The 54,228-nt window shown below is 54.2% G+C and carries 60 protein-coding genes and 1 tRNA gene (2 of these 61 running past the window's edge); 32 read left to right on the top strand and 29 right to left on the bottom strand.

Annotated features, from left to right (window positions below; translation table 11 throughout):
* The 9 genes from rsxB to AC3CHX_RS16075 form a co-directional block, all read left to right on the top strand.
* Positions 1-505, top strand: the 3' portion of a protein-coding gene (rsxB, locus tag AC3CHX_RS16035) for an electron transport complex subunit RsxB (RefSeq protein WP_488629035.1). It extends 233 nt beyond the left edge of the window; the window shows 505 of its 738 coding nt (coding positions 234-738); its start codon lies beyond the left edge, outside the window; the stop codon is at positions 503-505.
* Positions 502-1,152 (top strand): endonuclease III, encoded by a 651-nt coding sequence (gene nth, locus AC3CHX_RS16040; RefSeq protein WP_488629036.1) that lies wholly within the window; start codon positions 502-504, stop codon positions 1,150-1,152. Before rsxB ends, nth begins: the two co-directional genes overlap by 4 nt.
* 6 nt (positions 1,153-1,158) lie before the next feature.
* Complete coding sequence (locus AC3CHX_RS16045) at positions 1,159-1,851, top strand: VIT1/CCC1 transporter family protein (protein ID WP_488629037.1); 693 nt, start codon at positions 1,159-1,161, stop codon at positions 1,849-1,851.
* 164 nt (positions 1,852-2,015) lie between these two features.
* A complete protein-coding gene (locus tag AC3CHX_RS16050; protein ID WP_488629038.1) occupies positions 2,016-2,246 on the top strand; it encodes a hypothetical protein in 231 nt (76 codons plus the stop codon).
* 550 nt (positions 2,247-2,796) lie between these two features.
* Positions 2,797-3,150 carry a PA2779 family protein gene (locus tag AC3CHX_RS16055; RefSeq protein ID WP_488629039.1) on the top strand — a complete coding sequence of 118 codons (354 nt, stop codon included), beginning with the start codon at positions 2,797-2,799 and terminating at the stop codon, positions 3,148-3,150.
* Between the two features lie 8 nt (positions 3,151-3,158).
* Positions 3,159-4,130 carry a PA2778 family cysteine peptidase gene (locus tag AC3CHX_RS16060; protein WP_488629040.1) on the top strand — a complete coding sequence of 324 codons (972 nt, stop codon included), beginning with the start codon at positions 3,159-3,161 and terminating at the stop codon, positions 4,128-4,130.
* A 402-nt stretch (positions 4,131-4,532) separates the two neighbouring features.
* Positions 4,533-4,895, top strand: a complete 363-nt coding sequence (locus AC3CHX_RS16065) for a translation initiation factor Sui1 (protein WP_488629041.1) — start codon at positions 4,533-4,535, stop codon at positions 4,893-4,895.
* A 219-nt stretch (positions 4,896-5,114) separates the two neighbouring features.
* Positions 5,115-5,714, top strand: coding sequence for a LysE family translocator (locus tag AC3CHX_RS16070; RefSeq protein WP_488629042.1), 600 nt, complete (start codon positions 5,115-5,117; stop codon positions 5,712-5,714).
* A 290-nt stretch (positions 5,715-6,004) separates the two neighbouring features.
* Positions 6,005-6,577 carry a hypothetical protein gene (locus AC3CHX_RS16075; RefSeq protein WP_488629043.1) on the top strand — a complete coding sequence of 191 codons (573 nt, stop codon included), beginning with the start codon at positions 6,005-6,007 and terminating at the stop codon, positions 6,575-6,577.
* Between the two features lie 210 nt (positions 6,578-6,787).
* Here AC3CHX_RS16075 and AC3CHX_RS16080 read toward each other — a convergent pair whose 3' ends face one another.
* On the bottom strand, positions 6,788-7,054 hold the full coding sequence (locus AC3CHX_RS16080) for a DUF1488 family protein (RefSeq protein ID WP_488629044.1): 267 nt from the start codon (positions 7,052-7,054) through the stop codon (positions 6,788-6,790).
* A gap of 246 nt (positions 7,055-7,300) precedes the next feature.
* On the opposite strand from AC3CHX_RS16080, the gene AC3CHX_RS16085 reads away from it, so the two are divergent.
* Positions 7,301-7,726: a DUF1841 family protein gene (locus tag AC3CHX_RS16085; RefSeq protein ID WP_488629045.1), complete on the top strand. Its 426-nt coding sequence runs from the start codon at positions 7,301-7,303 to the stop codon at positions 7,724-7,726.
* 210 nt (positions 7,727-7,936) lie between these two features.
* Here AC3CHX_RS16085 and AC3CHX_RS16090 read toward each other — a convergent pair whose 3' ends face one another.
* The 3 genes from AC3CHX_RS16090 to AC3CHX_RS16100 form a co-directional block, all read right to left on the bottom strand.
* Positions 7,937-8,290 carry a c-type cytochrome gene (locus AC3CHX_RS16090; RefSeq protein ID WP_488629046.1) on the bottom strand — a complete coding sequence of 118 codons (354 nt, stop codon included), beginning with the start codon at positions 8,288-8,290 and terminating at the stop codon, positions 7,937-7,939.
* 12 nt (positions 8,291-8,302) lie between these two features.
* Positions 8,303-8,623, bottom strand: a complete 321-nt coding sequence (locus AC3CHX_RS16095) for a c-type cytochrome (protein ID WP_488629047.1) — start codon at positions 8,621-8,623, stop codon at positions 8,303-8,305.
* 200 nt (positions 8,624-8,823) lie between these two features.
* On the bottom strand, positions 8,824-11,148 hold the full coding sequence (locus AC3CHX_RS16100) for a site-specific recombinase (protein WP_488629048.1): 2,325 nt from the start codon (positions 11,146-11,148) through the stop codon (positions 8,824-8,826).
* A gap of 189 nt (positions 11,149-11,337) precedes the next feature.
* Between AC3CHX_RS16100 and AC3CHX_RS16105 the strand changes: the two genes are divergently transcribed.
* Entirely contained in the window at positions 11,338-12,192 is an 855-nt protein-coding gene (locus AC3CHX_RS16105; RefSeq protein ID WP_488629049.1) for an AAA family ATPase, read from the top strand.
* A 24-nt stretch (positions 12,193-12,216) separates the two neighbouring features.
* Complete coding sequence (locus AC3CHX_RS16110) at positions 12,217-13,386, top strand: vWA domain-containing protein (RefSeq protein ID WP_488629050.1); 1,170 nt, start codon at positions 12,217-12,219, stop codon at positions 13,384-13,386.
* Positions 13,387-13,389: 3 nt separating this feature from the next.
* Here AC3CHX_RS16110 and AC3CHX_RS16115 read toward each other — a convergent pair whose 3' ends face one another.
* Entirely contained in the window at positions 13,390-14,229 is an 840-nt protein-coding gene (locus AC3CHX_RS16115) for a response regulator (RefSeq protein ID WP_488629051.1), read from the bottom strand.
* A gap of 429 nt (positions 14,230-14,658) precedes the next feature.
* On the opposite strand from AC3CHX_RS16115, the gene AC3CHX_RS16120 reads away from it, so the two are divergent.
* The 4 genes from AC3CHX_RS16120 (at position 14,659) to AC3CHX_RS16135 (ending at position 20,325) form a co-directional block, all read left to right on the top strand.
* Positions 14,659-16,647 carry a DNA topoisomerase IV subunit B gene (locus AC3CHX_RS16120; RefSeq protein ID WP_488629052.1) on the top strand — a complete coding sequence of 663 codons (1,989 nt, stop codon included), beginning with the start codon at positions 14,659-14,661 and terminating at the stop codon, positions 16,645-16,647.
* Positions 16,647-17,471, top strand: a complete 825-nt coding sequence (locus AC3CHX_RS16125) for a lytic transglycosylase domain-containing protein (RefSeq protein ID WP_488629053.1) — start codon at positions 16,647-16,649, stop codon at positions 17,469-17,471. Before AC3CHX_RS16120 ends, AC3CHX_RS16125 begins: the two co-directional genes overlap by 1 nt.
* A 27-nt stretch (positions 17,472-17,498) precedes the next feature.
* On the top strand, positions 17,499-19,817 hold the full coding sequence (gene parC, locus AC3CHX_RS16130) for a DNA topoisomerase IV subunit A (RefSeq protein WP_488629054.1): 2,319 nt from the start codon (positions 17,499-17,501) through the stop codon (positions 19,815-19,817).
* Positions 19,818-19,968: 151 nt separating this feature from the next.
* Positions 19,969-20,325, top strand: coding sequence for a hypothetical protein (locus AC3CHX_RS16135; protein WP_488629055.1), 357 nt, complete (start codon positions 19,969-19,971; stop codon positions 20,323-20,325).
* A 110-nt stretch (positions 20,326-20,435) separates the two neighbouring features.
* On the opposite strand, the gene AC3CHX_RS16140 is transcribed toward AC3CHX_RS16135, so the two are convergent.
* The 5 genes from AC3CHX_RS16140 to AC3CHX_RS16160 all read right to left on the bottom strand — a co-directional run bounded on the left by AC3CHX_RS16140 (position 20,436) and on the right by AC3CHX_RS16160 (position 24,135).
* Positions 20,436-21,629: an aminotransferase-like domain-containing protein gene (locus tag AC3CHX_RS16140; RefSeq protein ID WP_488629056.1), complete on the bottom strand. Its 1,194-nt coding sequence runs from the start codon at positions 21,627-21,629 to the stop codon at positions 20,436-20,438.
* Positions 21,630-21,714: 85 nt separating this feature from the next.
* Positions 21,715-22,173, bottom strand: coding sequence for a RidA family protein (locus AC3CHX_RS16145; RefSeq protein ID WP_488629057.1), 459 nt, complete (start codon positions 22,171-22,173; stop codon positions 21,715-21,717).
* Positions 22,174-22,328: 155 nt separating this feature from the next.
* Positions 22,329-23,186 (bottom strand): DMT family transporter, encoded by an 858-nt coding sequence (locus AC3CHX_RS16150; RefSeq protein WP_488644841.1) that lies wholly within the window; start codon positions 23,184-23,186, stop codon positions 22,329-22,331.
* Between the two features lie 32 nt (positions 23,187-23,218).
* Positions 23,219-23,812, bottom strand: a complete 594-nt coding sequence (locus AC3CHX_RS16155) for a LysE family translocator (RefSeq protein ID WP_488644842.1) — start codon at positions 23,810-23,812, stop codon at positions 23,219-23,221.
* Complete coding sequence (locus AC3CHX_RS16160; RefSeq protein WP_488629058.1) at positions 23,812-24,135, bottom strand: DUF2917 domain-containing protein; 324 nt, start codon at positions 24,133-24,135, stop codon at positions 23,812-23,814. Before AC3CHX_RS16160 ends, AC3CHX_RS16155 begins: the two co-directional genes overlap by 1 nt.
* Positions 24,136-24,344: 209 nt before the next feature.
* Here AC3CHX_RS16160 and AC3CHX_RS16165 point away from each other — a divergent pair, with 209 nt between their 5' ends.
* From AC3CHX_RS16165 to AC3CHX_RS16175, 3 genes are all read left to right on the top strand, one after another.
* On the top strand, positions 24,345-25,811 hold the full coding sequence (locus tag AC3CHX_RS16165; protein ID WP_488629059.1) for an aminotransferase-like domain-containing protein: 1,467 nt from the start codon (positions 24,345-24,347) through the stop codon (positions 25,809-25,811).
* 152 nt (positions 25,812-25,963) lie between these two features.
* Positions 25,964-27,877, top strand: coding sequence for a molecular chaperone HtpG (gene htpG / locus AC3CHX_RS16170; protein WP_488629060.1), 1,914 nt, complete (start codon positions 25,964-25,966; stop codon positions 27,875-27,877).
* A 143-nt stretch (positions 27,878-28,020) separates the two neighbouring features.
* Entirely contained in the window at positions 28,021-28,569 is a 549-nt protein-coding gene (locus AC3CHX_RS16175) for a GNAT family N-acetyltransferase (protein ID WP_488629061.1), read from the top strand.
* Here AC3CHX_RS16175 and AC3CHX_RS16180 read toward each other — a convergent pair.
* Positions 28,563-29,003: an Mpo1 family 2-hydroxy fatty acid dioxygenase gene (locus AC3CHX_RS16180; protein ID WP_488629062.1), complete on the bottom strand. Its 441-nt coding sequence runs from the start codon at positions 29,001-29,003 to the stop codon at positions 28,563-28,565. The genes AC3CHX_RS16175 and AC3CHX_RS16180 overlap by 7 nt on opposite strands.
* Positions 29,004-29,039: 36 nt before the next feature.
* Positions 29,040-29,789 carry an SDR family oxidoreductase gene (locus AC3CHX_RS16185; protein WP_488629063.1) on the bottom strand — a complete coding sequence of 250 codons (750 nt, stop codon included), beginning with the start codon at positions 29,787-29,789 and terminating at the stop codon, positions 29,040-29,042.
* Between the two features lie 119 nt (positions 29,790-29,908).
* Here AC3CHX_RS16185 and AC3CHX_RS16190 point away from each other — a divergent pair, with 119 nt between their 5' ends.
* The 4 genes from AC3CHX_RS16190 (at position 29,909) to AC3CHX_RS16205 (ending at position 33,774) form a co-directional block, all read left to right on the top strand.
* Positions 29,909-30,415 carry a DNA-deoxyinosine glycosylase gene (locus tag AC3CHX_RS16190; protein ID WP_488629064.1) on the top strand — a complete coding sequence of 169 codons (507 nt, stop codon included), beginning with the start codon at positions 29,909-29,911 and terminating at the stop codon, positions 30,413-30,415.
* Between the two features lie 54 nt (positions 30,416-30,469).
* Positions 30,470-31,318, top strand: coding sequence for a spermine/spermidine synthase domain-containing protein (locus AC3CHX_RS16195; RefSeq protein ID WP_488629065.1), 849 nt, complete (start codon positions 30,470-30,472; stop codon positions 31,316-31,318).
* Positions 31,319-31,433: 115 nt separating this feature from the next.
* Positions 31,434-33,215: a type IV pilus assembly ATPase TfpB gene (gene tfpB / locus AC3CHX_RS16200; RefSeq protein WP_488629066.1), complete on the top strand. Its 1,782-nt coding sequence runs from the start codon at positions 31,434-31,436 to the stop codon at positions 33,213-33,215.
* A 262-nt stretch (positions 33,216-33,477) separates the two neighbouring features.
* Complete coding sequence (locus tag AC3CHX_RS16205; RefSeq protein WP_488629067.1) at positions 33,478-33,774, top strand: hypothetical protein; 297 nt, start codon at positions 33,478-33,480, stop codon at positions 33,772-33,774.
* 404 nt (positions 33,775-34,178) lie between these two features.
* Here the strand turns inward: AC3CHX_RS16205 and AC3CHX_RS16210 are convergent, their stop codons facing one another.
* From AC3CHX_RS16210 to AC3CHX_RS16245, 8 genes are all read right to left on the bottom strand, one after another.
* Complete coding sequence (locus tag AC3CHX_RS16210) at positions 34,179-34,958, bottom strand: tyrosine-type recombinase/integrase (RefSeq protein ID WP_488629068.1); 780 nt, start codon at positions 34,956-34,958, stop codon at positions 34,179-34,181.
* A gap of 69 nt (positions 34,959-35,027) precedes the next feature.
* Positions 35,028-35,249, bottom strand: coding sequence for a hypothetical protein (locus tag AC3CHX_RS16215; protein ID WP_488629069.1), 222 nt, complete (start codon positions 35,247-35,249; stop codon positions 35,028-35,030).
* A 445-nt stretch (positions 35,250-35,694) separates the two neighbouring features.
* Entirely contained in the window at positions 35,695-36,579 is an 885-nt protein-coding gene (locus AC3CHX_RS16220) for a rolling circle replication-associated protein (RefSeq protein WP_488629070.1), read from the bottom strand.
* Positions 36,580-36,655: 76 nt separating this feature from the next.
* Positions 36,656-36,859 carry a hypothetical protein gene (locus tag AC3CHX_RS16225; RefSeq protein WP_488629071.1) on the bottom strand — a complete coding sequence of 68 codons (204 nt, stop codon included), beginning with the start codon at positions 36,857-36,859 and terminating at the stop codon, positions 36,656-36,658.
* Between the two features lie 403 nt (positions 36,860-37,262).
* Positions 37,263-37,820 (bottom strand): hypothetical protein, encoded by a 558-nt coding sequence (locus AC3CHX_RS16230; RefSeq protein ID WP_488629072.1) that lies wholly within the window; start codon positions 37,818-37,820, stop codon positions 37,263-37,265.
* 181 nt (positions 37,821-38,001) lie between these two features.
* Positions 38,002-39,150: a zonular occludens toxin domain-containing protein gene (locus AC3CHX_RS16235; protein ID WP_488629073.1), complete on the bottom strand. Its 1,149-nt coding sequence runs from the start codon at positions 39,148-39,150 to the stop codon at positions 38,002-38,004.
* Positions 39,147-39,446, bottom strand: coding sequence for a DUF2523 family protein (locus AC3CHX_RS16240; RefSeq protein ID WP_488629074.1), 300 nt, complete (start codon positions 39,444-39,446; stop codon positions 39,147-39,149). The genes AC3CHX_RS16235 and AC3CHX_RS16240 overlap by 4 nt, the downstream gene beginning before the upstream one ends.
* Positions 39,447-39,449: 3 nt before the next feature.
* The gene (locus tag AC3CHX_RS16245; RefSeq protein WP_488629075.1) at positions 39,450-40,127 is read right to left on the bottom strand and encodes a virulence factor TspB C-terminal domain-related protein; all 678 of its coding nucleotides are present in this window, start codon (positions 40,125-40,127) and stop codon (positions 39,450-39,452) included.
* Positions 40,128-40,149: 22 nt separating this feature from the next.
* Between AC3CHX_RS16245 and AC3CHX_RS16250 the strand changes: the two genes are divergently transcribed.
* Entirely contained in the window at positions 40,150-40,392 is a 243-nt protein-coding gene (locus AC3CHX_RS16250; protein WP_488629076.1) for a hypothetical protein, read from the top strand.
* Between the two features lie 740 nt (positions 40,393-41,132).
* Here AC3CHX_RS16250 and AC3CHX_RS16255 read toward each other — a convergent pair.
* The 4 genes from AC3CHX_RS16255 to AC3CHX_RS16270 all read right to left on the bottom strand — a co-directional run bounded on the left by AC3CHX_RS16255 (position 41,133) and on the right by AC3CHX_RS16270 (position 42,505).
* A complete protein-coding gene (locus tag AC3CHX_RS16255) occupies positions 41,133-41,351 on the bottom strand; it encodes a hypothetical protein (RefSeq protein WP_488629077.1) in 219 nt (72 codons plus the stop codon).
* A gap of 364 nt (positions 41,352-41,715) precedes the next feature.
* Positions 41,716-41,979 (bottom strand): hypothetical protein, encoded by a 264-nt coding sequence (locus tag AC3CHX_RS16260; protein WP_488629078.1) that lies wholly within the window; start codon positions 41,977-41,979, stop codon positions 41,716-41,718.
* A complete protein-coding gene (locus AC3CHX_RS16265) occupies positions 41,979-42,173 on the bottom strand; it encodes a hypothetical protein (RefSeq protein WP_488629079.1) in 195 nt (64 codons plus the stop codon). The genes AC3CHX_RS16260 and AC3CHX_RS16265 overlap by 1 nt, the downstream gene beginning before the upstream one ends.
* 2 nt (positions 42,174-42,175) lie before the next feature.
* Complete coding sequence (locus tag AC3CHX_RS16270) at positions 42,176-42,505, bottom strand: hypothetical protein (protein WP_488629080.1); 330 nt, start codon at positions 42,503-42,505, stop codon at positions 42,176-42,178.
* 391 nt (positions 42,506-42,896) lie between these two features.
* Between AC3CHX_RS16270 and AC3CHX_RS16275 the strand changes: the two genes are divergently transcribed.
* A tRNA-Lys gene (locus tag AC3CHX_RS16275) sits at positions 42,897-42,972 on the top strand.
* A gap of 234 nt (positions 42,973-43,206) precedes the next feature.
* Here the strand turns inward: AC3CHX_RS16275 and AC3CHX_RS16280 are convergent.
* Together AC3CHX_RS16280 and AC3CHX_RS16285 are read right to left on the bottom strand one after the other, a co-directional pair.
* Positions 43,207-44,094: an FRG domain-containing protein gene (locus AC3CHX_RS16280; protein WP_488629081.1), complete on the bottom strand. Its 888-nt coding sequence runs from the start codon at positions 44,092-44,094 to the stop codon at positions 43,207-43,209.
* A 49-nt stretch (positions 44,095-44,143) separates the two neighbouring features.
* Positions 44,144-44,956 (bottom strand): DUF2971 domain-containing protein, encoded by an 813-nt coding sequence (locus AC3CHX_RS16285; protein ID WP_488629082.1) that lies wholly within the window; start codon positions 44,954-44,956, stop codon positions 44,144-44,146.
* Between the two features lie 824 nt (positions 44,957-45,780).
* Here AC3CHX_RS16285 and AC3CHX_RS16290 point away from each other — a divergent pair.
* The 3 genes from AC3CHX_RS16290 (at position 45,781) to AC3CHX_RS16300 (ending at position 48,164) form a co-directional block, all read left to right on the top strand.
* Positions 45,781-46,569 carry a TIGR04255 family protein gene (locus AC3CHX_RS16290; protein ID WP_488629083.1) on the top strand — a complete coding sequence of 263 codons (789 nt, stop codon included), beginning with the start codon at positions 45,781-45,783 and terminating at the stop codon, positions 46,567-46,569.
* Positions 46,566-47,318 carry a hypothetical protein gene (locus AC3CHX_RS16295; protein WP_488629084.1) on the top strand — a complete coding sequence of 251 codons (753 nt, stop codon included), beginning with the start codon at positions 46,566-46,568 and terminating at the stop codon, positions 47,316-47,318. The genes AC3CHX_RS16290 and AC3CHX_RS16295 overlap by 4 nt, the downstream gene beginning before the upstream one ends.
* Positions 47,319-47,456: 138 nt before the next feature.
* Complete coding sequence (locus tag AC3CHX_RS16300; RefSeq protein ID WP_488629085.1) at positions 47,457-48,164, top strand: hypothetical protein; 708 nt, start codon at positions 47,457-47,459, stop codon at positions 48,162-48,164.
* Between the two features lie 124 nt (positions 48,165-48,288).
* Here AC3CHX_RS16300 and AC3CHX_RS16305 read toward each other — a convergent pair whose 3' ends face one another.
* From AC3CHX_RS16305 to AC3CHX_RS16315, 3 genes are read right to left on the bottom strand one after another with little or no spacing between them, the layout of a single operon-like run.
* A complete protein-coding gene (locus AC3CHX_RS16305; protein ID WP_488629086.1) occupies positions 48,289-48,501 on the bottom strand; it encodes a hypothetical protein in 213 nt (70 codons plus the stop codon).
* A complete protein-coding gene (locus AC3CHX_RS16310; protein WP_488629087.1) occupies positions 48,498-49,571 on the bottom strand; it encodes a phage portal protein in 1,074 nt (357 codons plus the stop codon). The genes AC3CHX_RS16305 and AC3CHX_RS16310 overlap by 4 nt, the downstream gene beginning before the upstream one ends.
* Positions 49,568-51,355: a terminase ATPase subunit family protein gene (locus tag AC3CHX_RS16315; protein ID WP_488629088.1), complete on the bottom strand. Its 1,788-nt coding sequence runs from the start codon at positions 51,353-51,355 to the stop codon at positions 49,568-49,570. The genes AC3CHX_RS16310 and AC3CHX_RS16315 overlap by 4 nt, the downstream gene beginning before the upstream one ends.
* Positions 51,356-51,507: 152 nt before the next feature.
* Between AC3CHX_RS16315 and AC3CHX_RS16320 the strand changes: the two genes are divergently transcribed.
* The 4 genes from AC3CHX_RS16320 to AC3CHX_RS16335 all read left to right on the top strand — a co-directional run.
* Positions 51,508-52,338, top strand: a complete 831-nt coding sequence (locus tag AC3CHX_RS16320) for a GPO family capsid scaffolding protein (RefSeq protein WP_488629089.1) — start codon at positions 51,508-51,510, stop codon at positions 52,336-52,338.
* 53 nt (positions 52,339-52,391) lie between these two features.
* Complete coding sequence (locus AC3CHX_RS16325; RefSeq protein ID WP_488629090.1) at positions 52,392-53,399, top strand: phage major capsid protein, P2 family; 1,008 nt, start codon at positions 52,392-52,394, stop codon at positions 53,397-53,399.
* 4 nt (positions 53,400-53,403) lie between these two features.
* Complete coding sequence (gpM, locus tag AC3CHX_RS16330; protein ID WP_488629091.1) at positions 53,404-54,117, top strand: phage terminase small subunit; 714 nt, start codon at positions 53,404-53,406, stop codon at positions 54,115-54,117.
* 95 nt (positions 54,118-54,212) lie between these two features.
* Positions 54,213-54,228, top strand: the start of a protein-coding gene (locus tag AC3CHX_RS16335) for a head completion/stabilization protein (protein ID WP_488629092.1). The gene runs 476 nt beyond the window's last position; the window shows 16 of its 492 coding nt (coding positions 1-16); it begins with the start codon at positions 54,213-54,215; its stop codon lies beyond the right edge, outside the window.

Below are 54,228 nucleotides of genomic sequence, written 5' to 3' on the forward strand. Positions count from 1 at the left end.
CAATGGCCTGGAGCGCCCCCGTCCGCGCGCTGTCATCGATGAAGCTGTCTGTATCGGCTGTACCTTATGCATTCAAGCCTGTCCGGTGGACGCCATCATCGGTGCTGCCAAGCAAATGCATACTGTTATCAGCGACTTGTGCACCGGTTGCGATCTGTGTGTCGCCCCCTGCCCGGTCGACTGCATCACGATGGTCGACGTCACCCAAAGCAAGACCGGTTGGGACGCCTGGACACAGCAACAGGCCGACGATGCGCGCGAACGTCACGATTGGAGAATCTTCCGTTTGAAACGGGAAAAACAGGAAAATGACGACCGCCTGGCCGCCAAGGCAGCGGAAAAATTAAGAGTTATCGCGGCAGAAGCAGCCGCCAGTCCGGAGCAACACACCGAACAGGCCCGCAAAAAAGCCATTATTCAAGCCGCCATCGAGCGTGCTCGACTAAAAAAAGAACAACAAGCTGAACAAGACCAGCGCGCCAAGCAACGCAAGGACGAGCAATGAATGCAGAGAAACGCCGCGAAATATTCACCCGTCTACGCACTACCATGCCGCACCCGACTACCGAATTGGAGTACAGCTCACCATTTGAATTGCTGATCGCGGTACTGCTGTCGGCGCAAGCTACCGATGTGTCGGTCAACAAAGCCACGCGCAAGTTGTATCCGGTCGCCAATACGCCAGAAAAAATCCTGGCGCTCGGCGTCGATGGCCTGATCCCATACATCCAAACCATCGGCTTATATCGAACCAAAGCCAAGAACACCATCGAAACGTGTCGCCTTCTGATGGCGCTGCACGGCGGCGAAGTCCCGCGTACACGCGAAGCGCTGGAAGCGCTCCCCGGAGTCGGTCGCAAGACTGCCAACGTCGTACTCAACACCGCATTCGGCGAACCGACCATCGCCGTCGACACCCATATTTTCCGGGTCTCAAACCGCACCGGTATCGCCCCCGGCAAAGACGTCAATGTGGTCGAGCACAAGCTGATGAAACTGGTGCCGGCAGAATTTCGGCTTGACGCGCATCACTGGCTGATACTGCATGGCCGCTACACGTGTATCGCACGCAAGCCCTTATGCTGGAATTGCAGCATCGCGGATCTGTGCGACTACAAATCGAAAACGCCGCTACCGGAAAAAGGGATCTAACGCTTCATGCCAACCCCGCATACCGAACATCACTTCGAAGCCAGCGACACCATGCGCGACATCGTCATCGGCATGGCCGACGGCCTGACTGTGCCGTTTGCACTCGCCGCAGGCATCAGCGGCGCGTCCGTAGCGATTCAGATCATCGTCACTGCCGGCGTCGCGGAAATTGCTGCCGGCTCGATCGCCATGGGATTGGGCGGCTATCTGGCGGCACGCACCCAACGCCAGCATTATTTCGCCGAGCGCCAGCGCGAAGAGCAGGAAATTTTGACAGTGCCGCATCGTGAACGCAAGGAAGTGATCGACATCATGGCGCAATACGGCGTAACAAAGCAGGAATGCGAACCGATGCTGGCAGGCCTGGAGCGCAACCCGCTGGCCTGGCGTGATTTCATGATGCGCTTTGAACTTGGGCTGGAGGAGCCGCAACCGGCCGCAGCCAGAAAAAGCGCGCTGACCATCGCCTTCTCGTATCTGGTCGGCGGGCTAATTCCGCTAAGCCCCTACATATTTCTCACATCAACCGAAAGCGCACTAGCGCTATCAACCGTGGTGACGCTGCTGGCGCTATTTATATTCGGCTACCTGAAAGGCAGCGTCACCGGCACCGGTGCGCTAAAATCCGGCTTACAGACTTTGCTGGTCGGCAGTCTGGCCGCCGCAGCCGCTTTCAGCATCGCCAAACTCATTAGCTAGAATTGCATTCATGTTCAAAATAAATCATACACTTAGGTGTATTTTGGACGAATACAATCCCGCGGCACCATGCCATTCTGACGGATGAAAATGCGCGATGAAGGATCGGAACGGTTTGCGCAATGGTTCGTCTCGGGCGATGATAACGACGCATGGAGCTCATCATGGCAATAACATTTGACGAATGGATCAACTCAATCCAAAAGGAAGATCGCGGCGCACTTTCCCTTACAGACGCATCGGATGCCGCATTACGTTCTGCTCAGCAAGCATGCGAACAAGAGGCTGCAATTTTGCGCAAAAATAACATGGTGCCTCACTCCATTGGAGCCCAAGATTGCGTGAACGCAATCAATGAGTTAAGAATTGGCATTGAACCGCAGACCACGATTTGAGACGATACACATGGGACTTGCCCACGGGTACCTGATCGACCACTAACAACCCGTTGCGGTCGGTCGTAGGTCTCGTCAGCGGACATTCGTATCGGACGTTATGCGTTCTTTTGATTAGAGCGAGTTGCCGACTCTTCAAGTTCAATAATTCGAGTTACTCTTCCTCTACCGACGGTTCTTGCGCCCTCTCTAATTTCGAACGTCATATCGGGATAAATTTCCCCAAGGTGTTGTGCCGGACTCAGGAACCCAAAAAAAGCTCTGACGACCAAGCCGAAAGTTGACTGCTAACAGTGGGCGGCTGTGTTTTTCACTGGGCTACGTGCGACAAGGTGCCAGGCCAAAATGAATTGCCGACCTGCCGATTACCCGCACACGGCAACCGCAACTTGACACTTCGAGGGGCGCGAACTATATATAAAAGTACATTGTCCTGTTCCAGCCATTGCCGCCAGGAGTAATGCGATTCACGCCTGTCTGCACGGTCGTATTTGTTGGTAAAGGCGCCAATAAAGGATCTCATACAACCAGACCTCGAAGGAGTGTAAACATGAATCGTTTTTTCAGAATGATCAGTCGCGTGTTGATTGTAAGCATGCTGCTGACGTTTAATCCGGCTCACGCCGGTATTGTGGGAACCGACCAGCTGATTAGCGCGACACAGGTACAAGGCGATCGTGAAAAGGTGGTGAACTTTATCAGCCGCACGAACGTCCAGCATCAGTTGGAGACACTCGGGGCGAAGCCGGGGGCGGCGAAAGAGCGTGTCGCCGCCATGACTGACGAAGAAGTCAGAACCATCGCCGGCCAAATCGATAGCTTGCCCGCCGGCGGCACCAACGGCTGGGCTATTGCGGCAGTCATCCTGGTCGTAGCGGCGATTTTCTATTACGTGTACAAGTAATGCGCGGCATGCGGCTCGGCATATCGGCCCGCCTCCTGGCGGGCATTCTTTTTATTGCGCTGATGCTTGGCGGCTGCGCAATTGCGCCACAAACGCGCCAGCTGGAAACCACTCGTCCGACCGACTTGCCGGAGCGTGTAGAGCTTACGGCAGTCCCCTTCTTCCCGCAGGAAGAATACCAATGCGGACCGGCCGCACTTGCCACGGCCCTCAACAGTGCCGGCGTGGCGATCCGCCCGGAAATATTGACCGATCAGGTTTATCTGCCTTCACGCAAAGGCAGCCTGCAGATCGAAATGCTTGCAGCCACGCGCCGCAACGGGCTTGCCGCATATGTTCTCGCGCCGCAGCTTGCCGATGTGCTCAGGGAAGTCGCGTCGGGTACGCCGGTCGTCGTGCTGCAGAATATGCTGGTGAGCTGGTATCCGCTGTGGCATTACGCGGTCGTGGTCGGGTATGACCTGGACAAGTCGAAGCTGATCCTGCGCTCGGGCACCAACGCCCGCCAGGTATTACCGTTTTGGTATTTCGAACACACCTGGAAGTCCGGCGAGCATTGGGCGATGGTGACGGTCCGCCCTGATCACATACCAGCGACCGCCACCGAGATCGGCTATGCGTCCGCTGCGGCTGCGCTGGCCGCAAGTGGACAAAAAGCAGCCGCCACCACGGCCTATTCCACGCTTTTGACACGCTGGCCGAACAGTCTGGTCGGCCAGCTGGGGCTGGGCAACATTTACTATGCCGCCGGCAAGCTGGGCGAGGCTGAATTCGCATTCCGGAAGGCAACAGAAAACCACCCGGACTCGGCCCCGGCATTCAACAACCTGGCGCAGACCCTCGCGGATCAGGGGAAGCTCCCGGAAGCATTGCAGGCAGCGCAAACGGCGGTTGGTCTCGGTGGGCCTTTTCTTTCTGCATCCAAGGACACGCTTGAGGGCATTCTGGGCAGAGGGGCCGCGCCACCTTTATCACGCTAGAGTGCAGCTTATTGGATGGATCCGTGTCACTACCCGAATGAAACGGCAAGGTGAACTGGCCGCGCCTAACCGGCACCGTCGATCGTGACTGGCCGGACTCGCTGCTTATGAATAGCACTCACTTATGAATAGTTGCCGATGAGCGAGTATGTCGACGCCTTTGTGATGTGACCGAAGCATGCTCGCCGGTTGAAACGGCACACGGTTGGCGCGGCGATTCCTTACTGGTGTCAGCGATTACCGAATGCTTGATTCCTGGCGCTCGCAGCACAAGCCGTCAGATGCGCCTGGTTGCCTGCCCACTATCGTATCGAACGCGTACAATCGGCCAGAAGCGCACGGTCATGAGCCTCTACAATCTCGTGGTGATTCACACTTCAAAAATTCCTGAGCAAATAAATTATGAAAAGTAGCTCAAAAGGCGGGCTCGTATATTCCACCGATGTCGGACGCATATGTACCGAATGCCGGCTTGCGCTTGCGGCATGCGTCTGCAAGGCCAGAGCCAAGGCCGCGCCTGTAGGCGATGGCATGGTGCGAGTGTCACGCCAGACCAAGAGCCGGGGCGGCAAGACCGTGACCATCATCAAAGGGCTAGCGCTCGACTCTCTTGCTCTGGCGTTGCTGGGCAAGCAGCTGCGCACGGCCTGCGGTTCTGGCGGGACGGTCAAGGATGGTGTGATTGAAGTTCAGGGCGACCATTGCGAATTGGTCATGGAAGCGCTTAGAAAGCACGGCCATAGTGCGAAGCGGGTTGGTGGCTAAACCTTGCACACCCGAACGCCGGCGATCGGCCAAAACGAGACATTGATACACGTAACGTACAATATCGCGAAGTTGGGCTGGCAAGCCTAACGCCGGCTATGGCGAAAAAACTGTTGGGCTTTCCAGCCTGGCCAACAAACTGCGATTAAACGGTGAACCGCACGATTCCCGACCGGCTCTTTCCAAGTTGCTTTGGGGAGTTATCTCTATAAGATTTTGATGACATCAGATTTCAACTTACCCATTTTTGCGCTGAGCACTGCGGTCATACTCCTGACACCTGGGCCGACCAATACCTTACTGGCGGCTGCTGGCCTGGAACGGGGGGCAAGAGGCGCGCTGCCACTAATTGCATGCGAGCTTCTCGGCTACCTGATTGCGATCTCGGTTTGGGGCGCAGTGCTTGCGCCCTTGCAAAGCAGTTATCCGTGGGTAGCGATCTTGGCACGCGCCGCCAGCAGTCTGTACCTGATCTACATTGCGGTGAAGGTATGGCGAGCGGCATCCGTGCTGCCAACATCGGGACAACGGTCGATTGGTCCCAATGCCTTATTCGTGGCAACCCTTCTCAATCCAAAGGCGCTGCTTTTTTCGTCCGCGATTTTCCCCACCGTCGCGTCTGACAATATGCAAGTCTATTGGGCAGCGACGGCACTGTTTTCCTGCCTATTGATACCTATCGGCATCGCTTGGACCATGTTCGGCGCAGCGTTAGCCAACGGGCGCTTGAAGTTTGTGGACCGGCTCAAGTTGCAGCGTGCAACTTCGTTGGTACTTTGTGCGTTCTCGGCGTCTATCGCTTGGGCTGCTTTTCATTGAATTTACCCGTTGGCATTGTTGGACGCAATGCCAACGGCGTGATCACAAGAGCTTGCGCACCCTACTTGACCTAAAACGGAATGCACGCGTTGATTTTTGTCAATGTCTGCAATAGTACGGTCGGCGGACGTAGGGTGTTGTTGGGCGGCCATCGTACAACCCTTAACAGGTCCTGACCTTCGCGAATGAGGCAATTCGGCAAAAGCCGCCGACCGCCAATCGCTCTTATCAAGAAGGCTTTCTCGGCAGTTATTTGACGTATAGGCACCGACCTTTGAAAAAAACGGGGCATGAAAGAGCGTCCAATCCTTTTTAACGACGCCATGGTGCGCACCCTGCCGGATGGTAGCAACACGCAGACGCGGCGCGTGGGACGCAAACCCCTGGATCTGGGTAGTGAATTTTACGAAGGTTACGGCGTGAGCCATTCAAAAATCTTCTGGGCCCAACACCTTCGTGTGACGGCCGTGAATTTCGAGAAATTTTCTTGCAACGGCTTCAATATCAGATCGATTGCGCTGGAATGCTTGCAACATATCGCCGTCACCCGTGGATCTGAACTTCTTTTCCAGCGCTTCAAACGAAACAAAGCACTCGAAGTCCACTCCGTTGACTTTGGCCGGAAAGCGAACCGACCTAAACGCCGTGATATTTGGATCCTGTCGGGTGAGAAATTCGATTTGCATAACGGTCTCCAATTATTGCGAAAGCAATGCATGGACATGCTAACCGATAGAAAGATAAGGCGCAGGAGAGCAATCCACATTGCGCCGCGAATCAGGGGGGCAGATATTATGATTTACCGTGAATTCAATACCCTTACGTCGACCGCCGGTGCCATCTTTTCCGACTGCGAGCAATAGGCAGCCGGCATGCGCGCTGCGGATGTCCTGCGTATCTTCCGGATCACCGGAATGACCGGAAAGCTGTTCCACCTTGGACTCAACCAGGACGGCAGCCCAAAACACCCGCTGTATATCGCAATGAAGACGAAGCCAAAGAGATTTGAACTATGACCGCCGCAACAATATGCGCCATCGCCGTCTACCCACAGCCGACGTATGACGCAGTTCCTAGATAGGAGGAAAAAACAATGCACTGGGCAGAACCAGCGGATCTCCGGCCATTCCTCCCTGAATTGCCTTTGTGGCCTTTTCCAAGATCAGATGGAGGTGCGCATCAAACTCCGTCTGGAGGGCTTCGCCTTTCAAGTTGGAGTGACTCAAGTTGTTCAATATTTCTCGACTGACAAGGCAAAAACGATGCCGGCCATCGACCACGATGCCGAATTTTATAGCGTCACCGGGGAAAGGCCGAAATCCCGGAATCTCGTCTGTCATTTGGATCTCCCTTTCTTTCCAAGGACCACCGTATGAACGAGCATAGGACATTTCCGCAAAGAAACAACTTCAGAATTAAGAATGAGGTGAAATGATGGGGCACAAGGAAGCAAAGACAACCGCGATCTACGACGGTCTACGCGGAAGCGCCTACCAGGAAATCTCTGTAAAATGACTCACCCATTTTGGACGAATTTTGGACGATTCACCAAGACCCTCATAAACAAAGGCTCTCAGACTTACCTCATGTTCAACCCATCCCAGCACGACGTGCGCCGCTTTTTCTGCGAAACCTATCGCAAGCAGCAGGCCAATGAAATACTGACACCGATCGAGGCCATCGCCCGCGACTGGATCATCCAGCACCCGGAATATGCCGACGATCTGGCCAATGTCGAAGCCGCCCTCGCCGCCGATTATTCCGTCGAAAACGGTCAGACCAACCCATTCCTGCATCTGGCGATGCACCTGTCAATCGCCGAACAAATATCGATCGATCAACCGCCAGGAATCCGTGCTGCATCAACCGCGCTGGCACAACGCCTGCAATCGGAACACGACGCCTATCACCGCATCATGGAATGCCTGGGCGAGATGATCTGGAGCTCGCAACGTAGCGGCCTGCCACCCGATGGCGCGGCTTATATCGACTGCGTTAAAAGGAAGGTTTAGCGCCACTCAGGATGTTTTGCGACTCCGCAAAACCAAGCGACCATTGTGACAGTGACAGGACCAGCGGTAGGTACTCCGCACACTACCCCGATAAATATCCATGAAACGCAGTCTGTTTCAACTAACAGCAGCCGAGCAATAAAAAAGCCACCGGGATAAAAATCTGGTGGCTTTATGGGCAAGCTGCAACCGAGGCAACCTGCAAACTACTTACTTACGCAATACCAATGAAGTCGGCAAGCTATGCAAATAAGCTGCTATATCCTGAATATCCTGGTGCGTCAGTGCCTTGGCAACACCACCCATAATCGCATTGGTACGGCCATTCGGGCCTGCGGCACCACGCTGATAAGAAATCAGCGCATGCCTGAGATAGTCCTCATGCTGACCAGCCAGCTTCGGGTAGGCTGGATCGACCGGTGTTTGAAAGTTTGCGCCATGGCATGAAGCGCAGGAATATTTTTTGACTGCGGCTTCGCCAGCGGCAATGTTACCGCCGGCCAGCGCACCAACAGAAGCACTCGCGGAAAGAAAAAACACCACGCCAGCAAGAATCTTTTTCATAGTGTGGGTTCCTTATTTTTGCTGAGAGTAATATGCCGCGAGATCGGCCATGTCCTGGTCCGACAAAGTGGCTGCGATACCATGCATGGTCGGAAACTGACGCTCACCCTTTTTATAGGCAACCAAAGCATTTTCGATGTACTTGGCCGACTGACCGCCAAGCATAGGCACCTGATATACCTCCGGGAAAGTGGCTTTGTAACCTGGAATACCGTGGCATCCGATACACATCGATACCTTGTTTTCAGCTGCCTTAGCGTTGCCGACGACATCCGCAGCTGCGGCGAAGTTGGCAATACCCGCGAGCGCGAGAAGTGCAATTATTTTTTTCATAGTAGCTGTGGGTGAATAGCCGAGTAATTGTAGCGAAACCGGTTTGGTGTTCGGTGCGCATGCCGCATATAGTGCCCAAATCGCCCACCAATACCGCATACAGTAGACAGGCGTGACAAAATAACGCCGCTACCCGAAACCAAAAACGGTTAATTTTAACTCAAGATCAGCACCTAGTCCACGTCCGGAATCACCGTTAATCAGCCATGTCGCTTGCTTTCAACAAATTCCGAGGATGCCTTGGTGACTGGCTCCGGCGCTTGCCCGACGACATTCTGGGTGTCCTGATCGGCAACCGGCTCGCTTTCGGAGGTTGCCATTTCTTCCGCATCGTCTTTGGACGACGGTGTCAACGCCTCTTCAGGAAACAGAAAAGAGCGCGGCGAAGCACTGACGCGCCGCAACACGGCCCGGAATACCAAACGACGTATCCGTGCCGGCACCTCGCGAGCGCGCATGGCCAGTGCCAATGCGCAGCCAAACGACACCCCGACATTCAGCAATCCAATACTCGCGATACCGGCTACCGCTAACCAGAATTGTGGCGACAATAACACGGGCCAGCCCAGGCTGCTGGCTGCTGCGGTCAAACTACCAGTGGCCAGTGTCACATGCCGCACATCCAGCGGCAAACCGAAAAACTGCGCGATCACAGGCGACATCCCCAGCAACAGACCGAGCGAAACATTTCCGACTATCTGTGCCACATGGCGTTCCAGCCAGGCCGCCCAGCGCTCAGTGCGCACCACCCCCAACACATGCACCAGGCGGCGTTGATGGGTTAAGCCCTCGCGCAGACGGCGTAGCGCAAACCAGTTATCGGCGAAGCCGGACGCCAGGCTGGACAGCCATAACAAAATGCCGGTCAAGGCCGCAAACAACGGCGTCGGCCCGACTATCGACAAGCTGTCCAGGCTTTTTCGTGCATGCTGGACATCCAGCATCGGCGCATGCGTGGTGAACATGATCACAACCGAGATGATCAACATCGTCGGTACCACCGCAATCAAATTCCCGAACACGGCAGCAGCCTGGGAGCGCAACAGCAACGCAACTTCAGCCAGCAACGCGCGCAGACCTTCGACCGTATCCAGTTGGCTCATCTTGGCCGCCAGCGCCGGCGCCGTGACGGCTGGCTGCTTGGTCGCCAGTACACCGCCAAGCGCGGATATCGCCAGGAAACTGGCGGCATAATTCAACGATGCGAACAAGCCTTCGAAAAACCGGGCCAGACCAGCATACGACAGCACAGCCTTCCCTAGCACGGTGAACGCGGTAACGACGCCGCCGCGACAGGCCGCCGTCAGCATCGCGCGGTATTCAGCCCGATCGCGGGCAATGTAATGCTCGCCATGATCCGCGTTACGCTCCACCATTTTGCGCGCGAGCAGTGAAAAGCTGCGACGCACCAGACCGCGGATAGAAGACCGATGATGATGGGCCAGGATAAAGTCCGCCAACAACGCCTGGATGTGCCCGGCACCCGACTTTACTTTATCAAGCGCGCGGTCACTCTCCATTGATGCGGTTCCCGCCCCGACTCCGTGCGCACCCGCTGCAAGTTCCGAATTCTCACGCAGCATCTCCGACGCATCAAGTTCCCGATTTGCGGCAACGACGGCACGCAAGTCGATCAGGCGCGTCATGCGGCTCAAATGCGCACGCATGCGTTCCACCCGATACACCAGGCTGACTGACACCCCATACTCATCCAGATGAGCGTAAATCCGATCGGTCTGAGCCTGACATACCGCGATCAGCATACGCACACTGCGTAAGGCCCCTTCATCGGTCGAATTGAGATACAGGTATTTTTCCAGCTCACGACGCAATACCATAAACGGCGTGGCCTGCAACGGCATTTTTGGATCCAGCCGGTAGCGAAACGCTTTACTAATCCCGTCTGCCAAAACCGCGGTCACCAGATAGATCAGCGCTTCGTCGATCTGCTGCTGATACATGTGCGAAATACCATCGTCTGCGCTCAGCTTCCAGATCCGCTCGACCGTGCGTGCATCAAGTTCCAGCAGCCACGCGGCATCGTCAGGATGCGGAAACATCGCCGTAAACAACACCGAAAGATCCTCTTCGGCAGGCGGCTTCGGCAACAGGTATTTGATGATGTGCTCGGAGAACTCGCTAAAGAAGGCGGGCTCATGCGGTAATCCAGTGGCGCAAAAAAGCTCTGGTCCGGCAGCTTCACGCAAGGTTTTTTGCAAAGTGGTTTGCACCACTCGGCGGACGTCGCGATGTTCATCCAGCCAGTCCAGCATAAACACAACGCGCTGCTGTTTTTCACGCCGCCGCACCTCGTCCTCCAGTAACGAGACGGTAGGCGCATGACGTATCCAGTCGGTAATATCGATAGTCCAATTGGCGCGCTCTTGCCATGATGCAAATGGATTGGCACGCCGCATCAACGATTCAATCTTGGCTGCATACTGGACACGCTGCTTGTTCTGGTGACGGTCACGGTCGCGGAATCTCCGCCACATGACACGCAAACGAAGAAGAAATATTTTCATTTTTAATTATTATTTGTTTAAAAGATGCCGGGCGACGCCCAGGCATGTAAAAAGAAGGTTTGCCAGTGTACGCATGTCAATTTTTCCAAACGGTTATTTTTTCGACGTTTTCCTCGAATTCCTCGCGGCAGCCGCGATCGATGTTCTCCCTTATACTGCACTCTATTTTCTTCCGGATGACATCACACTATGCGACAAGAGACACGTTTTGAAGGTTCCAGCAATTATGTAGCGACCGATGATCTGAAGCTGGCTGTCAATGCCGCGCTGGTACTGCAACGGCCGCTGCTGATCAAAGGTGAACCCGGCACCGGAAAAACCATGCTGGCGGAGGAAGTGGCTGCTGCACTTGACATGCCTTTGCTGCAATGGCATATCAAATCCACCACAAAGGCGCAGCAAGGCTTGTACGAGTATGACGCCGTCTCACGTCTGCGCGATTCGCAACTTGGTGACGAGCGGGTCAAGGATATTCACAATTACATTGTTCAAGGTGTGCTGTGGCAGGCTTTTAACGCCGACCAACAAGTTGTTTTACTGATCGATGAGATAGACAAAGCAGATATTGAGTTCCCCAATGATTTGTTACGAGAACTCGATCGGATGGAATTTTACGTCTATGAAACACGTGAAATGGTCAGAGCCAAACACCGGCCGCTGGTCATCATCACCTCGAATAATGAGAAAGAGTTGCCGGATGCGTTTCTGCGCCGCTGTTTCTTTCATTACATCAAATTTCCCGACAAGGAGACCATGCGCGACATCATCGACGTCCATTTTCCTCACTTGAAAAAGGATTTGCTGGCGCAGGCTCTGGAAACTTTCTATCAGGTACGTGAAGTCGCCGGCCTGAAGAAAAAGCCATCAACTTCCGAATTGCTGGACTGGCTGAAGTTGCTGCTGGCGGAAGACATCCCGGCATCCGCCTTGCACAGCAGCGATGCTAAAACCATCGTACCGCCATTACATGGCGCATTACTCAAAAACGAGCAGGATGTGCATCTGTTCGAACGGCTGGTCTTCATGGCCCGCAAAAACCGATAACCGCAATAACTCCGCGAGCATTCAATGCTGATTGATTTTTTCTACACGCTGAAAGACGCCAGGATTCCGGTATCGATCAAGGAATTCCTGCTTCTGCTGGAGGCCTTGCAAAAGCAGGTCATCGCGCCTTCTCTGGATAATTTTTATTACCTGGCGCGCACTACGCTGGTCAAGGACGAAGCGCATTATGACAAGTTCGACCAGGCGTTCGGCCTGTACTTCAAAGGCATACAGACGATTTTTGACAAGAACCCCGAGATCCCGCTCGACTGGCTGACCCAGCGCATGAAACGCGAACTGTCGCCAGAGCAATTGGCGCAACTGGAAAAGTTCGGCTACGACAAGCTGATGGACCGCATCAAGCAGTTGCTGGAAGAGCAAAAGGAACGCCACGAAGGCGGCAACAAATGGATAGGCACCGGCGGCACATCGCCGTTCGGCCATGGCGGCAGCAATCCGGAAGGCATCCGCATGGGCGGCAGCGGCGGCAATCGCAGCGCGGTGAAAGTATGGGAAGCACGCGCCTACAGGGACTACGATGACGAACGTGAACTGAACACCCGCAACATCAAGGTGGCGCTGCGACGGCTGCGCAGTTTTGCCCGCGAGGGCGCGGCGGAAGAGCTGGCGCTGGATGACACTATCCGCGCCACCGCCAACAATGCCGGCTATCTCGATATCAAGATGCAGGCAGAACGCAAGAACAACATCAAGGTGCTGATGCTGCTCGACGTCGGCGGCAGCATGGACGATCACATCGCCCGCACCGAAGAATTATTCTCCGCCGCCAGAACTGAATTCAAAAACATGGAATTCTTTTATTTCCATAACTGCGTCTACGACTACGTATGGAAAAATAATCACCGACGCCACGCCGAGCGCTTTCCCACCTGGGACATTCTGCGCAAATACAAGCCGGACACCAAGCTGATTTTTGTTGGCGACGCCACTATGAGCCCCTATGAAATCATGCAGCCCGGCGGCTCGGTCGAATACAACAACGAAGAAGCCGGCGCCGATTGGCTGCAACGTTTCACCAGCGCTTTTCCGAAATTCATCTGGCTCAATCCTGAGCCGGAGGGACTCTGGCAATACCGTCAATCGGTAGAGATCATTCGGCAACTGATGAGCAACCGCATGTTTGGGTTGACTATTGATGGACTGGAACGCGGCATGCGGTTGTTGAGCAAGTGAAGATCAACGCGCCAGCGACAAAAACTTGCTTAACGCCATAAATATCTGCGGTTGCCCCAACTCCCGCATCAGGAACCCGTCACACCCGGCCTGCCGCGCCAGTTCCTGATCATACGAAAATCCTTCCTCGACCAAAAAAATCACACTGATGCGGGTTTCCTGATGGCGATGTTTAATTTGCCCGCAAAAAAAATACGGATCCAGATCCGGCAACTGTGGATTGACTAACGCAATCGAAATCGGTTGCTGCCCGTAAACCTCTGCCGCACTGGCGGCATCGCCAGCCCACTCCACCGGCACCACATGCTCCGCCATGGTCAGCGCCAGATCGTCGCGAAACGTCGAATGATGATCGACCACCAGAATCCGATCTATCTGCGGCGCTTTGCTGCGCATTCGCCTATATTCTCGCGGGTCGGTTAAGTCAAGATCGAGGCGCTCGCGGCGGCGGCGCTCCGGCGGTCCCGCATTCAGCGCAAAGTCGCCAGGATTTTGCTGCGCCAGCAACTGATCGCGCTTGCCGATCAGTGCATCCATCGCTTCGAACAACTTCCGCCATCGAATCGGCTTCTGAACCGTTGGATACGGCAGCTCCACTTGCGGCAGACCTACCAGCAGTACAGGAAAGATGTCGCCAGGAGTCAATTTGGCCAGGCTTGCCAGGGCTTTCAGGTCGTCGGCGTTCACCAGACAAATGTCGCACTCCTGCAAACTATCCTCAGACAAACGAAAGTAGTGATAATCCAGGTTCTGCGCAAGAGCAAAAGTAGCATCGAAAATATTAATTTCGTGCGTGGAAAATCCCAAAAAGCGGACGGCGATAGACCTATCTTTATTTTTCATGCTGGTATCCTGAAGTCCCTCAAAGGCCTGAAAATCCATCCTTTCAAGGCAATTCGGTGATGTAGCCATCCGTTTGCCTCGCTTCTGCAGCTTCAACCACCTAATATGATGGTTGCCCCTGAACCGGGCTGCCGACAAATTTTCTTGCAAACACGTTTTTCAGAATTACCCATCTGAAATATTAATAAAACGACATTTTATCATCGCCAGATTCCGGCGTTGCCATGAGACCATTGAAAAATAACAACACGCCGCCATTTATAGGCCCTCAATTGTTTTTGCAAGCGGAAGCCAGCGATCCTGTAGTTCTGCCGTTTTTTTCATTAGAATGCGCACTGGTAGATATTTCCCACCATTTTCGATAATACTTGTTTTTTTGCATTTAATTATCAAAAAACAATAATTAACATCGTATCCCAACTGAATTGCATGGCAACTAAAAAATCCCCGCTGTCCGACTATAGTGAATCATCCATCCGCGTCCTTAAGGGTCTGGAGCCGGTCAAGCAACGTCCCGGCATGTACACGCGCACCGAAAACCCGCTGCATATCATTCAAGAGGTGATCGACAATGCATCGGACGAGGCACTTGGCGGCTATTGCAAGAATATTCTGGTCACCTTGAATGCCGATGGCAGCGTCAGTGTCGAAGACGACGGCCGTGGCATTCCCGTCGGTTTGCACCCGGAAGAAAAAGTCCCGACCGTCGAAATCGTCTTCACACGCCTGCATGCGGGTGGCAAATTCGACAAAGGCAGCGGCGGCGCCTATGCGTTCTCAGGCGGCCTGCATGGCGTCGGCGTATCGGTCACCAATGCGCTCTCGACCCGGCTCGAGATCACCGTCTGGCGCGAAGGCGGCGTACATCAACTGGTGTTTGCCGGTGGCGACGTCATCGAGCAACTGAAAACCCGACCACAAAACCGCGACGACAAAAAATCCGGCACCCGCGTCACTGCGTGGCCAGATCCCAAATATTTCGATTCACCGGCAATTTCACAGCCCGAATTGCAACGCCTGCTGCGCTCCAAGGCAGTGTTGCTGCCAGGCGTCAAAGTCACCTTGCTCAACGCCAAAACCGGCGACAGCCAGACCTGGCAGTACGAACAGGGTCTGCGCGGTTACCTGATGGAGGCGTTGGCGCAATCGTCCAGCGCCGAACCGCTGATCCCGCTGTTTGAGGGCGAACAATACGCCACTGCCGAGACCGATGGCTTTGCCGAGGGTGAAGGCGCCGCATGGGTGGTGGCGTGGACCGAAGATGGCGGCATCGTCCGTGAATCGTATGTCAATCTGATCCCGACCTCAGCCGGCGGCACCCACGAATCCGGCTTGCGTGAGGGGCTGTTTGGCGCGGTCAAAAGTTTCGTCGACATGCATTCGCTGCTACCCAAGGGCGTCAAACTGCTGCCGGAGGATGTCTTCGCCCGCGTTTCGTTCGTGCTATCGGCCAAGGTGCTCGATCCACAGTTTCAGGGCCAGATCAAGGAACGCCTGAACTCGCGCGACGCGGTACGGCTGGTCTCCACCTACACCAAGCCGGCGCTGGAATTATGGCTCAACCATCACGTCGAATACGGCAAAAAGCTGGCCGAACTCGTCATCAAGCAGGCGCAAAATCGTCTGCGCTCGGCGCAAAAAGTTGAAAAGAGAAAAACCTCCGGCATCGCCGTGTTACCGGGCAAACTGACCGACTGCGAATCCAGCGATATCAGCCGCAACGAACTATTCCTGGTCGAAGGCGACTCCGCCGGCGGTTCCGCCAAAATGGGTCGCGACAAAGAGTTTCAAGCGATCCTGCCGTTACGCGGCAAAGTCCTGAACTCGTGGGAAACCGAACGCGACCGTCTGTTTGCCAACAATGAAATCCACGACATGGCAGTCGCCATCGGGATTGATCCCCACAACAAAAACGACACGATCGATTTCGGTGCGCTGCGCTACGGCAAAATTTGCATACTGTCGGATGCCGACGTCGATGGTTCGCATATTCAGGTATTACTGCTGACCCTGTTCTTCCGTCACTTCCCGCAGTTGATCGACCGCGGCCATATCTGTGTGGCACGGCCGCCGTTGTTCCGCGTCGATGCGCCTGCCCGCGGCAAAAAGCCAGCGCAAAAAATTTATGCGCTGGACAACGGCGAACTGACTGCGATCGAAGACAAGCTGCGTAAGGACGGTGTCAAAGATGGCAGCTGGACCATTTCGCGCTTTAAAGGCCTGGGTGAAATGAATGCCGAACAATTGTGGGAAACCACGATGAATCCGGACACCCGCCGCCTGCTGCCGATATCGCTGGGCAGCTTCGATCTGGAAGCGTCCGAAAACCGTTTCAACATGCTGATGGGCAAAGGCGAAGCCTCTGCACGCCGGGCATGGATTGAAGAACACGGCAACGAAGCCGAGGCCGACATCTGATGAAATTACCGGCACGCCTGCGTGGATGGCTACTTGCGCTGACGCTTCTGTCAGGGCTGGTAACGATCGACGCCCGTGCCGATATTTATGGCTACATCGACGAACAGGGTGCCGGGCATTTTGCCACTGAAAAACTGAACCCGCGCTATCAGCTTTTCATGCGCGGCAATGCGACATTCGACTCGTCGAATTTTTCATTACGCAGTGACCAGAAGCCCGTTGTCCTGGATCCGGGTTTTACCAAGACAGCGCTGTATCGTTATCTGTCGCAACATCCTGCCCTGAAGAAATATGAAGCGTTTGTGAATCAGGCGGCCAAGGAATTTGCACTCGAACCTGCACTGTTGAAAGCCGTCATGGCGGCCGAGTCCGGCTTCAATCCGGCCGCAGTGTCGTCCAAAGGTGCGATCGGACTGATGCAAATCATGCCCGACACCGCCGAACGCTACGGCATCACCGGCGACACCAGAAAGACCGTGCAGGAAAAGCTGACGGATCCGCGCACCAACATCCGCCTTGGCGCGCGTTATCTGCGCGATTTGCTGCACATGTTTCCGTTCAAGCAGGATTTGGTGATTGCCTCCTACAATGCTGGCGAAGGTGCGATAAAGAAATACAAAAACCAGATTCCGCCCTACCCTGAAACGCGCAATTACGTACAGGTGGTAGGTCAGTTCTATCAGATATATAAACCCGCGTTAAGTCAGCCTGAGATCGCTATCACCAATGCCAGCGATGACGATGGCAGCGGCCGGGCGCGCATCCACATGGTCATTCCCGGGCGTCGCAACATGCCTGACGGAACACAATCCATCATCGACTAAACACCACGAATAATCCTCTGAACCTTCATGACTGAACAAAACGATCTGTTTGATGTACCGCCGCCCGACGGCGAACCTAGTGAATCACTAACCCTCGCCACTTTCGCAGAACGCGCCTATCTGGATTACGCCATTTCGGTGGTCAAGGGCCGTGCCTTGCCGGACGTCTCTGACGGCCAGAAGCCGGTGCAGCGGCGCATCTTGTACGCAATGAACGAGCTGGGCCTGAACGCCGCCGCAAAACCGCGCAAATCGGCCGCAGTGGTCGGCGATGTGCTCGGCAAATTGCATCCGCACGGCGACCAGTCGGTGTACGACGCGCTGGTGCGCATGGCACAGGATTTCTCACTGCGCTATCCGCTGATCGATGGTCAGGGCAACTTTGGATCGCGCGATGGCGACGGCGCGGCGGCAATGCGTTACACCGAAGCGCGCTTGACGCCGATTGCCAAATTGCTGCTCGACGAAATCGACATGGGCACGGTCGATTTTCAGCCGAATTACGACGGTTCTACCGAAGAACCGAAACTGCTGCCGGGACGCCTGCCGTTCGTGTTGCTGAACGGCGCCTCCGGTATCGCCGTGGGTCTGGCGACAGAAATCCCATCGCACAATTTGACCGAAGTCGCCAAGGCGACGGTGGCATTGATTCGCAACCCGAACCTCAGCCACGCCGAATTGATGGAATTGATTCCCGGCCCTGACTTCCCTGGCGGCGGTCAAATCATCAGTTCCGCGGCGGCGATTTCCGACATGTATGAAGTCGGCCGCGGCAGCCTGAAAGTGCGCGCTTGCTGGAAGATCGAAGAATTGGCGCGCGGTCAGTGGCAGGCGGTTGTCACCGAATTGCCGCCCAACACTTCTTCGCAGAAAGTGCTCGAAGAAATTGAAGAGATCACCAATCCGAAAATCAAGCTTGGCAAAAAATCGCTGACACCCGATCAACTGACACTCAAGCAAACCATTCTGTCGGTACTCGATGCGGTGCGTGACGAGTCCGGCCGCGATGCGCCGGTGCGCCTGGTATTCGAGCCGAAATCAAAAAACCTCGACCAGACCGAATTCACCAACATGCTGCTGGCGCATACCTCGCTGGAAAGCAGCGCCTCGATCAATCTGGTGATGATAGGCGGCGATGGGCGGCCGCGCCAAAAGGGCCTGGGCATGATATTGCGCGAGTGGATCAGCTTCCGCTTCGCCACCATCACCCGCCGTTCGCAATTCAAGCTGCAAAAAGTGGAGGACCGCATCCATATCCTGGAAGGCCGCGAAGCCATCCTGCTGAATATCGACAAGGTCATCAAGATCATCCGCGAATCGGATGAGCCGAAACCGGCGCTGATGGAAGCCTTCAAGCTGTCTGACCGTCAGGCTGAGGATATTCTCGAAATTCGTCTGCGCCAGCTGGCCAGACTCGAAACCATCAAGATCCAGCAAGAACTGGCGACGCTGCGCGACGAAAAGAAAGCACTCCAGGACCTGCTGGAGAATCCATCCTCGATGAAGCGTCTGGTGATCAAGGAAATCGAAGCCGATCAAAAGCAGTTTGGCGATACCCGCCGCACATTGATCGAAGCGGCAGAAAAAGCCGTGGTCGAAACCAAAGTCATTGACGAACCGGTGACCGTCATCGTCTCGCAAAAAGGCTGGGTCCGGGCGCGTACCGGTCATGGCCATGATGCTGACCAATTCACCTTCAAAGCGGGCGATGCCCTGTACGGCGCGTTTGAATGCCGCACGGTGGACAACCTGCTGGTGTTCGGCTCGAATGGCCGGATTTATTCAGTGTCGGTGGCGACACTCCCCAACGCGCGCGGCGACGGCATCCCCATCACCACGCTGATCGACCTCGCCAACGGCAGCAGCATCTTGCATTACTTCGCCGCTGCCGCCGATGTCACGTTGTTGCTGGCGTCGTCGGGCGGCTACGGCTTCACCGCCAGAGTTGGAGATATGCTGAGCCGCATCAAAGCCGGCAAGGCCTACATCACACTGGATGACGGCGACCAATCGCTGCCGCCCCGCCCTATCGGCGCCGCTGCCAGCGCAATCGCCTGCTTGTCCGAAAAAGGACGATTGCTGGTGTTTGGCCTGGAAGAATGCAAAGCGCTGACCAACGGCGGCCGCGGCGTGATTCTGATGGAACTGGAAACAGGTGAAAAACTGCTGGCCGCGCAACCGATCAGCCAGCGCGGCGTGCTGGTCTCCGGCATTGGTCGCGGGGGCAAGGCGCAAGATGTCGCACTGTCAGCCACCGGTCTGGTCCCGCATATCGGCAAACGTGCGCGCAAAGGCAAGTTAATGGAATCGAGGCTAAAGCCCGTGACGTTGACCGCGCAACCATAAAGCATCACCGACTCTCTCAGGACCTACGCAAAATTAGCCCAGCAACGAGCTTGTCAAAACCTGCCGACGAAGACAGTACGATGAGTACGGCTAGGAGGCGTAACGCTGCTGGGGCGGTTTCGCGTAGGTCCTAACTCTAAAGGAAGACGATTTGCGGAATACAATTTACCCGGGCTTGATCGCTTTGCTGATGCTGTCAGGCTGTGCGACCTGGAAGCACCCGACCAAGGGTGAAAACGACTTCTACCACGACAAACTGTCTTGCGAAAAACAAGCCGTGCAAATTTATCCGACAGTGATCGTCAACCAGCTCAATCCCGGTTATCAGAGCCAGGGCACCACTTACTGCCGACGCATCCGCGACGACAACGACAGCCGGGTGATCTGCAACACTACACCCGGGGTATACCTGCCGCCATCGTATTCGCAGAATGATGTGAATGCAGCGCGGAGGGACGAAGCTACCGAGTCCTGCCTGAAGGCCGGTGGATGGCGACTGGGGTATTGATCATCAGATCGTAGAACGGCAAAAAAGGGGAGGCATTGGTATGCCTCCCCTTTTTTGCCGTCAATCCCATTTGTTCTCAACGAGAACGATCGGTGAAGGAACTCCGCAGACTACAGCTTGGCCGCAATCAACTTGCCCAATTTCTCAATACCTTCACGAATCTTCGCCGGCGGCACCGTCACAAAGCTCAGACGCAAGGTATTCGATTCCGGGGTGTTTGCATAGAACGGCGCACCCGGCACGAATGCGACGTGCTGTTCGATCGCCTCAGCCAGCAATTTCATGCTGTCGATATGCTTCGGCAAGGTCACCCAGATGAACATGCCGCCGTCCGGTTTGGTCCAGCTGGCACTGCTTGGGAAATACGTTTGCAATGCGGCCAGCATCGCATCGCATTGATCCGAATACAGCTGGCGAATGGTCGGAATATGCGTGTCGAGGAAGCCATTCTTGATCACTTCGTGCACCACCATTTGCGTCAATTGCGCAGTGTGCAGATCAGTCGCCTGTTTGGCCTGTTCCATCTTCTCGACCAATGGGCGCGGCGCAACCACGTAACCAAGACGTATGCCCGGCGTCAATACTTTGGAGAACGAACCCATGTAGATGACGCCATCCGGATTCATGTTCAGCATCTTCGGCAATGGCGCATTCCGATAGCTGAGTGCACCGTACGGATCGTCTTCAATTAGCGGCACGCCGAGCCGGGCACAGGTTTCCACCAGCGCCTGACGACGTTCCAGCGACATGGTGCGGCCGGTCGGGTTCTGGAAGTTGGGCAGGGAATACAGCAGCCGTGCACCCTGACCAAGCGCCGCCACTTGCTCCGGAATCAAACCACCGTCGTCGGTCGGCATCGAAACGAACTCGGGACCGTACAAAGAGAACGCCTGCAGCGCACCCAGATAGCTCGGCGTCTCGACCAGTACCTTGCTGCCTTCGTCGATCAGCACTTTACCCAGCAAATCCAATCCTTGCTGCGAACCGGACACCATCAGCACCTGATCCATCGAAATCGTCGAACCGTTCACCGACAATGAATTGGCAACCCATTCACGCAGCGGGCCATAGCCATCGGTCGGACCGTATTGCAATGCAATCTTGCCCTGCAGCGACAACACCTTGTCGAACGCCGCCTTCATCTGCTCTACCGGGAAGGTGGCAGGCGAAGGCAGGCCGCCGGCGAAAGAGATCACCTCCGGCCGCATTGTTATTTTCAGAATTTCGCGAATAGCGGAACCCTGCAGTTTTTGTGCGCGTTGCGAAAAATTCCATTTAAGCGGGTTTGGGTTCTCAATTTTCATTGCTACTCTCTTTTTATCTGGTGCTGATGATTGCGGCGCTGACCACAAGGATGGCCGCCGCAATCATAAAAATGCTTACATTCACTTAGTCAATTTCAGCAATCATTTCGATTTCAACGCACGCACCCAGCGGGATTTGGGCAACGCCAAATGCGGAACGCGCGTGTTTGCCTTTCTCGCCGAATACTTCCGCTATCAGTTCGGATGCACCGTTGGTGACCAGATGCTGCTCGGTGAAATCGGGGGTTGAATTGACCAGGCTCATCAATTTGACGATGCGCTTAACCCGCGTCAGGTCACCGCCGCAGGCAACTTCCAGTGTCGCGATCATTTCGATGGCAACACCACGTGCAGCTTCCTTGGCTTCTTCGGTACTGGTGTTCTTGCCCAACTGACCAACCCATACCTTGCCATCTTTTTTGGGAAGATGGCCCGACAGGTAAACATTGTTGCCGCTTTGGACATACATGACATAGGCCGCAGCAGGTGCGGCGACCGTCGGCAGGGTGATATTCAGGGCTTTCAGTTTTTCGTAAACAGACATCTGACACTCCAGTATTGGTAGGTAGAAATACAACTGCCATCGGAATTCCGACGGTGAAGCAATGATTATCTCAAATCTACTCGCCGCTTTGCGGAAAAATACACATTTGGCATTAACAACAGCGACACCGCCCTTCCTTTACCGTTTTGCAAACCTTAAACAGGTTGCCGCCGCACGGCCATCTGTCGCCCTACCCCCACCACTGCAATCACCGCCAGGGCAAACAGCAGATTCGTCGTATCCAGCGCTTCACCCAGAATAAGCGCCGCACCCAACAGTGTCAGAAACGGTTGCAGCAACTGGACCTGGCCAACCCGCGCAATGCCGCCCAGGGCCAGCCCCTTGTACCAAAAGAAGAAACCGATAAACATCGAAAATAACGATACATACGCAAACCCTAGCCAAGCTTTCGGCGTCGCGCTCACACCGTATTGCCAGCCGAGCCAGATCGTCAACGGCAACAGAACCGGCAGCGACAGCACCAGCGCCCAGCAAATCACCTGCTGGCCGCCCATGGTTTGCGACAACCGACCGCCTTCCGCATAGCCCATCGCAGCGGCAATCACCGCCGCAAACAAGGCCATATCCGCCAGATGAAAACTCCCTCCGCCCTGGCGCAACGCAAACCAGACCACGATGCCGCTGCCGCACAGCGCCGCCAGCCAAAACCCCGCCGAAGGCCGCTCTCCGAAACGCAACGCACCAAACAGCGCGGTCGCCAACGGCAATATCCCCAGCACAATCGCGCCGTGCGCCGCCGGCACATAGCGCATCGCCACGGAAGAAAATAACGGGAAGCCGACCACTACGCCGAGCGCTGTGACCAGCAGACTCTTCCACTGCAAAGCCGTCGGTCGCACCGCCCTGGATCGCCACAACAACACGATAGCGCACAAGGCAGCCACCACCGCTCGCCCGAAAGCGACAAACACCGGATTCAGTTCCGCCACGGCCATTCTGGTAAACGGCAAGGTCAGACTGAACACCGCCACGCCGACCAGACCCAGCCACATGCCCTTCGATTCGTTTGTCAAAATAATCTTTCTCAAAGCCAGATTGAAATCGCCGAATAAATCGTCAGCAACACCATCACCGTACAAAACACGCGCTGCCATAAGGTTTGCGCCAGATAGCGGCGCAGCACCGAACCGGCACCGGCCCAAACGCTGACGCACGGCAGATTGATCGCACTGAATATCAGACAATACAAGCCGAGTGCCAGCCAGAACGGTTGCACCACCGGCAGGAAGGCCGAGGCGCTGGTAATCGCCATGACCCAGGCTTTCGGATTGGCAAACTGAAACAGTGCCGCGCCAACAAATGACAGCGGCCTGGCGCTGCTGTTCTGGTCGGCCTTGAACGACATATTGCGCAGTTTCCACGCCAGATACAGCAAATAACCGGAACCCAGGGTTTTCAATATCACGTGTATCGACGGCAGCGCCAGCAGCAAACTGCCGATCCCTAACGCACATATCAGCAACAGCACGCCAAACCCGAAAGTAATCCCTAGCATGTGGGGGATCGAACGGGTAAAGCCGAACATGATGCCGGACGATGTCAGCATGATGTTATTTGGTCCCGGTGTGATCGACGACACGAACGCAAACACGGCAAGCGGAAACAACGATTCGATGATCACGATGCACCGCCGGTTACAGGACGAAAAGGCTGCCGCAACAGGTTGCCAACGCTACGCAATACGGCGGTCAGCGCACCACGATGATTGACGCAGGCAATCTCGACCTGACAGATAGCCGCATCCGCTTCGACCACAATCAATTGATCGGGACGCAGCGCCAAGCGCTGACCGGCGCTCAACCAGTGGTCTTCGATCTCCCCCGCGCTGGTAATCCACACACGTCCTGTCAGCACCCGCAAAGTGCATGGGCGGTGCGCGACACCGGCCAATACCTCCCCGGCAGCGATTGTGTGGGCAGCTTTCATGAACAGTTTTTTCATCACATTCAACCTGGAAATAGTAGTTGGATTGGTGCAAGTGTGCGTTTTTTCAGCTTCCTGATGACGCCCGACATTCGTATTCGTCTCCTTATCCAGGCCTATTAGGCTCCAAGGTTGTCAACGGCAATCGGATAGGTGTATCCTAAACGACAAGCACGATACAGTACCTGTACACTTCACAAAGTAATTTCTTATATTGCACCGGCAAAATGACCAATACAGTTACCTCTCGCAAACCGGCAGTGCCTGGCGTACTTAGCGCGCCGCAGCTGCTGTCGCGTGACGCAGACACTTCACTGGTTGAACAAATCGTCCGTTCGATCGAAATCAGAATCGATGACAAACTACTACGCACCGGCGCCCGCATGCCCTCCATCCGGCACTACGCCGACCTGAATAGCGTGTCGCGCTTTACCGTAGTCGAGGCCTATGACCGGCTGGTTGCCAAAGGCTTCCTGGAGTCGCGTCGGGGTTCCGGCTTTTATGTGCGTGAGCGTTCGCCGCTGATCAGCGCGCATCAGGTACAGCAATCGGAGCAACCGCGGGCACAGTTGATGGATGTGGTGTGGCTGGTGCGGAATATGTTTCGGCAGATGCCGACCCAAAAAAAGCCGGGAACCGGCATGCTGCCAGTCGAATGGCTGGATGGCGACCTGATTGCCAACGCCTTGCGCGGCATCAGTCGTCAAAATGCCAATCAACTGCTCGGCTACGGCGATCCACAAGGTTTTTTACCACTGCGCCAGCAGTTGCAACTGAAACTGGCAGAGCTGGAAATCGCTGTCACGCCTGAGCAAATCGTCACCACCACCGGCGTTACCCAAGCGCTCGACATTGTGGCCCGCCACTTCACGCAGCCGGGAGATGTCATCTTTGTCGACGACCCTTCCTGGTTTCTGATGTTTGGTTCGTTTGCCGCGCTGGGCGCCAAAGTGATTGGCATTCCGCGCCTGGCGGACGGCCCGGATATCGCCAAACTAGCGGAACTGGCTGCGATACATAAACCCAAACTGTACGTGCTGGTATCCGTTCTCCACAACCCAACCTCGACCTCGATGTCGGCAGCCAAGGCGTTCCAGATACTGAAACTCGCCGAGGAACACGACTTCACGATCGTCGAAGACGATATTTATTGCGACATGCACCCCGGCTCAGCGGTTCAACCTGCGACACGGCTGGCAACACTGGACCAACTGAATCGGGTGGTCTATCTGGGCGGTTTTTCGAAAACCTTATCGGCCAACCTGCGCGTCGGCTTTATCGCCACCTCGCATGAAATGGCCCAGCATTTGGCCGACCGCAAGATGCTATCGACGCTGACCACCTCGGAAATCGGGGAACGCGTGGTCTACAAAATCTTGTCTGAAGGCCATTATCGAAAGCACGCCGACCGCCTGCGCAGCAAACTGGACAGCGCCCGCGACAAGACCACGCGGCAACTGGAACGGCTCGGCATGCACGTCGACATCATCACTCCAGCCGGCGTGTTCATCTGGGTTGATACCGGTTGCGACACTAACATCCTGGCCGAAAAAGCAATGGCACAGGGCTTTATGCTGGCCCCGGGCAGCCTGTTTTCGCCCACTCAACTGCCTTCGCCACGCATGCGCATCAACGTCGCGGCGATGTCTGACCCGGGAATCTGGCGCTTCCTTGAGCAGGAATGTGGCCGATAGCGATACAAACGGCCCTTGAAATAGCCCGTTCACGCCCCATTTTTGAGAGAATTCGTTTTTTCTGAACGGGCTTGAGCTGCTGCAACAATCTGCTGCAAAGGCCGCCAAAGATTTTCTTTCATTTATATCAATCAATTACAGAGGTAACAACGATGGCTGTATCCGAAAAGCAAACCCTGGGTTTTCAGGCAGAAGTCAAACAGTTGCTGCAACTGATGATTCATTCGCTGTACTCCAACAAGGAAATTTTCTTGCGCGAATTAGTCTCGAATGCGTCCGACGCCGCCGACAAGCTGCGCTTTGAAGCGATCAACAACAGCGCCCTGTTCGAGATCGATACCGAACTGAAAATCAAGGTTACTTTCGACAAGGCCGCACGCACCATCACCGTGTCCGACAACGGCATCGGCATGAGCCGCGACGACGCCATTTCCCATCTCGGCACCATCGCCAAATCCGGCACCAAGGAATTCTTCTCAAAACTGTCCGGCGACCAGCAAAAAGATGCCGCTCTGATCGGTCAGTTCGGCGTCGGCTTCTACTCGGCCTTCATCATCGCCGACAAGATCACGGTGGAAACACGTCGCGCCGGCGCCAGCGCCACCGAAGGCGTGCGCTGGGAATCCGAAGGCGCCGGCGAGTTCAGCATCGAAGCGATCGACAAAGCCAGCCGCGGCACCGACATCATTTTGCATCTGCGCGCAGAGGAAGATGAATTCCTGTCGGCCTGGAAACTGAAATCGATAATTCAAAAATACTCCGACCATATCTCGCTGCCGATCCTGATGCAGAAGGAAGAATGGGATGAGGAAAAGAAAGAAACCGTCGTCAAGGATGCGTTTGAAACCGTCAACCAGGCCAGCGCGCTGTGGGCGCGCAGCAAGTCCGACATCACCGAAGAACAATACGTCGAGTTCTACAAACACGTCTCGCACGCCTTCGAAGCGCCGCTGACTTACACCCACAACCGGGTTGAAGGCCGCAGCGAATACACGCAGTTGCTGTACATCCCGGCACGCGCACCGTTCGATCTATGGGATCGCAACAAGCGCGGCGGCCTCAAGCTGTACGTCAAGCGCGTCTTCATCATGGACGATGCCGACCAGTTGCTGCCGATCTACCTGCGCTTCGTCAAAGGCGTGATCGACTCGGCGGATTTGCCGCTGAATGTCTCGCGTGAAATCCTGCAAGAATCGCGCGACGTCCGCGTCATCCGCGAAGGTTCGACCAAGCGGGTACTGAGTTTGCTGGAGGAGCTGGCAAACAGCGACGAGCAAACCCAAAAAGACAAATACGCGACATTCTGGACCGAGTTCGGCCAAGTCTTGAAAGAAGGTATCGGCGAAGATGCAGGCAACAAGGAGCGCATCGCCAAGCTGCTGCGTTTTGCTTCCACCAACAGCGACAGCGACGCCCAAACCGTGTCGTTCGCTGACTACATCGGCCGCATGAAAGAAGGTCAGGACAAGATTTATTACGCCACTGGCGAAACCTATACTGCGGCCAAGAACAGTCCGCATCTGGAAATCTTCCGCAAGAAAGGCGTCGAAGTCTTGCTGCTGACCGACCGCGTCGACGAATGGATGCTGTCGTTCCTGCAGGATTTTGAAGGCAAGGAACTGGCATCGGTCGCCAAGGGCGGCCTCGATCTCGGCACTCTGGAAGACGAAGCCGAGAAGAAGAAGCATGAAGAAACCGAAACCCAGTTCAAGGACCTGGTCGAGAAGATGAAGACTTCATTGGCCGACAAAGCCAAGGATGTCCGCGTCACCTTCCGCCTGACCGACTCGCCGGCTTGCCTGGTAGCCGATACGCATGAACTGTCCGGAAATCTGCTGCGCATGCTGAAAGCCGCCGGTCAAGACGCGCCGGACTCGAAACCTATCCTGGAAATCAACCCGGATCACCCGCTGGTGCAACGCTTGAAATACGAAGAAGCCAAGTTCGACGACTGGTCGAATATTCTGTTCGATCAGGCGATGCTGGCCGAAGGCGGCGCATTGGCTGATCCAGCGACTTTCGTCAAACGCCTGAATGAAATGTTGCTGGGACTGGCGGCAAAATAAGCGTCAACGAAGCAACAATATTGATGAACACAAATGGGGGAGCCTGGCTCCCCCATTTTTTTGACCTCGGAATAAGACAATCGGGTGCCCCTATCTGCCCGTTGGTCGTTACAATACTTCCGTCAACCTAACGATTGCTCTCGATGCCAAACACGCCAGAACTCACCGGCACCCGCATCATTCTGCGTCAATGGCGCGCTGATGATCTGGCACCGTTCGCAGCATTAAACGCCGATCCTGTGGTAATGGAATACTTTCCTGCGACCTTAAGCCGCGCCGAAAGCGATGCCATGGTCGAACGCATCCACGCTCTGTTTGCGCAGTTTGGCTATGGCTTTTGGGCGTTGGAAATTCCCGGCGTCACACCTTTTGCCGGCATGGTAGGCGTCGCACATGTCGGCTTCGAAGCGCCATTTACGCCTGCCATGGAAATCGGCTGGCGCCTGGCCCGTGCATACTGGGGCAACGGTTACGCCACCGAAGCCGCACAACTGGCACTGACCTACGGCTTTGAAAATCTGCAATTACCGGAAATCATCGCATTTACCGCCAGCTGCAATCTGCGTTCGCAAGCGGTAATGCAGCGGATCGGCATGACCTATGATGCCAGCGAGGACTTTGACCATCCAAGGCTAGCCGTTGACCATCGGCTCCGGCGCCACGTGCTGTATCGTAAAAAATCCGATCAATAACGCAGATGCCAGCGCCGGTACAAAAAGCCCAGGACGAATAACGGCCCTATCAGCAAAAACCGCAGATCATCAAAGAAAGATGGCTTCTTACCTTCAATGTTATGGCCAATAAACTGACCGATCCAGGCCGCCACAAACACGACCATCGACAGCGGGAATACCCAAGCGGATGGCAATACATCCAGAATCAGCAGCATCAGCGCCACCATGAATACCATCCCGGCGGCAAACGCGAGTGACAGCGAACAGTAATAAATCAACGCTGCAATAGCCGCCAATGTCGCCACGAATGGATGCAGCACCCACAACAGACCCAGCAACGCAAACACAATCGCCGGAACACAGATGCAATGGATAAGTTCGTTGGCGGGATTGCGATGGCTTTCAGCGTATGTGCCCAATAGTGCATCGATTTTTCTGGTGCTTGTTTGCATCGTTTCTTCCTTGTTTGTAGCGTTTATTTTAGACACTTAACGACCACCGGCCACGTCAATAAACGTCCCGGTGGAATAAGACGCCTGATCTGACAACAACCACATAATAGCTTGCGCCACTTCGTCGGCACGACCGCCGCGCCGCATCGGCACCGTATCCTTGACCCTATCCACGCGCCCTGCTTCGCCGCCGCTGGCGTGGATGTCCGTGTAGATAACGCCGGGCCGGACGGCATTCACGCGGATGCCCTGATCGGCAACTTCCTTGGCCAAGCCTACCGTCATCGCATCAATCGCGCCCTTGGAGGCGGCGTAATCGACATACTCCCCAGGCCCGCCAAGACGTGCCGCCATCGACGACAGATTAACGATCGCGCCACCGTTGCCACCCAGTTTGGTGGACATGCGCTTGACCGCTTCGCGTGCGCATACAAAGCTGCCGATGATATTGGTGGTGAATATCCGCTGCAAGCGCGCAACGTCCATTTGCTCGACGCGCATTTGCGTTTCCAGAATGCCGGCGTTGTTGACCAGCGCCGTGACCGGACCGAGTTCCGCGTCGACGGTCTCGAACAGTCTTATCACGTCAGCCTCCACCGCGACATCAGCGGCAACGGCGATCGCCCTGCCGCCGCCTTGAACAATGGTATCCACCACGGCGTCAGCTGCAGCCCGATTATGGACATAATTGACGCAGACGGCGTAGCCGCGCGTGCCTGCCAATAGTGCGGTAGCGGCACCGATGCCACGGCTGGCGCCGGTAATGAGAATGATGGGTTGCTGCATGTAATTGCTCCTGACTAGCAATGGCCTGCTGATTTATCCTACTCCGCAACAGAGTGGTCAAAGATAACCGGATAATATACCGATGCTTTAAAATCTTCGCCACTGACACTCGCAACACGATGCCCATGACCGTATCACCGCCCTCATCTCCCACCCTGAACGGCTTTGCCCCTGTGATCGATCAGCGCACCCGCATCTTGATACTTGGCAGCTTCCCCGGCGTGGCCTCATTGACGGCCCAGCAATATTACGGTCATCCGCGCAATCAGTTCTGGCCCTTGCTGTCGGCGCTGCTTGACGATGATCTGGTCGGCTTGCCTTATGCCGATCGGCTCACAAGACTGCTGTCGCATGGAATCGGCTTATGGGATGTTCTGGCAGGTTGCGAACGTAGCGGCAGCCTCGACAGTGCGATCCGTAACCCGCTCGTTAACCAGTTCGATTTGCTGCATCAGCGCTGCCCGGAATTGACGCGGGTTTGCTTTAACGGCAAGACATCGGGCAAATTCGCTGCGCAATTTGAAGCCGCCGGTTTCAAAACCCTGGTGCTGCCCTCTTCCTCACCCGCCAACGCGCAAACCACATTTGAGCAAAAACTGGTGCTGTGGCGCGGTATCATTGGATAAATATCGATTCTGTCGATTCATCTCGTTCATTTACGTCGTACTCATATCCTAACAATGCTGATCAAACGCAAATCCATCGAAGCCGAAGCGAATCTCAAAGCCGGCCCTGGCAAACGCCTCCAAAAAGCTGACGCGAAGGAAGCCAAAACGGAACCAAAAGCCCCGCGCAAGCCCAAATTCGCCCCTGTCACGCTGTCGGAACAGGATGGTGTGCGCTATCTGCATTTCGGCACCGAGTGGGTACAAGGCGCGATGCGGCTGCGCAAACCGGACTGGCCGGAACTGGAATACGCGCAACAAATGATGGCTTGGATGTTATTCAATGACCAACCCCAACACATCGTTCAACTCGGCCTGGGCACGGCCGCACTGACCAAATTCAGTTATCGCCAATTTCCGCAAGCGCGGGTAACTGCGATTGAACTCAACCCAGCGGTGCTGGCGATCTGCGCATCCATGTTCAAGCTGCCACGGGATGATGAGCGCTTGTCGGTGCTCGAAATGGATGCAATGGACTTTGTCCTGAACGAAGCCAATCACGCTACCATCGATGCGCTGCAAGTCGATTTGTACGACGCCACGGCAAAAGGTCCTGTGCTCGATACGCCAGAGTTTTACAGTGCCTGCGCGGCTTGCCTGACCGACGACGGCATCATGACCGTGAATCTGTTTGGCGATCATCCAAGCTACGCAAAAAATCTGAAAGCCATGATGTTCGCCTTTGATGATGTCTGGTGCTTGCCGGAAGTACATGATGGCAACGTCATTGCCATCGCCTTCAAGAATGCATGGAAGCCGGATTTCGCCACACTCTACGAACGCGCAGCAGAAATCACCGCCGAGACCAAGTTACCGGCAAAGTCCTGGGTCAACGGCATAAAAGCGTGGCACACCGAGCATTAAGCGTTTAGGCTAGCAAGACCTTGGCCGATTTACCTGATTAACTTTGGTCGCCTAGCCAGCTAGCCGGCCACAGTAGCCAGTCCAGTTGGACTGACTACTAACTACCGACAACGCGATGAATAAAGCAGCGCCAAAAATACTCGATCTGCAGCAAATTTTCACCTGGATGCTGGCTGATGGCACGGTCGCGAAAGACGATGTCAAAGACTTTTACACGCAAGCCCAAGGCATCTTCCGCAACGCCAGCATTGCCATTCATCCGTTAAGCGCAGTGGCACAATGCAAGCGCCAGACCGCACAGACACCGCACCGGACCATCACGCTGGAATGGCTGACCGAATGGCTGGCCCACAAAGTGCAATTGCCGTTCTATCGGATCGATCCGCTCAAAATCGACTTCGCCAAAGTCGCCGACGTGATGTCGGCGAACTACGCCACCCGCTTCAATATTCTGCCGGTCGAACTGACGCCAACCGAACTGGTGATCGCTACCTCGGAACCATTCCGTACCGAATGGGAGGCCGAAATCGCCAAGATCACGCGCCGCAATATCCGGCTGGTGATTGCCAATCCACTCGACATCACGCAATACATCACGCAATTCTTCACACTCGCAAAATCGATCAAGAGCGCACACAAATCGGGGGGGCAGGAGTTAGCCCTACGCAACAACTTTGAGCAACTGGTCGAACTCGGCAAAGCAAATAAACAGGTCGACGCCAACGACCAGCACATCGTCAATATCGTTGACTGGCTGTGGCAATACGCGTTTGAACAACGTGCGTCGGATATCCACATGGAACCCAAGCGCGATTTCAGCGCCATCCGTTTTCGTATCGATGGCGTGCTGCACCAGGTGTATCAGGTGCCCGCCGTTGTCATGATCGCCATGACAGCGCGGATCAAATTGCTAGGCCGGATGGACGTCATTGAAAAACGCCGGCCACAAGATGGTCGGATTAAAACCCGCACCGCTGGCGGCCAGGAAATCGAGTTACGCCTATCCACACTGCCCACCGCTTTTGGCGAAAAACTGGTGATGCGGATTTTCGACCCCGACGTCGTCGTCAAAACATTACCGGAACTGGGCTTCCCGCCGGACGACGCGATGCGCTGGGATGCGCTGACCAACCGCCCGCACGGCATTATTCTGGTCACCGGCCCCACCGGCTCCGGCAAAACCACCACGCTGTACACGTCACTGAAAGCGCTGGCGACGTCAGAAGTCAACGTCTGTACGGTAGAAGATCCGATCGAAATGGTCGAACCTGCCTTCAACCAGATGCAGGTCAATCACGGCATCGACCTGACCTTCGCCGACGGCGTCCGCGCCCTGATGCGACAAGATCCCGACATCATCATGGTCGGTGAAATCCGCGACCTGGAAACCGCCGAAATGGCGATCCAGGCCGCCCTCACCGGCCATTTGGTGCTATCGACCCTACACACCAACGACGCGCCATCCGCGGTGATGCGATTGCTGGAGCTGGGCGTGCCCTACTACCTGCTGGAAAGCACGCTGATCGGCATCATGGCGCAGCGACTGGTGCGCACCTTGTGCCCCCATTGCAAAAGCGCCGACGGCGAGATCACCGACGAAGTCTGGCTAAATCTGGCGGAAAGCTGGAATATCCCCAAACCCAAGACGGTCTACCAACCGGTCGGCTGCCCGGAGTGCCGTCAAACCGGTTATCGTGGTCGTACCGGTTTGTATGAGCTGCTGACTGTCACGCAGCCATTCTCCAAAATGATTCAGGCTGAAACCGACATTCACGCGCTCAAGCAACAAAGCACTGCCGACGGCATGAAGCCACTACGCGTCGCCGGTGCCTTTAAAATTATCGAAGGCGTCACTACCGCAGAGGAAGTTCTGAAGGTTACCTCCGCCCTGACTTAAAAGTGGACACGTCAGCAACGGATTGACATCCAAACCAAGATGTTTTTCGCCAAATGCTAATTAGTTCATCTGGCAATCTGGCTAACAGGGCCCCGAAAACAGTCCGTCGATTAGTCGACAAAAGCACCCCACCACCAAGCCAGTGAAGGTAAAATTACAGCCTCACGACCAAATTCGGCGCGATCTGGCTGGGCACGTATTGAGTAACCATCCGCTCAATTTCGTTCTGTAAGCAACCATCAATAAACACAAGAGGAATAGATTGAAAACAGCACTAGTCGGAGACTACGACGTCCCCGAGTTCGACAAAACAATCATGACTAACCTGCTGGTATCTGTAGTAGAACTGAACATCGTTAGACAAGAATACAAACTCATCGGCGTCCGCAACGCCAATCAGGAAATCTACCGCGTGATCGGTGCCGCCACGGAAAACCAGTACATCAACGCCAGCGAAGAACTGGAAGACATGGGACTGGTCGACGACCTGCAAGAAAACGATCGCGAAAAAAATGGCTACGACGCCATCTTTAGCCTGAATCTGGATGCCGATGCGTAATAGCTCTATCCTGCACCGACGATCGGTAGTGATAGACGAGGCTGCATAAATAGTTGCCAAGAAAGCTGCACTTACTCGCTTAAAGCACTATTGCTCTAAAAGCAACACTAAAAAGCCGCGATTTCTACGCAATAAGTGGAAATCGCGGCTTTTTAGTGCTTGTGTACCAATAACAAGGACCCAACCGCCAAAATGGCGCTCTCAAGAAAACATCCCACTTCCATCAAGATCATGTCATCAAATGGACAGACACGTTCGCATCCTTACCGCCGAGCAATTCCTGCAACAAAAAATCAATCAAAAATATGCGCGAAATAAACGATAACTACTGGCAATGTTGCCCAGCAATCGCTATAATTCGCCTCCTGTTGGGGCGTTAGCTCAGTTGGTAGAGCAGCGGACTCTTAAACACATTCCTGTAGCATCAAACTCCCCAAATTATCCGCATAGACTGCCAAATGCCCGGCAGACAAATGTGCGTATCGTCGAACCATATCCGCATTCTCCCAACCGCCCAATTCTTGCAAGACATACAAAGGCGTACCGTTCTGCACGTGCCAACTAGCCCATGTATGCCGGAAATCATGCCATCTAAAATCATGAACCCCGGCACGCTTTAATGCCTTATACCAAGCCGCTGTAGTTGTCTGCACTATCCGCCTCCCCTTATAAGCGAACACGTAAGTCTGATTCTTCCCCACCTGCTTTGAAACAATACGCACTGCATCACCGTTCAACGGGACAGCGATTGCTTTTCGCATTTTCGCTTGATCCGGATGAATCCACGCGAGACGACGGTTCAAGTCGACCTGCGACCACTCCAAGCCAGTCACATTAGATTTCCGAAGCCCCGTAGCCAAAGAAAAAGCAGCCATATCCGACAAATGTTCCGGCAACTCATTAAGCAGTTTTATCGCTTGTGCTCGAGACAGATAACGCACCCTACGCAGAGGCTCACGAAGCAATCGCACCTTAGGAACTGATCGCAACCACTCCCAATCTGTTGCCGCTCGATTGAGAATTGCGCGCAGCAACGCAAGAGTGCGATTCACAGTCGCATTGCCAACGCCTGTAGTGAGCTTCTTGTGGTGGATAGCTGCGACAACGGAACGATCTATGTCAGCCAAAGGAATGCCAGCGAGATGTTGATTCAGCCAGCGAATAATTGATTTATCGGAGTGCAAAGAACTCTTATGCGCCTGTTCAACAAGCCACCGTGCAGTAGCGTCATCCCATGAATAAACCAACTGCAATTACCCCCGAATACAGCCGAAATTCGAAATCGTGCTTAAATATACAATATTGCCATTAAACAAGTTCGACCAATCGAGACCCGGAGAAAATATGGCACGCGACATAATCAGCAGAATCGTAAGTTTTACCTTGGCGATAGCCATCATCACCGGGCTTGTATGGATGGCGTCGAAGTCGATCAGGCCGACACAGACCGACGAAGGCCCGGCAGCAACAAACATACCGCCCGACCGGACTAATACCAGGGACACGGCCGCAGTATCGAACCAACAGCAGCAACTAGCATCAGACGAGCCAGGACAAATCTACAAATGCGGATCAGCGCAGAAGCCAACCTACTCAGATAAAAGATGCATCGACCGTAACCACGAAAAAATAGTCAACATACGTGAAACCAGCGGAGGCTTCATAAGCCCAAATCCACAAACCATTGCCGACACACGCGAAAGAACCAGGGAAGAGATACAGCAACCGAGGAGCGTAGCAATAACTGGCACGACAACGTCAAACAGTGACCAAGAATGCTCATCCCTTTCCCAAGAAATCAACGCCATCGATGCCGACTCCAGACACGGACAAAGCGGTCAATCGCAAGAACGACTGCGGACAATGCGAGAGGAAGTAAGAACGAGAATGTATCGACTCAGATGCTAAGAATTCGACGACTCAAAACGGACACGAACTAAGTAGCGGTCCACTTCGTGGTGCAGTAGCAATCCAGACCACCCCCAAGGCGTTATTGCACCACGTCTGGACACCTTCCAGCCCGAACTCAGCAGCGACCGTAAACGCCGTTTGAACAGCTCCTAGCATATCGGTAGACGCAATTCGCCAGGTGTTGACTTCCGGCAGAACGATGCCACGCGAACGGAAATACCGCTTTTGATTCAACTCGCGACAATCCATCTGCTTTGCCACGTACTTGGCAATGTACGCCGCCAGCTTGTGAGCGCCATTCTTGCCGAAGCCGAACTTATGCGGATCACGCACATTGGCTTGCCCCATCTGTTCGCCGTTCGGACCAAGGCCGACTATCGATTGCCAGATCGAACGCACCAGCACATACGACTGGCGACCGTGGACAGCAATATGAAAATGTATAGCGCCCCGCTCTTGCTGTTCAATGACCGCGACATAATGAAAATCCACCACCTTGCCAACACGCCGTGCAAAGGCTTTCAGGTGCTTTAATGCGAGCTCACGATCAATCATGTTTTCGCGGTACGTCAACGTCACCAAGCGATCAGCATTGATTTCCTTGCAGCACAAGCGGACATTCTTCTTTGCGCGACGACCGGCCACCTCATCATTACGCTCACGCTCTTTAGACTCACCACGCTTAGCACGCGGCAAGGCACGCATTTCCGAGCTTATGCAGTACTTTTCCTTGGAGATGGTTATCTCGGACTGACCATTCGGAAAAACGCGCTGGCGAGCCGTGTAGATGTCTTGCCAGCCATTGCCGTCATCAGTCCACCAGTGTGGTTTTTCTTGGGGAGATGTTACGAAAGAACTTGACGACTCGTTAGAATCGAGGTGAAATTCAGGCATTCGGTACTCCAGCTGTAACTGGTTTATCGGAGAGCCCGAGGTGTTTCGATCACCTCGGGCTTTTTTTACGATCTTTTTACTTTGTTACCGGCGCTACCAACGCCTCAAGAATGTTGTGATACGAATTAGACTCAATCTCTGAAATAAACCCAGCCTTGAAGGCCATCCAAATAACACCACGCGCATAACCGTCATTGAATTGACCAGACTCAGCAAGATTGCAAGAAACAACATCTTGAATTGCCATGCAAATCTGTTCGGTGACCAACTCTTTTTCCATACCAAATCTCCATTAATTCAAAAACTGGATTTCAAAAAATCAACCCTGAAAACACCATCTGTCATAGACGTTTGCAGCGGTCATGTTCTTAAGTGTTCGTAATACAAGTTTAGCGGCGCTGGCGCGCCGCTCGTCGTCGTACCTCCGCCGGCGGCGCGCATCCCCACTATCCCGCGCACTCGACACACAGACCATCAGCAACAGGTCAAAAACGGTTTTCAGGAGCGAGGGTAAGGCACGTGAAACGCTTCCACCCTTTACAACCGCCAGGTGACTACCCGACTAAAAATTACCCTTCGGACGCCTTGAAGGCGATCACCACCGAGACCCAGCAAAATTGTATAAACGATTTATCTCGACCGGACAGGTAATATTTTGCACTGCGTGCCGTCTCTACTCAGCATTAAACGTAACGCGTAACATTTATTCGAGCATCACTAATACGCGCCAGCACCTGCAACAACCATTTCGCCAAGTCAACCGGCGTACGCTCACGCTGGGCCTGACACATCTTCTCTATGCGACCGTGAGCAACCTCAAGACATGGCGAAAATACAGGCAAATCCGCCAGCTCGACACCACACACATACAGCCAAGTCGGCTTAGGCGCAGCATGACCAAACCAAGACTGCTCAATAAAAACCGTGAAGCCGCCAAAAGCATCGAATTCGCCAGGTAGAGGCAGTCCGGCAGCGCCCCACAACTTGGAATACTGCGGATGCTCCAGCACGCCACCGACCGACCGGACAACATCGACAGCAAAAAGCGCCAGATCTAATTCGCCAGGTCTAACTTTCGCCAGGTGATGAAAGCGACCCCAGCCACGACACGGAGGATGAGCAATCACCGGCAACGAACCAGAATAATTTCGAGCATCCCGATGCTGATCGTAGACATCACAACCGAGGAATTTGTACACCGAATTTCGACGCGTAAACAGCACTGGGAACGAAGCATTCATTTGTTTTTATTTTCGAGAAAAATTAGCAAGGGCGGTCGATTCGCATTTGGAAAAACAGGTTTCGTGTTCGGAATTAGCAAGGGCGAACCATTCTCAATTAGAAAATTGAACTTAAGCGCTTTTGCCCGAAGATGAGGAGAATACGTCATCCCCTCCCCCGGCTTACCCTGATACAAGATAATCATTTCCCCACCACCGATTTAGGCAACGACCCGCCCCGCTTACCCAGCACACCATAACCATCTTCCGTCTCAAAACTCACCACAGACGAGCCGGGCGACTTGACAACCTCAACCACCGGCTTAGACGCATTCACCGGCACCGCGCCAGCATTGACGACACCGCCAACCTGGACTTGCTGGCCATGACCGCCCTTGTCATCGAAATCCACGAAATAACCGCGCGCCACAATATCCCGACACAGCAAATCCGGCACATTCATCGGCGTCGACTGTTGCGTAAAACAGCTGCAGCGATATTTATTGGCGACACAAGCAACCGGTACCGGCGCCGTCGTCGGCTTAGTGATTTCATCATAGCGAGGCGCAGTTTGCGGAAGACCGACAACCCGAGGCGTATGGTCAAACACAAACTGCTTCGCATCATCCATTGCGTTTTTATAGGACGCCTTTACAGCCGCGGCACCAGTTCCAGCGGCACCTACCCCACCCGCCTCCGCAACACCACCTACAGCCGCCTCCTGATGCTTCTGGGCCTTATCTTTGTAGCGATGCAGGACATACGCACCGAACGCAAATACCGACACCACGAACAGACACGCCAACACCAGCTTGACCGGGATCGAGCGCTTGACCGTATGCACTTCAGCCGATTTGTAATACTCATAAACCGCCTTAGGATATTTCCATTTGTGCTGAATAGCATTTTTGTGACTCGCAGCACTTTGAGGACTCACATTGGCCGCCGCCCACTCCCAAATGTTGGCCCGCTGCATACCGAATTTCCGAATCACATGCAGATGCCGCCCGCACAACTGGCGCACGAAATTATCGACCAGACTCGGATGCTGCGTGATGATGAAAATGTCGAAGCCGCTATGCCGATGCACAGCCAATTTTTCGTACCACTCGGGCAGCTTGGAGCCGTTCGGCTTCTTCGGAAAAACGAACTGAGCCTCATCGATGACGATGATTGCGCCAGCTGGAAGACCAGGCCACTCTTCGGGCTTGAATTCCGTCCACGGCAGCTTAAGATCCTTGATGCCCGAGTAGTACACATCACGGTTTTCTTTCTCTGCATACGCCTTGACATAGAACAGTGCGTAGAGCGTTTTTCCGTTACCCGGCAACCCGGTAATGACGGTAATCATTTGAACACCATCTTCTTCAACGAACCACCAATCGCACGCATGGCCAGCGATACCGCAATCGCTGAGAACATGATGCTAATGCCCTTATCGAGCCACAGATAGCCGACCATGCCCAACGCATCACCGGGCAACGCATTCACACCGGCAATGGCAGATGATTTCATGGCATTGATTGACACCGTAATCCCGGTATACGTCACAAAGCCAATCCCCAAGGCCAGAATTGCGCGGCCTACCAGCGAGGCCATCATCGTAGCCAACGCGCCCCACAGCATCGGAATGAATACAGCGAACATTATTTACCCCTGCAACACGGACTTGGAAACCAGCATGCACGCCGCGATCAGCGAACAAGCCAGCACGATGTAACGAATAGGCGTGATGTTGGAACACACAGAAGAAAAACTCACCGGGATAGCATGACCGGCCAACGTAATTGACCGATCCGACAAGCAGGAGCCGCCACCGAGAAAACCGGATTGATCCAACGATTGACCGCTCATATCCGTCGTCGTGCCCGTCATCGCCGCATTAATTGCCGACTGTTGCGGATCAGTACCGGCCAGCAAATTATTTCCCAATGTCAGAGAGGCATTCGGCACCGCATTAGCGCACTGTTCATCGGCAAGCTTTTTAAGAATCGCGCCCTGTATCGCGTCCCCCGTCACCGACACCGTGGACACAGAACCGCTGCACCCATTACCCCCGACTTGGGAGTTCTGGCACACATTCAGCAATGGATGCAGCGCACACAAGTCTTTTTTCGAAGGATCGTCAGCCGCAGTCGGCTCACCTGAAGGACTCGCGCCATTCCCGGTATTCGATCCCGCACCGGCAGCAGGCTTGCCATCGGACACACCGACCGACCCATCAGACGCATTGCCGGTGGACTGGGTGGTGTTGCAAGTCGTCACACCGGCAGAGGTCTTGTTACAGGTATTGGTAAACGTCGTGGTACTGCCATCAGTGTTAGCCATCGTCTGCTTGTTCACAGAAGTCGTGGAACCATCAGCGTTCGTGGTGGTGGTCTCCGGACTCGTCACCGTCGTATTCGTCGGAGCAAGTGGAGACGTTCCCGTACCCGCACACATCGCCGTGCCAGCCGAATCCGTACCAATGTTTAACGAACCTGCAGGACAACTACCGCCAGCACCGGCAGAGGTCGGAGACAAAGGCGCAGGAGCCAACGAAGCGGGCACATTCGTCAAACCGGAACCGCCGTTCGTCTGGCCACCGGTCTGATTACCACTAAACGTGCAATACACAATGCTCGACGCAGTGCGCGGCACCGAAGCATCCGTTTCGCACCGGTTGAGCTTAGACACCGTCACATTACAAAAACCATCGCTTTGCGGAAACGCTTGCGTAGGATTCCCAACGGTCCCCATTTGCACGCTGAACGTCTCCGCCTGACCAATATTGCACGCAACCGCACCGCAAATCCCGGAACCCTGGTCGACCTTACCCGTTGGGCAAGCCGTCGCAGTCTGCAACGTAAGCGTCCACCCATTCGCACCAGCACAATAGCCCGAACTCCCGTTCACATGCCACGTTAAAGACGTACCGTAATACCCGCCAGAATTATCATGACCCGCCGACGAAAAAATCGGATACCACGCATTGCACCAACCCTGACCGCTAGAATTCGGCGCGACAGATGCCATCGTGGGCGCATTCCCGGCAGTATTGGTCGAATAATAATAGGTAGTCGCATGGCCGAACATGCAGACCGCCATCAGCACCACACCGCACAAAAAGCGCTTCATCACCAACCCCCATGCCGCGTGAAATGATGCACCACCATCATCACCACGGCGATGCAGACGCCCACAAAAATCCGCTTGAGAAAGTAACTCATGCTCTTAGCAATATCCAGAAAGCGCCACACACAGCGGCAATCACAAACAGACCATTCATACATCCCCCGAAGAAAAAAAACGGGAGCCACAGCCCCCGTTATCTGGAACGACAAGCCGTGAAAATTAATGAACGACTTTGCGAATCCACGCAATCGCAGCAATCGCGACCACGACGCCGATGATCAGCGCACCAGCCGCTTGCACATCGGTTGTTGCTTGTGTAGTCGAAGCCGAGATATCGACACCACCAGTAGCCAACGCATTACCGGCAGCCACAGCACTCAATGCAACAGCGCCTGCAACTTGGCGACCATACTTACGCACTTGTTTAAACAGTTTCATTTGATCCACTCCCTTGTTTAACGACAGAAATTACTTGCCTAATACCCCAAGCAGTTGCCCACACCGAGACCAAGCCCGCTGAGATCAAACCGCCATCTTCGGCAGACATGGAGAACAACGAATTTCCAATATCCACCCCGCTTTGCACCACGTACGCACACGTGGATACATCTGTGATCGACGGATCGATTTTGAGCATGTACGACCCGTCAGACTGCAATACTGCTACCGCGCAGGTACTCATACGCCGACACCACAAAACCACCTGTTCAACCGATGCACAGCCACCACCGACAAAGGGAACAGCAGAGGCATCACCAGCAGCATCAGTTGCGCTTTATCGAGTGGCGACATGAATGATCCTTCAAAGAGTAAAGAGATAATTACCAAGACCCGCGTGATACAACTTGGACTTCCCATCCACCCAATCACAAGCACGCTCATACGCACGATGGCCATCGAAGAATTGCGCCACCGCAGGAAGACCGGGAACATTCGGAGCTTGTGAGCAGAAACCGACATAGCCGATGCAATGCTCGAACCCAATGTCATACGGCTCGAATTGCGGCACCACGCCGGACACCACTTGAGGCAAGATCATTTGAACGCCATCGATGCGAGATATCATCACCACTCCCCCGCCATGCCGCCGAGCTTCTTCAGCCAGTACCACGCATGCTCAGCAAAACGCGCATCAGAAGGCCAGCGATTAGCGAAATAAACGACTTCTAAAAATTCATCGCGCCGCTCAGCAACATCAGCACACTTAGTCCGGAGATTAATCAAACGGTCCAAATAGCCCGGCGACATGACGGCAGCCATGATCAAGCAGCCTTAGAAACGCCAGGTGCAACGGCAGCAGGAGTATTCGCAGCCTGAGCTTTTGGAGACATCGGCGTAATCATGTAGACGGCAGATTCAACGCGCTTTTGCTGCGAAATCGAAACCTCAAATTCGACCTCATACATGCCCGGTTGAGTGTCTTTAAAACGTTCCGGCAGAACCAATTCACCAACCAGAGGTTCAATCACGCCAGTATCGCGATTAGCCTTGTGAACGATGCATTGCGCCATGCGCATATCGTAGTCATTGCCGGTTTTTTTCGAGCGACCGGCGACGGTGACAACGTGCAAAATTTGAATAGTGTTTTTCATGGTTTTCTAGCCTCTAGACTGAATGGTTAAATGTGATATTGTTTACTCACGCCGCGAGAGAAAACTCTCGCGGTGAAAGAATGTTACTGCAAAACAATCTCACCGTGAGAGATATTTTATGAAAAGTTCAATTGATTTTTTAAATCAAGCCCTTAAGACTTACAAGGGAACCACTATCGCGAAGATATTGGAATTAAAAGGCTCAGGCACAGTAAGCACATGGAAACAACGCGGACATATCTCCCCGTACTACGCTGCAAAACTAGCGGAATTAATCGGTGAAGACCCGCAGCTAGCGATTGCGCTAGCAGGCGCTGAAGCAGAGCCAGATGAAGAAAAACGAGATTACTTGCTCGAAATGGTAAAGAGCCGCTATAATTCGTCCCCTGTTGGGGCGTTAGCTCAGTTGGTAGAGCAGCGGACTCTTAATCCGTAGGTCGTGTGTTCGAGTCACACACGCCCCACCAACAGAATATGAATGAAATCAAAGGATTACACGCTTCGGCTGGTAATCCTTTTTTTATTTACGACCTTTCATTTAGACATCTTGTTAGACACTGTCTAATATGCAGTGCCGTTGTACAGTGCTTTTGGCGGCGAATTCCGACCGATAAACGCGAATCCACATCAATATCGTGGTGCCGGCTCGATTACCGTTCGAACGTAATGACTATTGTAAATATGTAGCTCATTGCCCTCTCCTACTGGTCGACAGACCTATTCTTATAGTCGTATGCCAGCGTCAATTCGAGGACGGCTTTGCCTACACCATCGTAGCCAGGGAAAATGGAGGCGGCCGAAAATCCAAATTTGGCGCAACGAAGCAAAAGTTCGCCGGCTAATGCCTTTGGCAGTGTCACTTTTTTCAGCACTGATCTACTAGTACCGCCGCCTGTCAACTTCGACTCCAGCGATACATCGGTAGTGAAGGATTCAGATCTAAATCCAGAATTGTCCACCAATATGAACGAACCTCCTTGTGAGGACAGGTTTGAGGAGGTGCTTCCTGGGACCCTCACGTGCTTTAGGGCGCGAACATTGTGGATCGCGTTCAAGTCTAAGGCAAAAAGTGCAATCTTTTCACCGTCATTGAAAGGTTCGTTAATAGCTGATGCTGCCGCAAAATAACAGGCAACATATGGATTGTTTGACCAATCAAGGAGCCGCGTCGGAATTCCGTGATGTTGCGCCAAAGCCATGAGTGGATGAACCCGATCTTCGGGCCACAACGAACTGTTTATTCCATGAATATTGGTGATGTTGTTCTGACTAAAGTAGTTCCGGAAATCCATCGAATCATTTGGAATCGCTAAACCCTTTGTATCACAAAGGATAATAAAAGATGACAACAGGGCCCATTCAAAGAAAAATTGACCAGGATGGTCATTGAGCCCCGCCATCATTCCTTTTTTGTATTTGTCTAGCACTACTTTTCGATAAACGTTCGGAACCAATTCCCACGCGCTATTGCTTTGTCCCCGGTAGATAAACGACGATCCAGGCGCGCTGCACATATCACCAATTGGAGAAACAAGGTTCCAAAATTCATCCAAGGTTTCACAGGCAATCCAATCAATATCTGAAGTCATTTTCTGGGCTATTTAATAATGGCGGTGATAGGTGAGTGCGTTTTGCACGCTACATAGTGCCAATTTCAAAATCGAAGCTACCAGGCACATGTTTCACGCGTTTTATTTCAACGTGTGACCATTCCGGCGATTGAAGGATGCCCCCAATTCGCTTTATGTCATTTTCGGCGGTTCTCATACCAAAAATGACTTGCTTTAAGCATTCAGGCTGGAACGTCCGAGCACCCTCGCTCGCGGCAACGATTCGAAATTCCTCTTCATACTTCCATTTGTCAGACTTGACAAATAAATTTGCTGCTGAAATTTTGCTGATTTGCTTTGTGTAAAAACTATCTGCCTCCTCATCCGAATGGTGATGCCCTTCTTCCCAAGGTCGTACAAATTCACTCATATCCTCAACTAATTTTATGAACACATCTTCGTAATTTGGCACCCTAAGATAGTCAACATCTGCAACGCAAACCTGTCCCTCGAAAGTATGATTAATGAAATCGAAACCAAAACAAACTCCTTTGTGTGAGCCACCATAGTGTGACCACAATAGTGCGTCGTGAGGAGTTTTAGACAATGAAAGAATTCCTAATCTTGTTAGCCATTCTTGCAGAGCATCGTTTAGATTTATTTTCCTTTCATCATTCTTAAATTCATTTGAATTTAACAAAAAAAGTATGAACGACTTTCGCTCGTTCTCTGGTTGTGGCAGACCAGCCAATTTAAGCTTAACTTTTTCGTAGTAGTAATTGATGTCGATCCGTGAATCTAGAGGGTCGTTTAGTTTTAGCGAATCTGAAAAAAAAAGTTCTCGCTTAAGCAAAATCTCAAGCGTTCTTTCTGTAAAGGCTCGGTATTTATAATAGATCATGTCTGTACGTGCAATTGTTATTTTATCAATTTCCCGCAGTCATAGTTTGAAATCGGCCAATACCTCGGCGCAGAAGTAAATATATCAACTATTTCAATCCGAAATCAGAGAGACTCTAAAATAAAGTCCCCCTAGGGAAAAAGGTAACATTGGTAACCTTTTTTGAAAATCAACCGGAAAGCGTTGCTGCATAAGGCTTTGCTAGTTTTGGAAAACGGTAACATCGGGGTAACCTTAGGGTAATCTGGTTACCATAGTAGAAGGTAATATAGGTCTAAAATAATAGTTATATATATCAATGACTTAGCATGAAGTTACCTTTTTAATTACCAAAGATTACCTTTCAAAGGTAACCACATAAACTTATATAAATCAGTCACTTACAAACGAAATGTAGTCATGGTTACCAAGGTTACCTTTTCCCCGAGGTCAAACCTAAAATCAGTTTTTCACCGCTCACACTCCGTCCCCATTTTTACCCCTCCAGGTGCGTCATTTCGCGTCACTTTTTTTCGACGTGTTGCCGCCCTTCGACGCTAGGTTTCTCCTATGTGCATCTATTTCAAAAATTTGAGTCGAAACCGCCCTATTTAGCGGGCAGGCGTGGTGGGGGGATGACTGCGCGCCGTGACACTTGGACTCGGCGCCGCTGACAAGTTACCGCTTCCGGTGACGAGACTAGCGCAATGGCAAGGACAGTGTAGAATCACGAACTTTTGCTAGCACCAAGTGTCCACTTCTGTGTACACTATTTAAAATTGCTGTCAGGAAGCAACGTTTCGGTCGGTAAGGATCACGCTTTTGACACCTAGAGGAGAATACCGATGAGCATCGCAACGCTTGGCACGTGGCGTACCCCCCCACTTGCCTATGTTGTCGCAGAACTAGTGATCTCGCCGCACTACTCTATCGGCAACGCCATGCCGGCAATCCAAGACACTTTACGAGCCGACTATCCGCGGACCGTCGAAGCCACCGAGATTGTCATCGAATCTAGTGCAGCACCCACGCCTTCACCTGCGTGGCGACTCTTGTCGGCCGACCAGATGCGCGGAGTGCAAATCGGGTCTAGAGCTATTAGCCTTCATGCAACAACCTACAGCAATTCAGACGATTTCAAGGAGCACTGGAAGCAAGTTCTCAATGCTGTCGGCCAAGCCAACTTGGGTGCATTCGTCGAGCGCGCAGGTCTACGCTACATCGATCTGGTGATCCCAAGCGACGGCAGGTCAACACAAGACTATTTGGTCCCAGCTCTACAGAGCGTCACTCCTCCAAATGGAGCCGAGGTACAGCATAGCATGTGGGTTTACAGCTACTTAGTCGACGACGTAACGGTCCAGATTAGGACAGCGGCACCGTCTCCAACCGGAGCGTTGTGGCCACCGAATTTCAACGCATTGCCACTCAAGAAACCAGCAATTCTCTCGGCTGCCGAGAGGGCGTTACAAGGGGGGCAACGCATCGGATTTATCGACACTGATTGCCAAGCCGAAGTGCAAGCGATCCTTGACCCAGTTAACCTGGCAGATGTGTACACGGTGCTTCATCGGAAAATGTCCGAAACGTTCGGAGCCTTGATCTCGGACCTGGCAAGAGAGGAGTGGAAATGAACAACAACGGTATTATTGAAGATCGACGTCGGCCAGGCTTTCAGGCTGTCCTATACAATCTTCCAGCGAACCAGATCATCCAAACAGCCGAAGACCACTTAGCCGACGCGATTCCGTCCGCAAAACGAGTTTCACAGGTTTGGCAAAGACCCGTGGTGATCGAGCGCGAGATCAACACAGCCGAATGGTCGACGGCATCAGACCATCTTTTCTTTGTTTCAAACGAAGATAATATCCACGCTCAGTTGTTTCAGCTGTGGGCGCGGGCTACAGGTGGCACCCACGCGGCTTCTGCCGAAGCTGCTCCATCTCAACGAGTACTGTCGCTAGCGCAACTGAGGGTGGAACGGTTAACGTCAATTCAGGCGGCATTCGGCTTTCCTATTCAGACCCTTGCTGAGGTCCTCGCCGTCTCCCGAGCCCAGATTTACAAGTGGCTAGATATCTCCAACAACGTTACCCTCCATGGCAGCAGTCAGGAGCGTATTGCCACGATCGATAGACTCGCCAATAAGTGGCACACACTATCGAGTGCACCACTTAGCCTTATTGCTCGCGAACAACTTACCAGCGGTGGGACAATGGTGCAGATGTTAAGCAGTAAACTGATCGATGAACCTGCCATTGAGGCGGCGTTTGTCGAATTGGCTAAGCGCCTGTCTGGCTCTCCAAAGTCCGATAGCCAAAGAATGATTGAAGCTGGCTACACACGGCGCCCGACTCGTCGCTCGTTGCCTTCGGATGAGTGAGGGTCTAGGATGTCTCAGACGCCCCTTGGACCGCAAGTCGCAGCGCGTGGTTGGTGCGCTGGACGCGTAATCCCTCACGACTCCTCTGCTAGCCTTCTCGCCTATTTGATTCACCCTGGCGAAGAGCAAGCAGTAAACGTGGGTGTAGACGACTGGCTGATCGTCGTGTCACAGACCTGCGATGTAGTGGCCCACACACTGACGGCAGAACCATTTGTAGAGGTTCTGCACTGCCGAACCCTGATCGGTGGAAAAGTGCGATCTCAATATGCAAAATTTCGGTCAACCCGCGTCATCGACTTCAAACCAAACCGCACTACACATGATGGGTTGGTGCTGACGGCGCATGCTACCGCAAACCGTTATCTTATACCGCGCCAACTCCTGATCGACTTCAATCCAGATTCAGAGAAACGCCTCGACGCAGTCGCCGTGCAACGACTGGCTGAGTGGTACGCTTTACGCTCTTCTAGACCAGCCTGGCCAGACAACTTCGTGGAACGAGTTGGAACGGTTAAGAAACAAATCGAAAACATAATCACCGAGTTCGGTGATGAACTCGAAATCCGAGTCGCGATTATCCCCAGAGACGAAGAGCTTGCTGCAGACCAATCGTACAAGGTTGCCGTTTGGTTCGTAGTTGACGCTGCAGTATGGGAGGCCGACTATAAAGCTCGTCAGGCTGCCATAGCGGCATATGGCCAGTTCACAGCAGCGCTCGAATCATGCGATGGCGTGGTGATTGACATCGACCACGGGGACGTCGTCCCAGGCAACATCTTCACGTGGCAACAAACGGGGTCCACTGATGAGTGGAACTTCGCCAATCTGAGCCACATGGAGTAGGCGTCTTCCTTTATCGAAGATTAGGCACCACATCACATAGAGTCGACGTGGTATCACGACAAACCTCGGTATCAACCGTAGATTTGAACAACCGACTGTTTGCCGCTAATCCGATGGCAATGTCTTATCTTCCAGCTCGTCGCAAAGCCGCTTGCTCCCTGTCGAAATCGTCGCGGCAATCGACATTGCAAAAGCGCCCAGGATGAGGCACCTGCTCATCGCAGAAACAGCAATGACCATCCGGTGCAGTGCTAAGCGCCGATTTACGGACAGCAGCCAAAGATGCCACGATCTCAGTTGCGATCACTTGATCTGCGCGGTCGGCAATATCACTCATCGTTTCGCTCCCTCACCTGTAATTAATTCGTATTTTTCAAATCGCACCACCTCCTGCCCCAGCCATTCGTTGAGCGCCAGAAACTGCGTCTGCAACGGCACCAGCTCATTCCGCGCAAACACGCGCGCCGATGGCTCGACCGCCCCGAATCCACCGGTATTGTTCGGCATGATCCCCAGCAATTGCGGCGGCACGCGATGGGCTGCCAGCACATCGTCACGGGTCACGCCTTTGATATTGAAGAACTCATCCTTCGCCGCCACATCCGACACCGGCAAGATCTGGATCCCGTCCTTATTGCCTCCTGGCGCGTACATAAACAGGTTGCGGAAATTGCCCGGCCCCTTGCTTTCGTGGATCGCCTGTCGCAGCTTCAAGACATCCTCGTTGTTCGCTTTCGCATCCGTCATGTAGAACACGAAACCGGCGTGCGAGCCGTTCTTGTAATACTTGCGGCGGAACAGCGTGGCGGCTTCGTTGAGCCACGCCGACTGCAGCGCGCTCAGATATTGCGGCACGCCGTACACTTCCTGGTTCAGATCCGGATCCATCAAATGGAAGATCGTCCCCTTGTCAAAGGCATGTTCCTGCTGCCAGCCATTGATAAAAAAATACGTGTCCAGTTCACGTCCGCGCCGCATGTATTTCGCCAGCGCATGGCTGAGCCGCAACGTCAGGCCGCTTCGGCTGCTCCGTTTCTCCAGGTAGGCATTGCCAAAGGTCAGGAAATCCAGCGCGAAGCGTTTAAAGGCATCCCGCGACAGGACTTTGTTCGGCACAAAGGTCGAGGTCAGAATGTTGGTTTTAAAATAAATCGCACTGCTGTGATGGACACTCGCATTAAATGATTTCGCCAGGCCGGGGAAACTCACCGGCGGCTCGTACCATTTGCCGTTGAGCCAACACTCGAAGCAATCCAGCACTTCGCTGCTATCGAGTACCGGCGTCGGATCCCCGAAGCTGAATGCCTCAAAGTCGCCTGCTGCGGAAGGAGTTGCCGATGGCACGGTGGGCGATGTAATCAATGTTTCAGTACGTTGCCTGGCGCGCTGTTGCCGCTTGTTTCTCATGATGTGAAGATCTCCATAAAGGATTGGGTGTTCTCGTTGCTGCCTTCGAACGGTTCGTTGTCAAGGGCGTGCATGCAGGCCCACGCCAGGTCTGCATGGCCGGTTGCGTCGGTGCGGCCGGCGTCATAGGTAACCTGCCGGCCGCTGGTGGTCAGCGTTTTGCGGATAGTCATGAACGATTGGGCGATATCGGTCCAGCCGGCGTCGAATTCCAGCCGTGCTTTACTGATGATGTTTTGCGCCTTGAGCACCATGCGGGTTTTGACTTCCGGCGAATAGTTGATCGCGGTCGCCAGCGGAAAAAACTGCTTCACTAGCGGAAACACGCCGATGCCCATGCCGGTGGTATCGATGCCGATATATTCGACGTTGAAGCGCGTCGTCATCTCCTGGATCTCCTTGGCCTGCGCTTCGAAGTCGATGCCGCGCCACTGGAAGCGCTCCAGGATCCGGAACTTGCCACCGGCCACCAACGGCGGCGCAATCACCACGCAGCCGGCGCTGTCGCCATTCAATGACGGGTCATAGCCGATCCACACCGGGCGGTTGCCGAAGGGACGCGAAGTGAACGGCTTGTAGTCGTCCCAATCCACCCAGGAATCGATCATGCAGCGTTGCAACGCCATCAACGGAAACACCGATTGCGTGTCGTCGATGAAATTGCACATCAACAGGTTTTCAAACTGGTCCGGGCTGTATTCGAAATTGCGCAGCTCATCGATATCGAACAGGTTGCATCCGCCCCGCTCCGCATCCAGGATCGTGACGATCTGACGCCATATCTTGTCCTCGCCGGTGAAGCCCGATGACAGCCGCTGGTGACTGACATCGATGTCGACCTGGTCGGCTTTGGCACGGCGCTTGTTGAACAACTCGCCGGTCCAGAACGGATAGGCCTGATGCGTGATCGAGGATGGCGTCGAGAAGTAGGTTTTGCGCCACTGCTTGTGCAGCGCCATGCCCGACGCCACCTTGTTCAACTCCTGGAAGTTATGCGTCCAGAAGAATTCGTCAAAGTAGAAATTGCCGTGATAACCCTGCGCGGTCCGCGCATTGGTGCCCAGGAAATACAGATGCGCGCCGTTCGGCAACACGATCGGGTCGCCGGTCAGATCGATGCCGGCCGCCTCCTTGGCAAACTGAATGATGTATTGCTTGAAGACGTGCGCCTGCGACTTCGATGCCGACAAAAAAATCTGATTGCGCCCAGTCGCCATCGCATCGGCCAACGCTTCGCGGGCAAAGTACCAGGTCGCGCCAATCTGGCGCGATTTCAGAATCACCCGCGTGCGCTGGTGGCCATTGCGGTGCCAGACCTTTTGATAATCGAACAGCGAATCCTGGAACGCCTCCAGCAACTGGTCTTTCTGTTCCTCACTGAAATCGTTCCTGGTCGGCTTCTTCTTTGGCTCCGCATTGCGATTGGCCAGCTTCGGATTCAGATCGACTTCGTTGCCGCCCGGGGCTTCGTAGCGGCGCACGCGGGCGGTCTGCACGACCTGGCGCATCAGCAGATCAATTTCCTTGAAGTCGCCGCCGGTCTTGGCGTCTTTGCCGATCAGCTGCACCAGACGCGCTTCCAGTGACGATTCGATTTTTTCGAGGGGCGACGCCTTGTCCCATTCGTCGCGCTGTTTCCAACTTTCGATGGTGGGGCGCTTCTGCTTCAGGTGTTTTGCAATCGACGTGACGCGCCAGCCTTGCCAGTACAAATGCTTGGCAATGCGGCGCGGATCCGTTTCAGGTTCTACAACGGGAGGATTTTCTTCGAGAAGCTCAGACATGGCGCAAGCGTAGGCGTCACGCGCGCGTAACGGGGACAGCAAAGGGTTGATATGCCGCTTATCAACCCTCTGCCGGTTGAGTCGGTGCGTGCCAGGGTCGACCATGGAGTCCTGATTCCAGCATCGAACCCTCAGCACAACCCGAGACCACCATGGCAGACAAACAGAAATCGAAATTCTTCCGCATTGCCACCGAAGGCGCGACCACAGACGGTCGCAAGCTCGACCGCAGCACCATCGAGCAGATCGCCAGCACGTTTAACCCGGCAACCTATGGCGCCCGCGTCTGGATGGAACACATACGCGGTATTTTGCCCGATAGCCCGTTCAAGGCCTATGGCGATGTGCTCGCGGTAAAAGCCGAAGAAGTCGACACCGACACCGGCAAGAAGCTGGCCCTGTTCGCGCAAGTGTCACCGACACCGGATCTGATCGCGATGACCAAAGCACGCCAGAAGATCTACACCAGCCTGGAAATCAACACGAATTTCGCTGATTCCGGTCAGGCCTACCTGATCGGGCTGGGCGTCACCGACACCCCGGCCAGCCTTGGCACCGAAATATTAATGTTCTCGGCAAATCAAGGCAAAGCCAGTCCTTTTGCATCGCGCAAACAGAATCCTGACAACCTGTATTCGGAAGCGGTCGAAATCGAGCTGGAGTTCGAAACAGCGGATTCCGAACCGGGCAAGCTGGCGACCAGCATCAAGAACCTGTTCAAGAAAATCACCGCCGGCGACACCAGCAACGATGCGCGCTACTCAGACGTCAGCGAAGCCATCCAGACCGTCGCCACGCACGTCGCCGCCGGCGCTGAAAAATTCTCAGCCAGCCAGGCACGCATCGACACCCTCGAAAAATCCCTGACAACCGTGACCGCCGATTTTGCCGCCTTCAAACAGCAAATGGACACCACCGACGGCAATCCGACGCAACGCCCAGCGGCGGCAGGCGGCACCGGCGCGCAGCAAACCGACTTTTAAGCGCCACGCCGACCTCGCAATCCCCATTTGAACCAACACCGGAGCATGACCAGATGAGAGCCAATACCCGTATCGCCTTCGAAGGCTACACCAGCCGCGTCGCGCAACTGAACGCGACCTCCAGCGTGCAGCATACCTTCAGCGTCGCCCCCAGCGTGCAACAGAAGCTGGAAGACAAGATCCAGGAATCCAGCGAATTTCTGAGAAAGATCAACATCATCGGCGTCACCGAACAGGAAGGCGAAAAACTCGGCCTCGGCGTGTCCGGCCCCATCGCCAGCCGCACCGACACCAGCAAAGGCGACCGCCAGACCCGCGATGTATCCAGTCTGGACGACCGCCGCTATCGCTGTGAAAAGACCAACTTCGACACCCACATCGGCTACGCCAAACTCGACGCCTGGGCCAAGTTCGCCGACTTCCAGAATCGCATTGCCAGGCAGATCCTGATTCGCCAGGGACTGGACCGGATGGTGATCGGTTTCAACGGCACCAAGATCGCCTCCGACACCGATATCGCCACCTACCCGCTGCTGCAGGACGTCAACAAGGGCTGGCTGCAGCACTACCGCGACGACGCACCGCAACGCGTGATGTCCGAGGGCGAGAAAGAGCCCGGCAAGCTGCTGGTCGGCACCGATGGCGACTATCTGAATCTCGACGCCGCCGTGGCGGACGGCATCAACCTGCTCGATCCCTGGTACCAGGAAGACACCGGCCTGGTCGCCTTCGTCGGTCGCAAGCTGTTGAACGACAAATATTTTCCACTGATCAACACCAAACAGGCACCCACCGAAACACTGGCCGCCGACATCATCCTCAGCCAGAAGCGCATCGGCGGCTTGCCGGCGGTGCGGGTCCCGTTCTTCCCCGACAACGCGATTCTGATTACCCGCTTCGACAACCTGTCGATCTACTGGCAAGAATCGGCACGGCGTCGCCGCATGGTGGATGAAGCCAAACGCGACCGCATCGAAAACTACGAATCGTCGAATGATGCGTATGTAATCGAAGACTTCGGCCTCGGCGCTGTCATCGAAAACATCGAGCTGGTGGCGTAACACTATGAGCCACCTGTCCCCCGCCCTGCGCCACCAGGCGCGCATCCTGGCCGAGCGTGCGGCAGCTAACACCGTACCAGGCGGTCCCACCTCCGGCTCCCAGTACGAGCTCCAGTTATACCAACTGGCCGAGGATCGTCGGCGCTTAAAAGCGATCCAGTCCGTCAAAAGCAAGATCGCGCTGAAACAAAAACTGCTGCCGAACTATCAAGCCTGGATCGACGGCGTGTTGGCCGCCGGCAAAGGTGGCCAGGACGATGTATTGACCACGATCCTGGTCTGGACCATCGATGTCGGCGAGTTCGAACGCGCCTTGAAAGTCGCCCGCTATGCGGTCGACCACAAGATGACCTTGCCGGACCAGTACAGCCGCAACATTCCGACCATGTTGCTCGATGAGTTTGCCGGCGCTTATCTCAATGGAAGCCTCGCCAATGATCCGGAGCAAGCCGTACAGATCCTCGGTGCAATTGGCGACCTGACGCAAGACAGCGACACCCCCGACCAGGCCCGCGCCAAGCTGCACAAGGCGCTCGGCTACGCGCAGCTGGCCGTCGCAGGTCCCGAGAGAAATACGGATGTCACCCCCGAGCAGTTGCCACTTGCCGAAGCCGCCAACGCCAACCTGCACCGCGCCCTGGCACTGTTCGAAGGCGTGGGCGTAAAGAAAGACATAGAAATCCTGGAACGTCGCCTCAAGAAAGCGACGCAAGGCTAACCGAGCCCCCCCTGGCGCACGGCGGCGCGGGCCGATCTCTGACTTGAAAGTCCAGCGTGAAGCCCGCCCACCGCCGGTTTTTTAAAGAGTCCCTGATGAGCTTTCTTGCCG

It is taken from the genome of Glaciimonas sp. OK215, from assembly GCF_057787885.1.

What these genes read in the sequence shown, in the direction of transcription:
- nth (WP_488629036.1), top strand. Translation starts at nt 502, where the DNA reads ATGAATGCAGAGAAACGCCGCGAAATATTCACCCGTCTACGCACTACC.
- AC3CHX_RS16045 (WP_488629037.1), top strand. Translation starts at nt 1,159, where the DNA reads ATGCCAACCCCGCATACCGAACATCACTTCGAAGCCAGCGACACCATG.
- AC3CHX_RS16050 (WP_488629038.1), top strand. Translation starts at nt 2,016, where the DNA reads ATGGCAATAACATTTGACGAATGGATCAACTCAATCCAAAAGGAAGAT.
- AC3CHX_RS16055 (WP_488629039.1), top strand. Translation starts at nt 2,797, where the DNA reads ATGAATCGTTTTTTCAGAATGATCAGTCGCGTGTTGATTGTAAGCATG.
- AC3CHX_RS16060 (WP_488629040.1), top strand. Translation starts at nt 3,159, where the DNA reads ATGCGGCTCGGCATATCGGCCCGCCTCCTGGCGGGCATTCTTTTTATT.
- AC3CHX_RS16065 (WP_488629041.1), top strand. Translation starts at nt 4,533, where the DNA reads ATGAAAAGTAGCTCAAAAGGCGGGCTCGTATATTCCACCGATGTCGGA.
- AC3CHX_RS16070 (WP_488629042.1), top strand. Translation starts at nt 5,115, where the DNA reads ATGACATCAGATTTCAACTTACCCATTTTTGCGCTGAGCACTGCGGTC.
- AC3CHX_RS16075 (WP_488629043.1), top strand. Translation starts at nt 6,005, where the DNA reads ATGAAAGAGCGTCCAATCCTTTTTAACGACGCCATGGTGCGCACCCTG.
- AC3CHX_RS16080 (WP_488629044.1), bottom strand. Translation starts at nt 7,054, where the DNA reads ATGACAGACGAGATTCCGGGATTTCGGCCTTTCCCCGGTGACGCTATA.
- AC3CHX_RS16085 (WP_488629045.1), top strand. Translation starts at nt 7,301, where the DNA reads ATGTTCAACCCATCCCAGCACGACGTGCGCCGCTTTTTCTGCGAAACC.
- AC3CHX_RS16090 (WP_488629046.1), bottom strand. Translation starts at nt 8,290, where the DNA reads ATGAAAAAGATTCTTGCTGGCGTGGTGTTTTTTCTTTCCGCGAGTGCT.
- AC3CHX_RS16095 (WP_488629047.1), bottom strand. Translation starts at nt 8,623, where the DNA reads ATGAAAAAAATAATTGCACTTCTCGCGCTCGCGGGTATTGCCAACTTC.
- AC3CHX_RS16100 (WP_488629048.1), bottom strand. Translation starts at nt 11,148, where the DNA reads ATGAAAATATTTCTTCTTCGTTTGCGTGTCATGTGGCGGAGATTCCGC.
- AC3CHX_RS16105 (WP_488629049.1), top strand. Translation starts at nt 11,338, where the DNA reads ATGCGACAAGAGACACGTTTTGAAGGTTCCAGCAATTATGTAGCGACC.
- AC3CHX_RS16110 (WP_488629050.1), top strand. Translation starts at nt 12,217, where the DNA reads ATGCTGATTGATTTTTTCTACACGCTGAAAGACGCCAGGATTCCGGTA.
- AC3CHX_RS16115 (WP_488629051.1), bottom strand. Translation starts at nt 14,229, where the DNA reads ATGAAAAATAAAGATAGGTCTATCGCCGTCCGCTTTTTGGGATTTTCC.
- AC3CHX_RS16120 (WP_488629052.1), top strand. Translation starts at nt 14,659, where the DNA reads ATGGCAACTAAAAAATCCCCGCTGTCCGACTATAGTGAATCATCCATC.
- AC3CHX_RS16125 (WP_488629053.1), top strand. Translation starts at nt 16,647, where the DNA reads ATGAAATTACCGGCACGCCTGCGTGGATGGCTACTTGCGCTGACGCTT.
- parC (WP_488629054.1), top strand. Translation starts at nt 17,499, where the DNA reads ATGACTGAACAAAACGATCTGTTTGATGTACCGCCGCCCGACGGCGAA.
- AC3CHX_RS16140 (WP_488629056.1), bottom strand. Translation starts at nt 21,629, where the DNA reads ATGAAAATTGAGAACCCAAACCCGCTTAAATGGAATTTTTCGCAACGC.
- AC3CHX_RS16145 (WP_488629057.1), bottom strand. Translation starts at nt 22,173, where the DNA reads ATGTCTGTTTACGAAAAACTGAAAGCCCTGAATATCACCCTGCCGACG.
- AC3CHX_RS16150 (WP_488644841.1), bottom strand. Translation starts at nt 23,186, where the DNA reads ATGTGGCTGGGTCTGGTCGGCGTGGCGGTGTTCAGTCTGACCTTGCCG.
- AC3CHX_RS16160 (WP_488629058.1), bottom strand. Translation starts at nt 24,135, where the DNA reads ATGAAAAAACTGTTCATGAAAGCTGCCCACACAATCGCTGCCGGGGAG.
- AC3CHX_RS16165 (WP_488629059.1), top strand. Translation starts at nt 24,345, where the DNA reads ATGACCAATACAGTTACCTCTCGCAAACCGGCAGTGCCTGGCGTACTT.
- htpG (WP_488629060.1), top strand. Translation starts at nt 25,964, where the DNA reads ATGGCTGTATCCGAAAAGCAAACCCTGGGTTTTCAGGCAGAAGTCAAA.
- AC3CHX_RS16175 (WP_488629061.1), top strand. Translation starts at nt 28,021, where the DNA reads ATGCCAAACACGCCAGAACTCACCGGCACCCGCATCATTCTGCGTCAA.
- AC3CHX_RS16180 (WP_488629062.1), bottom strand. Translation starts at nt 29,003, where the DNA reads ATGCAAACAAGCACCAGAAAAATCGATGCACTATTGGGCACATACGCT.
- AC3CHX_RS16185 (WP_488629063.1), bottom strand. Translation starts at nt 29,789, where the DNA reads ATGCAGCAACCCATCATTCTCATTACCGGCGCCAGCCGTGGCATCGGT.
- AC3CHX_RS16190 (WP_488629064.1), top strand. Translation starts at nt 29,909, where the DNA reads ATGCCCATGACCGTATCACCGCCCTCATCTCCCACCCTGAACGGCTTT.
- AC3CHX_RS16195 (WP_488629065.1), top strand. Translation starts at nt 30,470, where the DNA reads ATGCTGATCAAACGCAAATCCATCGAAGCCGAAGCGAATCTCAAAGCC.
- tfpB (WP_488629066.1), top strand. Translation starts at nt 31,434, where the DNA reads ATGAATAAAGCAGCGCCAAAAATACTCGATCTGCAGCAAATTTTCACC.
- AC3CHX_RS16215 (WP_488629069.1), bottom strand. Translation starts at nt 35,249, where the DNA reads ATGTTTGTTGCTGCCGGGCCTTCGTCGGTCTGTGTCGGCCTGATCGAC.
- AC3CHX_RS16220 (WP_488629070.1), bottom strand. Translation starts at nt 36,579, where the DNA reads ATGCCTGAATTTCACCTCGATTCTAACGAGTCGTCAAGTTCTTTCGTA.
- AC3CHX_RS16225 (WP_488629071.1), bottom strand. Translation starts at nt 36,859, where the DNA reads ATGGAAAAAGAGTTGGTCACCGAACAGATTTGCATGGCAATTCAAGAT.
- AC3CHX_RS16230 (WP_488629072.1), bottom strand. Translation starts at nt 37,820, where the DNA reads ATGAATGCTTCGTTCCCAGTGCTGTTTACGCGTCGAAATTCGGTGTAC.
- AC3CHX_RS16235 (WP_488629073.1), bottom strand. Translation starts at nt 39,150, where the DNA reads ATGATTACCGTCATTACCGGGTTGCCGGGTAACGGAAAAACGCTCTAC.
- AC3CHX_RS16240 (WP_488629074.1), bottom strand. Translation starts at nt 39,446, where the DNA reads ATGTTCGCTGTATTCATTCCGATGCTGTGGGGCGCGTTGGCTACGATG.
- AC3CHX_RS16245 (WP_488629075.1), bottom strand. Translation starts at nt 40,127, where the DNA reads ATGGCTAACACTGATGGCAGTACCACGACGTTTACCAATACCTGTAAC.
- AC3CHX_RS16255 (WP_488629077.1), bottom strand. Translation starts at nt 41,351, where the DNA reads ATGAAACTGTTTAAACAAGTGCGTAAGTATGGTCGCCAAGTTGCAGGC.
- AC3CHX_RS16260 (WP_488629078.1), bottom strand. Translation starts at nt 41,979, where the DNA reads ATGATATCTCGCATCGATGGCGTTCAAATGATCTTGCCTCAAGTGGTG.
- AC3CHX_RS16265 (WP_488629079.1), bottom strand. Translation starts at nt 42,173, where the DNA reads ATGGCTGCCGTCATGTCGCCGGGCTATTTGGACCGTTTGATTAATCTC.
- AC3CHX_RS16270 (WP_488629080.1), bottom strand. Translation starts at nt 42,505, where the DNA reads ATGAAAAACACTATTCAAATTTTGCACGTTGTCACCGTCGCCGGTCGC.
- AC3CHX_RS16280 (WP_488629081.1), bottom strand. Translation starts at nt 44,094, where the DNA reads ATGACTTCAGATATTGATTGGATTGCCTGTGAAACCTTGGATGAATTT.
- AC3CHX_RS16285 (WP_488629082.1), bottom strand. Translation starts at nt 44,956, where the DNA reads ATGATCTATTATAAATACCGAGCCTTTACAGAAAGAACGCTTGAGATT.
- AC3CHX_RS16290 (WP_488629083.1), top strand. Translation starts at nt 45,781, where the DNA reads ATGAGCATCGCAACGCTTGGCACGTGGCGTACCCCCCCACTTGCCTAT.
- AC3CHX_RS16295 (WP_488629084.1), top strand. Translation starts at nt 46,566, where the DNA reads ATGAACAACAACGGTATTATTGAAGATCGACGTCGGCCAGGCTTTCAG.
- AC3CHX_RS16305 (WP_488629086.1), bottom strand. Translation starts at nt 48,501, where the DNA reads ATGAGTGATATTGCCGACCGCGCAGATCAAGTGATCGCAACTGAGATC.
- AC3CHX_RS16310 (WP_488629087.1), bottom strand. Translation starts at nt 49,571, where the DNA reads ATGAGAAACAAGCGGCAACAGCGCGCCAGGCAACGTACTGAAACATTG.
- AC3CHX_RS16315 (WP_488629088.1), bottom strand. Translation starts at nt 51,355, where the DNA reads ATGTCTGAGCTTCTCGAAGAAAATCCTCCCGTTGTAGAACCTGAAACG.
- AC3CHX_RS16320 (WP_488629089.1), top strand. Translation starts at nt 51,508, where the DNA reads ATGGCAGACAAACAGAAATCGAAATTCTTCCGCATTGCCACCGAAGGC.
- AC3CHX_RS16325 (WP_488629090.1), top strand. Translation starts at nt 52,392, where the DNA reads ATGAGAGCCAATACCCGTATCGCCTTCGAAGGCTACACCAGCCGCGTC.
- gpM (WP_488629091.1), top strand. Translation starts at nt 53,404, where the DNA reads ATGAGCCACCTGTCCCCCGCCCTGCGCCACCAGGCGCGCATCCTGGCC.